Origin of the sequence: Aestuariirhabdus haliotis, from assembly GCF_023509475.1 — a bacterium.
GTDB classification, from domain to species: domain Bacteria; phylum Pseudomonadota; class Gammaproteobacteria; order Pseudomonadales; family Aestuariirhabdaceae; genus Aestuariirhabdus; species Aestuariirhabdus haliotis.
Map to the genome: position 1 here is coordinate 1 of NZ_JAKSDZ010000009.1, position 57,671 is coordinate 57,671.

The 57,671-nt window shown below is 51.4% G+C and carries 46 protein-coding genes (1 of these 46 running past the window's edge); 32 read left to right on the plus strand and 14 right to left on the minus strand.

Annotated elements, in window-relative coordinates:
- Positions 1-106: 106 nt before the first annotated feature.
- The 3 genes from MIB40_RS08260 to MIB40_RS08270 all read left to right on the plus strand — a co-directional run bounded on the left by MIB40_RS08260 (position 107) and on the right by MIB40_RS08270 (position 1,915).
- Positions 107-298 (plus strand): YgaP family membrane protein, encoded by a 192-nt coding sequence (locus tag MIB40_RS08260; protein WP_249692909.1) that lies wholly within the window; start codon positions 107-109, stop codon positions 296-298.
- A 154-nt stretch (positions 299-452) separates the two neighbouring features.
- Positions 453-1,142 (plus strand): hypothetical protein, encoded by a 690-nt coding sequence (locus tag MIB40_RS08265; RefSeq protein WP_249692911.1) that lies wholly within the window; start codon positions 453-455, stop codon positions 1,140-1,142.
- 122 nt (positions 1,143-1,264) lie between these two features.
- Positions 1,265-1,915: a DsbA family protein gene (locus tag MIB40_RS08270; RefSeq protein WP_249692913.1), complete on the plus strand. Its 651-nt coding sequence runs from the start codon at positions 1,265-1,267 to the stop codon at positions 1,913-1,915.
- Positions 1,916-2,017: 102 nt separating this feature from the next.
- Here the strand turns inward: MIB40_RS08270 and aceF are convergent, their stop codons facing one another.
- Together aceF and aceE are read right to left on the minus strand one after the other, a co-directional pair.
- Positions 2,018-3,625 carry a dihydrolipoyllysine-residue acetyltransferase gene (gene aceF, locus MIB40_RS08275; RefSeq protein ID WP_249692915.1) on the minus strand — a complete coding sequence of 536 codons (1,608 nt, stop codon included), beginning with the start codon at positions 3,623-3,625 and terminating at the stop codon, positions 2,018-2,020.
- 26 nt (positions 3,626-3,651) lie between these two features.
- Positions 3,652-6,309 carry a pyruvate dehydrogenase (acetyl-transferring), homodimeric type gene (aceE, locus tag MIB40_RS08280; protein WP_249692917.1) on the minus strand — a complete coding sequence of 886 codons (2,658 nt, stop codon included), beginning with the start codon at positions 6,307-6,309 and terminating at the stop codon, positions 3,652-3,654.
- A 296-nt stretch (positions 6,310-6,605) separates the two neighbouring features.
- Here aceE and glnE point away from each other — a divergent pair, with 296 nt between their 5' ends.
- From glnE to MIB40_RS08365, 17 genes are all read left to right on the plus strand, one after another.
- The gene (gene glnE, locus MIB40_RS08285; protein ID WP_249692919.1) at positions 6,606-9,566 is read left to right on the plus strand and encodes a bifunctional [glutamate--ammonia ligase]-adenylyl-L-tyrosine phosphorylase/[glutamate--ammonia-ligase] adenylyltransferase; all 2,961 of its coding nucleotides are present in this window, start codon (positions 6,606-6,608) and stop codon (positions 9,564-9,566) included.
- 55 nt (positions 9,567-9,621) lie between these two features.
- Entirely contained in the window at positions 9,622-10,548 is a 927-nt protein-coding gene (locus MIB40_RS08290) for a branched-chain amino acid transaminase (RefSeq protein ID WP_249692921.1), read from the plus strand.
- A 43-nt stretch (positions 10,549-10,591) separates the two neighbouring features.
- The gene (gene waaF, locus MIB40_RS08295) at positions 10,592-11,650 is read left to right on the plus strand and encodes a lipopolysaccharide heptosyltransferase II (RefSeq protein WP_249692924.1); all 1,059 of its coding nucleotides are present in this window, start codon (positions 10,592-10,594) and stop codon (positions 11,648-11,650) included.
- Positions 11,647-12,669: a lipopolysaccharide heptosyltransferase I gene (gene waaC / locus MIB40_RS08300; RefSeq protein WP_249692926.1), complete on the plus strand. Its 1,023-nt coding sequence runs from the start codon at positions 11,647-11,649 to the stop codon at positions 12,667-12,669. Before waaF ends, waaC begins: the two co-directional genes overlap by 4 nt.
- A 44-nt stretch (positions 12,670-12,713) precedes the next feature.
- Positions 12,714-13,838 carry a glycosyltransferase family 4 protein gene (locus MIB40_RS08305; protein WP_249692928.1) on the plus strand — a complete coding sequence of 375 codons (1,125 nt, stop codon included), beginning with the start codon at positions 12,714-12,716 and terminating at the stop codon, positions 13,836-13,838.
- A complete protein-coding gene (gene rfaP / locus MIB40_RS08310) occupies positions 13,835-14,653 on the plus strand; it encodes a lipopolysaccharide core heptose(I) kinase RfaP (RefSeq protein ID WP_249692930.1) in 819 nt (272 codons plus the stop codon). The genes MIB40_RS08305 and rfaP overlap by 4 nt, the downstream gene beginning before the upstream one ends.
- Complete coding sequence (locus tag MIB40_RS08315) at positions 14,650-15,399, plus strand: lipopolysaccharide kinase InaA family protein (protein ID WP_249692932.1); 750 nt, start codon at positions 14,650-14,652, stop codon at positions 15,397-15,399. Before rfaP ends, MIB40_RS08315 begins: the two co-directional genes overlap by 4 nt.
- 214 nt (positions 15,400-15,613) lie before the next feature.
- A complete protein-coding gene (locus MIB40_RS08320; RefSeq protein WP_249692934.1) occupies positions 15,614-17,380 on the plus strand; it encodes a carbamoyltransferase family protein in 1,767 nt (588 codons plus the stop codon).
- A gap of 67 nt (positions 17,381-17,447) precedes the next feature.
- Complete coding sequence (locus MIB40_RS08325; protein WP_249692936.1) at positions 17,448-18,356, plus strand: glycosyltransferase family 2 protein; 909 nt, start codon at positions 17,448-17,450, stop codon at positions 18,354-18,356.
- A gap of 72 nt (positions 18,357-18,428) precedes the next feature.
- The gene (locus tag MIB40_RS08330) at positions 18,429-19,595 is read left to right on the plus strand and encodes an O-antigen ligase family protein (RefSeq protein ID WP_249692937.1); all 1,167 of its coding nucleotides are present in this window, start codon (positions 18,429-18,431) and stop codon (positions 19,593-19,595) included.
- 42 nt (positions 19,596-19,637) lie between these two features.
- On the plus strand, positions 19,638-20,804 hold the full coding sequence (locus MIB40_RS08335) for a hypothetical protein (RefSeq protein ID WP_249692939.1): 1,167 nt from the start codon (positions 19,638-19,640) through the stop codon (positions 20,802-20,804).
- 183 nt (positions 20,805-20,987) lie between these two features.
- Positions 20,988-22,118: a UDP-N-acetylglucosamine 2-epimerase gene (gene neuC / locus MIB40_RS08340; RefSeq protein WP_249692950.1), complete on the plus strand. Its 1,131-nt coding sequence runs from the start codon at positions 20,988-20,990 to the stop codon at positions 22,116-22,118.
- A gap of 1 nt (position 22,119) precedes the next feature.
- Complete coding sequence (gene hisF / locus MIB40_RS08345) at positions 22,120-22,878, plus strand: imidazole glycerol phosphate synthase subunit HisF (RefSeq protein ID WP_249692952.1); 759 nt, start codon at positions 22,120-22,122, stop codon at positions 22,876-22,878.
- A complete protein-coding gene (gene hisH, locus MIB40_RS08350) occupies positions 22,875-23,525 on the plus strand; it encodes an imidazole glycerol phosphate synthase subunit HisH (protein ID WP_249692953.1) in 651 nt (216 codons plus the stop codon). The genes hisF and hisH overlap by 4 nt, the downstream gene beginning before the upstream one ends.
- The gene (locus MIB40_RS08355) at positions 23,518-24,747 is read left to right on the plus strand and encodes an N-acetyl sugar amidotransferase (RefSeq protein ID WP_249692956.1); all 1,230 of its coding nucleotides are present in this window, start codon (positions 23,518-23,520) and stop codon (positions 24,745-24,747) included. The genes hisH and MIB40_RS08355 overlap by 8 nt, the downstream gene beginning before the upstream one ends.
- Complete coding sequence (locus MIB40_RS08360) at positions 24,740-25,447, plus strand: acylneuraminate cytidylyltransferase family protein (protein ID WP_249692958.1); 708 nt, start codon at positions 24,740-24,742, stop codon at positions 25,445-25,447. Before MIB40_RS08355 ends, MIB40_RS08360 begins: the two co-directional genes overlap by 8 nt.
- 112 nt (positions 25,448-25,559) lie before the next feature.
- On the plus strand, positions 25,560-26,612 hold the full coding sequence (locus MIB40_RS08365) for an N-acetylneuraminate synthase family protein (RefSeq protein WP_319941645.1): 1,053 nt from the start codon (positions 25,560-25,562) through the stop codon (positions 26,610-26,612).
- Positions 26,613-26,623: 11 nt separating this feature from the next.
- Here MIB40_RS08365 and MIB40_RS08370 read toward each other — a convergent pair whose 3' ends face one another.
- Positions 26,624-27,289 carry a serine/threonine-protein kinase gene (locus MIB40_RS08370; protein ID WP_249692960.1) on the minus strand — a complete coding sequence of 222 codons (666 nt, stop codon included), beginning with the start codon at positions 27,287-27,289 and terminating at the stop codon, positions 26,624-26,626.
- A gap of 139 nt (positions 27,290-27,428) precedes the next feature.
- Here MIB40_RS08370 and msbA point away from each other — a divergent pair, with 139 nt between their 5' ends.
- Positions 27,429-29,186 (plus strand): lipid A export permease/ATP-binding protein MsbA, encoded by a 1,758-nt coding sequence (gene msbA, locus MIB40_RS08375; RefSeq protein WP_249692962.1) that lies wholly within the window; start codon positions 27,429-27,431, stop codon positions 29,184-29,186.
- A 63-nt stretch (positions 29,187-29,249) separates the two neighbouring features.
- Entirely contained in the window at positions 29,250-30,677 is a 1,428-nt protein-coding gene (hldE, locus tag MIB40_RS08380) for a bifunctional D-glycero-beta-D-manno-heptose-7-phosphate kinase/D-glycero-beta-D-manno-heptose 1-phosphate adenylyltransferase HldE (protein WP_249692963.1), read from the plus strand.
- A gap of 64 nt (positions 30,678-30,741) precedes the next feature.
- On the opposite strand, the gene MIB40_RS08385 is transcribed toward hldE, so the two are convergent.
- From MIB40_RS08385 to MIB40_RS08395, 3 genes are read right to left on the minus strand one after another with little or no spacing between them, the layout of a single operon-like run.
- A complete protein-coding gene (locus tag MIB40_RS08385; protein WP_249692965.1) occupies positions 30,742-31,608 on the minus strand; it encodes a hypothetical protein in 867 nt (288 codons plus the stop codon).
- A gap of 7 nt (positions 31,609-31,615) precedes the next feature.
- Positions 31,616-32,401, minus strand: a complete 786-nt coding sequence (locus tag MIB40_RS08390) for an aldo/keto reductase (RefSeq protein WP_249692967.1) — start codon at positions 32,399-32,401, stop codon at positions 31,616-31,618.
- Positions 32,398-33,597, minus strand: a complete 1,200-nt coding sequence (locus MIB40_RS08395) for an FAD-dependent oxidoreductase (protein ID WP_249692969.1) — start codon at positions 33,595-33,597, stop codon at positions 32,398-32,400. Before MIB40_RS08395 ends, MIB40_RS08390 begins: the two co-directional genes overlap by 4 nt.
- A 127-nt stretch (positions 33,598-33,724) precedes the next feature.
- On the opposite strand from MIB40_RS08395, the gene waaA reads away from it, so the two are divergent.
- Positions 33,725-35,014, plus strand: coding sequence for a lipid IV(A) 3-deoxy-D-manno-octulosonic acid transferase (waaA, locus tag MIB40_RS08400; RefSeq protein WP_249692971.1), 1,290 nt, complete (start codon positions 33,725-33,727; stop codon positions 35,012-35,014).
- Here waaA and MIB40_RS08405 read toward each other — a convergent pair.
- Entirely contained in the window at positions 35,011-36,393 is a 1,383-nt protein-coding gene (locus MIB40_RS08405) for a TolC family outer membrane protein (protein WP_249692980.1), read from the minus strand. The genes waaA and MIB40_RS08405 overlap by 4 nt on opposite strands.
- A 271-nt stretch (positions 36,394-36,664) precedes the next feature.
- Between MIB40_RS08405 and thiC the strand changes: the two genes are divergently transcribed.
- The 6 genes from thiC (at position 36,665) to parC (ending at position 44,828) form a co-directional block, all read left to right on the plus strand.
- Positions 36,665-38,542, plus strand: a complete 1,878-nt coding sequence (gene thiC / locus MIB40_RS08410; protein ID WP_249692982.1) for a phosphomethylpyrimidine synthase ThiC — start codon at positions 36,665-36,667, stop codon at positions 38,540-38,542.
- Position 38,543: 1 nt separating this feature from the next.
- Positions 38,544-39,005, plus strand: coding sequence for a DUF1249 domain-containing protein (locus MIB40_RS08415; protein WP_249692984.1), 462 nt, complete (start codon positions 38,544-38,546; stop codon positions 39,003-39,005).
- A gap of 140 nt (positions 39,006-39,145) precedes the next feature.
- On the plus strand, positions 39,146-39,916 hold the full coding sequence (locus MIB40_RS08420; protein WP_249692986.1) for a metallophosphoesterase: 771 nt from the start codon (positions 39,146-39,148) through the stop codon (positions 39,914-39,916).
- 97 nt (positions 39,917-40,013) lie between these two features.
- Positions 40,014-40,634 (plus strand): YqiA/YcfP family alpha/beta fold hydrolase, encoded by a 621-nt coding sequence (locus tag MIB40_RS08425; RefSeq protein ID WP_249692988.1) that lies wholly within the window; start codon positions 40,014-40,016, stop codon positions 40,632-40,634.
- Positions 40,635-40,649: 15 nt separating this feature from the next.
- Positions 40,650-42,539, plus strand: a complete 1,890-nt coding sequence (gene parE, locus MIB40_RS08430; RefSeq protein WP_249692990.1) for a DNA topoisomerase IV subunit B — start codon at positions 40,650-40,652, stop codon at positions 42,537-42,539.
- Between the two features lie 36 nt (positions 42,540-42,575).
- Positions 42,576-44,828, plus strand: a complete 2,253-nt coding sequence (parC, locus tag MIB40_RS08435; protein ID WP_249692992.1) for a DNA topoisomerase IV subunit A — start codon at positions 42,576-42,578, stop codon at positions 44,826-44,828.
- Positions 44,829-44,897: 69 nt separating this feature from the next.
- On the opposite strand, the gene MIB40_RS08440 is transcribed toward parC, so the two are convergent.
- Positions 44,898-46,106, minus strand: coding sequence for a hypothetical protein (locus tag MIB40_RS08440; protein WP_249692994.1), 1,209 nt, complete (start codon positions 46,104-46,106; stop codon positions 44,898-44,900).
- Between the two features lie 149 nt (positions 46,107-46,255).
- Between MIB40_RS08440 and serB the strand changes: the two genes are divergently transcribed.
- A complete protein-coding gene (gene serB, locus MIB40_RS08445) occupies positions 46,256-47,467 on the plus strand; it encodes a phosphoserine phosphatase SerB (RefSeq protein WP_249692996.1) in 1,212 nt (403 codons plus the stop codon).
- Positions 47,468-47,525: 58 nt separating this feature from the next.
- Here the strand turns inward: serB and MIB40_RS08450 are convergent, their stop codons facing one another.
- The 3 genes from MIB40_RS08450 to epmB all read right to left on the minus strand — a co-directional run bounded on the left by MIB40_RS08450 (position 47,526) and on the right by epmB (position 52,725).
- Positions 47,526-49,604 carry an EAL domain-containing response regulator gene (locus MIB40_RS08450; protein WP_249692998.1) on the minus strand — a complete coding sequence of 693 codons (2,079 nt, stop codon included), beginning with the start codon at positions 49,602-49,604 and terminating at the stop codon, positions 47,526-47,528.
- Positions 49,605-49,779: 175 nt separating this feature from the next.
- Positions 49,780-51,558: a hypothetical protein gene (locus MIB40_RS08455; protein WP_249693000.1), complete on the minus strand. Its 1,779-nt coding sequence runs from the start codon at positions 51,556-51,558 to the stop codon at positions 49,780-49,782.
- Between the two features lie 159 nt (positions 51,559-51,717).
- On the minus strand, positions 51,718-52,725 hold the full coding sequence (gene epmB / locus MIB40_RS08460; protein ID WP_249693002.1) for an EF-P beta-lysylation protein EpmB: 1,008 nt from the start codon (positions 52,723-52,725) through the stop codon (positions 51,718-51,720).
- Positions 52,726-52,758: 33 nt separating this feature from the next.
- On the opposite strand from epmB, the gene efp reads away from it, so the two are divergent.
- Both efp and epmA read left to right on the plus strand, forming a co-directional pair.
- Positions 52,759-53,331 (plus strand): elongation factor P, encoded by a 573-nt coding sequence (gene efp, locus MIB40_RS08465; protein ID WP_249693004.1) that lies wholly within the window; start codon positions 52,759-52,761, stop codon positions 53,329-53,331.
- A gap of 60 nt (positions 53,332-53,391) precedes the next feature.
- Positions 53,392-54,378 (plus strand): EF-P lysine aminoacylase EpmA, encoded by a 987-nt coding sequence (epmA, locus tag MIB40_RS08470; RefSeq protein WP_249693007.1) that lies wholly within the window; start codon positions 53,392-53,394, stop codon positions 54,376-54,378.
- 1 nt (position 54,379) lies between these two features.
- Here the strand turns inward: epmA and asd are convergent, their stop codons facing one another.
- From asd to MIB40_RS08485, 3 genes are all read right to left on the minus strand, one after another.
- Positions 54,380-55,246 carry an archaetidylserine decarboxylase gene (gene asd, locus MIB40_RS08475; protein WP_249693009.1) on the minus strand — a complete coding sequence of 289 codons (867 nt, stop codon included), beginning with the start codon at positions 55,244-55,246 and terminating at the stop codon, positions 54,380-54,382.
- A gap of 21 nt (positions 55,247-55,267) precedes the next feature.
- Positions 55,268-56,083, minus strand: a complete 816-nt coding sequence (locus MIB40_RS08480) for a rhodanese-like domain-containing protein (RefSeq protein WP_249693011.1) — start codon at positions 56,081-56,083, stop codon at positions 55,268-55,270.
- A gap of 88 nt (positions 56,084-56,171) precedes the next feature.
- On the minus strand, positions 56,172-57,671 hold the 3' portion of the coding sequence (locus MIB40_RS08485; protein ID WP_249693013.1) for an HDOD domain-containing protein. Its footprint extends 123 nt past the window's final position; only the last 1,500 of its 1,623 coding nucleotides appear in the window; its start codon lies off the right edge, out of view; it ends in the stop codon at positions 56,172-56,174.

The window sequence follows — 57,671 nt, forward strand, 5'->3', positions numbered from 1 at the left end:
TTGTCCAGGTCTCGACATGAACGGTGAGCTTCGCCTTGATAAAAACCATTTTTAGGATCCGCAGAGATCTATCTGAATTAATCAGAGGTGCCCTAAGGAGATAGGGATGAACAATATTGGAAAAGTCGACCGAACATTAAGAGTGGTAATAGGTTTAATTCTCTTGAGTTTGGTTTTTGTTGGTCCACAAACGCCCTGGGGCTGGATCGGTTTGGTGCCTTTATTAACGGGCGCAATCAGTTTTTGTCCGCTGTATCGAATTCTGGGTGTTAATACCTGCAAAAGCAGTGAGGCTTGATAGCCATTGAGGTCGCATATTCGTGTTGTATAGCCGACAAAGTGAACTTTATATCCTCCTGTTTTCTAATATTGAGAGCACATAGATGTGTTCCAGATACAGGGTGGGGTGGGTATGTCGAATGATGTTGGCTCATAACTAGAGAAACCGGACCATGAATCTTTTGCAGACGATGCCGGTTGCTTTTGTTGTGGTCAGTATGTTGCTATCGCTGGGCTCAATCGGGGCGGCGCTTTGGTTGGCTCCCTGGAAAGCCCTGGCTAGCATTCAACAGCGGCAACACCTGTGGTTTGGCACCGTACTGGGGCTTTCGCTGTTCTGGTTGATGCATGTGAAAGTCGATGGTCTTATGGCGCTCCACCCTTTGGCAATGGCGACTGTTGCCGTTGTCTTTGGGTGGTCACTGGCGATTTTGGCGGGAGCGCTTCCCTTATTGATATGGCTGGTGCTGGATACTCTGGTGGCTATTCCAGTTATCAGCCACTGGAGTCATTTTTTTACTGACCATCTGCTGTCGGTGGTAGTGCCGGTCAGTACCAGCTGCCTGATGGCCTATGGCATCGGCCGTTTGCGATACAAAAATATATTCTTCTTCACCCTCGGCGTCGGTTTCTTTGGTTCTATCCTGGGAATTCTGGTTCTGTTGTTGGTGAGTTCGTTGCTGTTTTTTCTTTTTGCCTCCGCCGATCAATGGCAATCGTTCCAGGAAAATCGGGCGCTATTCGTATTTCTTGCCTTCGAAGAGGGAGTGATTAATGGCATGATGATTACTATGTTTACGGTGATTGCTCCTGATCTGGTGAAAACCTTCGATGATCGTGCCTATCTTGATCATCGCCAATAAAACACTATTAGCGCTTCTTTCTGCTCTTACAAAAAAGTAATCGTCTTCTCGTATTGCTTTTGTTTTATGGGGCTGGTGATAGATAATCACTCCCTCGCATTAATCCCAGTAAGGTTCTCTTGATGAATAAACAAAAACGGGTCCTGTGGATCGTCAGTATCCTGTTGCCGCTGTTAGCCATCATCGGTCTATGGTATGGCCTGGCCACACCAAAGCCTGCTCCTGAATTGTCAGCCGCAAAGACGGAGGCTTTGGTTAGGGATCATTCTCCGGTTATGGGGAGCTCACGGGCGAAAGTAACCCTGGTAGAGTTTCTCGATCCGGCGTGTGAGACCTGTCGATTGTTCTATCCCGAAGTTAAAAAGCTATTGGCTGGTCATGCGGGCAAAGTAGAGCTGGTCATCCGCTATGCCCCCTTCCATAAAGGCTCTGACTATATGATCAAACTGCTGGAGTCGGCACGCCGCCAGGGTAAGTTCTGGGAAGTGCTTGAAATCATGCTGCAAACCCAGCCTCAATGGGCTTCTCATCATAATCCTCAGCCCCAGTTAATCTGGCAGCACCTGGGCGGGCTAGGGCTCGATATAGCAAAACTCAAACAGGATATGCAGGATCCCAGTGTTGAAGCCATCGTTCGTCAGGATCTCGCTGATGCAGCGACGCTGGGCGTGAAGAAAACGCCGGATTTTTTTGTTAACGGCCAGCCTTTGCCTCAATTTGGCTTGCAGCAATTGCGGGATCTGCTGCTTGAAGAAGTAAACCGAGTGTATTGAATGGGTACCCTTTGGGGATAAAAAAAGCCCCGCTGGAGTGGCAGCGGGGCAAGCAGAGGCTGAGCCTCTTACAGCAAAAGTACAGCTAAGCAGTTATCACTATCACAACAACAGCGTACGAATATCACCCATCAGCTTGCTGAGCAGGGTGGTGAAACGTGCGGCATCGGCGCCATTGATCGCCCTGTGATCATAAGAAAGCGACAGAGGCAGCATTAAGCGCGGTTTGAATTCGGAACCGTCCCAGACTGGTTTTAGTCCAGCTTTGGAAACGCCCAAAATCGCCACTTCGGGTGCGTTCACTATGGGAGTAAAGGCGGTACCGCCGACACTACCCAAACTGGAGATGGTGAAACAGGCGCCTTGCATTTCCGCCGGTGACAGCTTTTTCTGCTGGGCTTTACCCGCCAGTTCAACCATCTGCTTGGAAAGTTCCTGCAAACCCATCTTGTCCGCATCGCGAATGACCGGCACCAGCAGACCGTCCGGGGTATCGACCGCGAAACCAATGTGGCAATACTCCTTATAGATCAGAGCGGTGCCATCGGGATTCAACGAAGCATTGAATTGAGGCATACGCTTAAGCGCTGTGGTGCAAGCCTTGATGATAAAAGGCAGAGGCGTCATTTTAACGCCCTGCTCCTTTTGCGCTTTGCGGAAGGCTTCCATCTCGGTGATATCGGCTTCGTCGAACTGGGTCACATGGGGTACGTTGAGCCAGCTGCGATGCAGGTTGGCACCGCCCACCTGTTGCAGGCGTGTCAGCGCTACTTCCTTTACCGGACCGAATTTGCTGAAATCGATGGACGGAATAGCCGGGATTCCGCTACCCGTAGTCGCCACAGGGGCGGCTTGAACGGGCTGTTTGAGGCGGGTTTTAACGAACTCCTGCACATCCTCTTTCAGGATTCGGGCGCGGGGACCGCTGCCTTTGATCTCTCCGAGATCAACGCCAAACTCTCTGGCAATACGCCTCACGGATGGCCCTGCGTGTACCTTTTTGTTGCGGGTGCTGATAATTTGGCTGTCGGCAGCGGCAGCGGCAGCGGCAGCGGCAGTCGGTTTTGCGGTTTCGTTTTGGCTGGGCTCGATCGGGGCCGGTTGTGGTTCTGCGCTAGCCGTTGGTTGCGCGGCTGCCGGTGCGGAACCGGTTTTCATTTTGATCATGGGTACGCCTTCGCCGGCGTTGTCACCTGTTTTGATCAAAACTTCAGTGACGGTGCCGGCGAAAGGTGCCGGTACTTCCATGCTGGCTTTATCCGATTCGACCACGATGATCGCATCTTCGGCATCGATCTCATCGCCGACCTGAACGCAGATTTCGATCACTTCACCATCACCGCCCAGGTCCGGCACCTTGACCAGTGTTTCACTCTCGGCGTTTGCCGGGCTGCTGGCCGACGGGGCTGGGTTGGATTCTGGTGCTGGCTCAGGTTCGGCCGCAGTTTCGACGCTCTCAGACTGTTTAGTCTGTGCGGTATCCGCACTCAGCTTGACCATCTCAAGCCCTTCACTGGCGGTGTCGCCGACCTTGACCAGAATCTCGCTAATGGTGCCGGCAAAGGGGGCAGGTACATCCATGCTGGCTTTGTCGGACTCGACCACAATCAGCGAGTCCTCGGCCTCGACACGGTCACCAACCTGGACGCATATTTCTATGATCTCGCCGTCGCCGCCGAGATCGGGTACTTTGATAATGTTATCACTCATCGCTGTGTTCCTGTCTCTGGTGGCTGTTAGCTGTACATTGGGTTGGGCTTGTTAGGATCGATGTTGTATTTCTTCATCGCCCTGGCAACCAGTTCCCCTTTCACCAGACCATCCTGTTTCAGGGCGTAGAGTGCAGCGATCACGATGTAGTAGCGGTCGACTTCAAAAAACTGGCGGAGTTTTTTGCGTGTGTCACTGCGACCAAAACCGTCGGTACCCAGCGAGATAAAGGTCGCCGGGATAAAGTCCCGAATCTGGTCGGCGTACACCTTCATATAATCGGTGGCCGCGATGACCGGGCCCTGACGATTTTTCAGGCATTGAGTAACGTAGCATTCGCGGGTCTCTTCGGTCGGATGCATCAGGTTCCAGCGTTCGACGTCCATGCCATCGCGGCGCAGTTCGTTAAAGCTTGTGGCACTCCAGATATCGGACTCTACCTTGAACTCGTTACGCAAAATGGCAGCGGCTTCTCGAACCTCGTTGAAGATGGTACCGCAGCCCATTAGCTGCACCTTGAGCTTGCTCTTGCGAGAGTTTTCCTCGAAGCAATAAAGACCTTTAATGATGCCTTCAACAACGCCGTCGCCTTCGGGCAGTGCGGGATGCTGGTAGGTTTCGTTCATGGTGGTCAGGTAATAGAAAACGTTTTCCTGTTCTTGCATCATGCGGCGCAAACCGTCCTGAACGATAACGGCAATTTCATACCCGTAGGTAGGGTCGTAACTGATGCAGTTGGGGATGGTGGATGCCATGATGTGGCTGTGGCCGTCCTGGTGCTGCAGACCTTCGCCGTTGAGGGTGGTTCGGCCAGCGGTGGCGCCAATCAGGAAACCGCGCGCCTGGATATCACCCGATGCCCAGGCCAGGTCACCAGTACGCTGGAAACCAAACATGGAGTAGAACGTGTAGAAGGGAATCATGGGCACGTTGTTGCAGCTATAGCTGGTACCGGCGGCGATCCAGGCCGCATGGGCTCCGGCTTCGTTGATGCCTTCCTCCAGAATTTGACCCTTCTTGTCTTCCTTATAGAACATCACCTGATCGGAATCCATGGGCTCATATAGCTGACCCTCGGAAGAGTAAATACCCAGCTGGCGGAACATGCCTTCCATACCAAAGGTGCGCGCTTCATCCGGCACGATGGGCACCAGGTGCTTGCCTATCTTCTTGTCTTTTACCAGTGCCGATAACACGCGAACATAGGCCATAGTGCTGGAAATTTCCCGTTCACCGCTGCCCTTGGTAACGGCTTCAAAGGCTTTTAAGTCCGGTATCGGCAAGCTGTCACTAGTGATACGACGCTGAGGCACAAACCCACCCAGGCTTTCCCGTCGTTTGCGCATGTAAACCATTTCCGGGCTATCGGCATCGGGTCGATAGTAAGGCACATCCGGCAGGTCAGCATCTTTAACCGGAATATCAAAACGGTCACGGAAGGCTTTGAGATCTTTCAGTGAGAGTTTTTTCACCGAGTGTGCCGTGTTGGCTGCTTCAGCCGATTCGCCGTAGGCATAACCCTTAACGGTTTTGGCCAGAATAACGGTTGGCTGTCCGCTGTGGTTAACCGCAGCGTGATAGGCGGCATACACTTTGTAAGGGTCGTGACCGCCTCGATTGAGGTTGTAGATGTCATCATCCGATAGATGAGCAACCATCTCTTTTAGTTCGGGATACTTACCGAAGAAGTGCTCACGAGTGAAGGCACCGCCTTTGGCTTTACAGTTCTGATAGTCACCGTCGACGCATTCGTCCATGCGCTGTTGCATGATGCCCTGCTTGTCTTGGGCGAACAGTGGGTCCCAATGACGTCCCCAGACCACTTTGATCACATTCCAACCGGCGCCACGGAACTGGCCTTCCAGTTCTTGCATGATTTTACCGTTGCCGCGAACCGGGCCATCGAGGCGCTGCAGGTTGCAGTTGACGACAAAGATCAGGTTGTCGAGTTTTTCGCGACCGGCCAGACCAATTGCCCCGAGGGATTCCGGTTCATCCATTTCGCCATCACCGAGGAAGGCCCAGACTTTGCGCTGGTTGACCGGGCTGAAATCCCGATTATCCAGATACTTCATAAAGTGCGCCTGGTAGATCGCTTGCAGAGGCCCCAAACCCATGGAAACGGTCGGGAACTGCCAGAAATCCGGCTTCAGTTTAGGGTGCGGGTAGGAGGGCAGACCTTCGCCGTCGACTTCCCGGCGGAAATTATCCAGTTGGTCTTCGCTCAGGCGCCCCTCAAGAAAGGCTCGGGAGTAGATCCCCGGGGATGAATGACCCTGGAAATAGATCAGGTCTCCTTCCTGGCCATCGCTGGGGCCCTTGAAAAAGTAGTTGAAGCCGATGTCATACAGGGTGGCGCCGGAGGAGAATGAGGAGATATGGCCGCCTAGGTCAGGGTCGTGTTTGTTTGCTCGCATCACCATCGCCAGGGCGTTCCAGCGTACGATGGAGCGAATGCGACGCTCCATAAACAGATCGCCGGGCATGCGTGCCTCTTTCGAGGAGGGGATGGTGTTTCTATAAGGGGTGTTGATCGCGTAGGGGATTTGGGTACCGGTGCGAGTGGCCCGTCGGGCGAGTCTGGTCAGCAGGTAGTGAGCGCGGTCTTCACCTTCGCTCTCCAGGACTGAGTCCAATGCATCCAGCCACTCCTGGGTTTCAATCGGATCTACATCTTTGTGCATGGGTCTTGCTCCAAGTCAGATGCGCCCTTAAGTCAATTAAATAGTATAGGTTTACTTCGGTTGTGCTGAAGTGCTGAAGTGCTTAAGGCGCGGTGAAAGCTTTTGCTGATTCTATTGTTATTATTCTTGTAGTTTTACTACATATAGGCGCTAGGGATCAATCAAACAGCTGCTTGAGTGTAGTGTTACTACATTTTTTTACATAAGCATACAGACTGAAGTGTAGCAGCCCCTGATGCATACAAATCTCGCTATAATGGGGCCTCGGGACGAGCGGTAGAGAAAAAGGGAAAGGCATGGAATTGGATATTTTGCAGCAACAGCATCCATTAATCGTGGAGATCGTCGGCCATCAATGGCAAGCATTTCAGGAATCCCGTGAAGCTCGGGATGATTGCCTGAAGCAACTGGGCCAAAACCTGCAAGAAAGTGATCGTTTTGCTGCCGAGTTAGTGCGCTGTTGGGGGGGCAGTGATTATGTTGCTGAACTTTGCCGCAGGCGTCCCGAACTTTTGTTGGAGTTGATGCAAAGTGGCGATCTGCAGCGCTCCTACAGTGAAACAGAACATCGAACCAAACTCGATACGCTGTTGCAATCGGTCACCACCGAAGATGAGTTGGGTCTTCAGCTGCGACGTTTTCGTCAACGAGAGCAGCTGCGTATTATCTGGCGCGATTTGAATCGGTTGGCGGATGTGGTCGAAACCACGGCCGATTTATCGGCCATGGCCGATGCTGCAATCGATGGGGCCTATGTCTGGTTGTATGAGAGTTGTACTCCGTCCTGGGGCGTGCCGATGGGAGCCGATGCCGATGAGCCGCCCTGGCCGCAGCATCTTATTGTGTTGGGAATGGGTAAGCTGGGCGCCTGTGAACTGAACCTTTCTTCGGATATCGATCTTATTTTTGCCTATCCCAATCAGGGAGAAACCCAGGGAGGGCGTCGCTCCCTGACCAATCAGGAGTTCTTTATTCGACTGGGCCAAAAACTGATTAAAGCCCTGGATGCTTTGACGGTGGAGGGTTTTGTCTTTCGCGTGGATATGCGTCTGCGCCCATACGGGCAGAGCGGGGCGCTGGTGCTGAGCTTCGATGCCATGGAGCAGTATTATCAGGATCAGGGGCGTGACTGGGAGCGTTACGCCATGATCAAGGCCCGAGTCGTGGCTGGGGATCGAGAGCGTGGTTCGGAGCTGTTGGCTATGCTGAAGCCCTTTGTGTATCGCCGTTATATCGATTTTAGCGCCGTGGATGCCCTGCGTGATATGAAACGCATGATACAGACCGAGGTAAAGCGCAAGGGTATGCAAGAGAACGTCAAATTGGGGGCTGGCGGCATTCGCGAAATAGAATTTATTGGCCAGGCGTTCCAGTTGATCCATGGCGGTCGCGAACGCGCCCTGCAGCAACGGCCGATCATGGGTGTCCTGCGCGTATTGAAAGAGAAGGATTATTTGCCCGAGGAAGCGGTCGAACAACTGGTTGAAGCTTACCGTTTTTTGCGCAATGTCGAGCACGCACTGCAAGCCCTGGACGACAAACAAACACAGAATCTACCTGAAGAGGATTCGGCCCGTTTGCGCCTGGCGCTAACCATGGGATTTGATACCTGGGAACAGCTGCAGCTGGCGTTGGCCGAGCACCGGGAATTTGTGCAAAAACAGTTTGATGAGGTGGTTGCCGATCCTTCTGAGCAGCCAGAAACAGAATCGGATAGTGAAACATGGTCGCTTTTGTGGTCGCGAGAATTATCGGATGAAGATGCCCTGGACCTGTTTGTGCAGGCCGGTTATGCACTGCCCAAAGAAGCGCTGTCGAGGTTGGAAAGCCTGAGAGATGGTCGGGCGCTACAATCGGTTCAGCGCCAGGGTCGAGAGCGTATTGATCTGTTTATGCCCATGCTGCTGTCGCAACTGTCCGCATTGGTAGAACCCGATGAGGCGTTGCAGCGATTTTTACCCCTGGTCGAGTCGGTTATGCGTCGAACGGCGTATCTCGTATTGTTAATGGAAAATCGCAGCGCCCTCGAGCAGCTGTTCAAGTTGTGTGTAGCCAGCCCATGGATCGCTGAGCGTATTGCGCGTCACCCCATGTTGTTGGACGAATTTCTGGATGTGGACTCGTTGTTTGCTCCGCCGGGCAGGGCGCAACTGGCGGACGAATTGCGCCAGCAAATGGTTCGCATTCCGGCCGATGATCTGGAGCAGCAAATGGAGGCTCTGCGTTATTTTAAAACCTCTCATGTGCTTCGAGTCGCCGCAGCGGAAATAGCCGGTACTTTGCCGCTAATGAAAGTCAGCGATTATTTGACCTGGATTGCCGAGGTGGTGGTGTGCGAGGTGGTCGAAATCGCCTGGTCTAATATGGTGGCGCGCTATGGTCAGCCTCAGTCGGCTGCCGGAGAGCCTGCGCCTCGCGATTTCATCGTAATAGGTTACGGCAAGGTTGGGGGTATTGAACTCGGTTATGGCTCCGATCTTGATCTGGTGTTTGTGCACGGAGTGGAAGGGCAGCAAGGTACCGATGGCGAGCGTAGCATCGATAACCAGACTTTTTTTGTACGCCTCGGTCAGCGCATCATCCATATTCTCAATACACAGACCGCATCTGGCCAGCTCTATGAAGTGGATATGCGCTTGCGTCCTTCGGGTGCTTCCGGGCTATTGGTTGGCTCGCTAGAGGCGTTCGCCAAGTATCAGCAAAACGATGCCTGGACCTGGGAGCATCAGGCGTTGTGTCGCGCTCGAGTGATCGCAGGAAGCGATGCCCTGACGGAACGTTTCAAGGCAGTACGGGGTGAAGTGCTTTCGAGTGCTCGAGGCAAAGATGAGCTGCGCAGCGAAGTGGTCGCCATGCGGCAAAAGATGCGTGACAATCTGGGTACGCCGGAAACCTCGGCGGGTGCCAGTGAGGGTAGTTGGCAAGCGGATGCCCAATTTCATCTGAAACAGGACCATGGTGGTATCGTTGATATCGAATTTATGGTGCAATATGGCGTTTTAGCCTGGTCGCAGCAATACCCTGAGCTGCTTGAGTACACTGACAATATTCGGGTGCTGGACTCGCTGGAGGCAACCAGCTTTATTTCCAGTGATGATGCAGATCTGCTTCGGGAAGCTTATAAAGCTTATCGTGCGGCAGCCCACCGGTTGGCTCTGCAAAACTGCAAAGGAGTTGTCAGTGGTGATGCTTTTCACGAGTACCGGCGAGGCGTAATGGGTATCTGGCAGCGTATTATGCTGGACGCGGATAATTAGAACCTGGGCTGGTACCAGGTCGAACAGACTGAATTTACGTTAGGAGAGTGACTCAATGTCGATGGCTGACAGAGATGGTGTGATCTGGTTCGATGGCGAGATGGTACCTTGGCGCGAAGCCAAAACCCACGTACTGACCCATACCCTGCATTACGGTCTGGGAGTGTTTGAAGGGGTCAGGGCATATGCTACCGAGAAGGGTGCCAGTATCTTCCGTCTTAAGGAACATACGGATCGCTTGTTCCAAAGTGCTCACATCCTCAATATGAAGATCCCCTTTGATAAGGAAACCATCAATGAGGCACAGCTGGCTGTGGTGCGCGAAAACAATCTCGATCACGCCTACCTGCGTCCGATGTGTTTCTATGGTTCGGAAGGCATGGGGTTGCGAGCTGATAATTTAAAGACTCATTGCATTGTTGCTGCCTGGGAATGGCCGTCTTATATGTCGCCGGAGGCCAAGGAGCAGGGGATCAAGATTCGCACCTCCTCTTACACCCGTCACCATGTCAATATCACCATGTGCAAGGCCAAGGCCAACGGCAACTACATCAACTCAATGTTGGCGCTCAAAGAAGCCCTGGATGCTGGCTGTGAAGAAGCCCTGTTGTTGGATAACGAAGGTTATGTTGCCGAGGGTAGCGGGGAAAATATCTTTATTGTCAAAAACGGCATTATTCACACCCCTGAATTGACCTCCTGCCTGGCGGGTATTACCCGGGATACGATTTTTCAGTTGGCTGAAGAGTTTGGTTACAGTATTCGCGAGCGTCGCATTACCCGCGATGAAGTCTATGTGGCCGACGAGGCATTCTTCACCGGTACCGCCGCCGAAGTGTTGCCCATTCGTGAGCACGATGGTCGCGTGATTGGTACCGGGCGTCGTGGACCCATTACGGAAAAGCTGCAAACAGCCTACTTTGATCAGGTGACGGGCAAACGCAGCCAGCACCCTGAATGGCTGTCACCGGTCGCTGGCTAGGCATGATAGCGGGGGATTTCCCCCGCACAGCGCGGAAATCTCTGTGAGTACACAAGCCTTGAAGATTTTGGTGATCGGCCCCTCTTGGGTGGGCGATATGGTGATGGCGCAAACCCTGTTTATGGTGCTAGCCAAACAGCATCCAGGCTGTGCGATTGACGTCCTGGCACCTGCCTGGAGTCGCCCATTGTTGGAGCGTATGCCTGAGGTGCGGCGCGCTATCGATATGCCGTTGGGGCACGGCTCATTGCAATTGGGGGTGCGGCGCCAGCTGGGTATATCCCTTCGAAGTGAAGCCTATGATTGGGCGATTACCCTGCCGAACTCGCTCAAGTCGGCATTGGTGGCTGCCTGGGCAAAAATACCGCGCCGAACCGGTTGGCGAGGCGAGATGCGCTACGGTCTGTTAAATGATTTGCGGGTGCTCGATAAAGCCCGCTATCCGCTAATGATTGAACGCTTTATTGCCCTGGGTCTTGATTCTGATAAGCCGCTCCCCGCTCCCTTACCTTCACCTGGCCTGGAGATCGATCCCGAGCAGCGTCAGCAAGCCCTTCAGGCGCTGGGTCTGCAAACCACACGCCCGATTTTGGTGTTGTGCCCGGGGGCGGAGTTTGGTGAAGCCAAGCGCTGGCCCGAGCAGGCCTATGCGGAAGTGGCCCGGAAGAAATTGTCCGAGGGTTGGCAGGTATGGATCCTGGGTTCTGCTAAAGACACTGAAGGTGCCGAGCGAATTCGTCAGATGCTGCCTGCCGAGCTGCAGCTATACTGCGAGAACCTGGCTGGGAAAACCGTCTTGGCCCAAGCCGTTGATTTGATGTCTCTGGCCTCAGCGGTGGTCAGTAATGACTCCGGTTTGATGCATATTGCGGCGGCTTTGCATCGGCCATTGGTGGTTGTATATGGCTCCACCTCACCCGGATTTACCCCGCCCTTGAATGCCAATCATGAGGTTGTCTCTTTGGATTTGGATTGTAGTCCTTGTTTCAAGCGTGAATGCCCGTTAGGACATTCCAACTGCCTTAAGCAGTTACCGCCATCTCTGGTGCTACAGGCGCTGGAGCGTCTTCCTATCGATGTTTCGGTAGAGGCCGGTTCATGAGGGTATTGCTGGTCAAGACCTCTTCTATGGGGGATGTGATTCATGCCTTGCCGGCATTGACTGATGCCGCCAAGGCCATCCCTGGCCTGACAGTGGATTGGGTGGTGGAGGAGGGCTTTGCGGAGCTGCCGAGCTGGCATCCGGTGGTGGATCGGGTGATTCCAGTGGCCATTCGGCGCTGGCGCAAGAGTCTGTTGAAAAGTATTTTTTCGGGTGAAATCAAAGCATTTCGTGAAGAGCTCGGTCGCACACGCTATGACGTCGTGATCGACGCTCAGGGGCTGTTAAAAAGCGCCTGGATTGCGCGTCAAGCCCAGGGTGTTCGTTGTGGTCTGGATCGGTATTCGGCTCGTGAGCCGCTGGCGAGTTGGTTCTATCACAAGCGATTTACGGTAGCGCGCGAGCTGCATGCAGTTGAACGTATCAGGCAGCTGTTTGCTAACGCCCTCGATTATCCGGTGCCCCAGGAAGTGGGTGACTATGGCATAAATCAGGATAGCTTTTTGCCAGAAATTGTGGCGCAAAAGGGCAATCCTTACGTGGTTTTTTTGCACGGAACCACACGTTATGACAAGCATTGGCCAGAACATTATTGGCAGACCCTGTGTGGCATGCTGGTGCACAGGGGGTATGAAGTACGGCTGCCCTGGGGTAATGAGCAGGAACGGCTTAGGGCGGAGGCGATCGCGCGTATTTCGCCTTCGGCCGAGGTGTTGCCCAAGCTGAATATTGCGGGCGTTGCCAGCCAGTTGTCCGGTGCCAGCGGCGTGGTTGCGGTCGATACCGGATTGGGGCATCTGTCGGCTGCGCTGTCGGTGCCAACGGTTTCTCTTTACGGCCCAACGTCTCCGGCATTGATCGGTGCCTATGGCGATTATCAGCAACATCTGTGTTCGGCCGACTACAGCGAAGTCCCCCCAAACGGCTCGGGCAAGGCGGTAGAGCCTGCTATTTTTGCCCCGTTGCACCCTAAAATCGTCAAGACGACCCTGTTGAAACTGATGCAGGAAGCAAACTAAGGTAGAATGGCCGCCCCCTGTTCGAGAGCAAGATAGCAAGCCCTATGAAACTGGCCTTTGTGCTGTTCAAATATTTCCCTTATGGCGGCCTGCAGCGTGATTTTTTGCGCATCGCCAACGTCTGTCAGGAACGTGGTCACAGCGTTCGAGTGTATACCATGGGCTGGCAGGGAGAATGCCCTGCGGACTTTGATGTCCGTATCCTGGGAGTCAAAGCATTGGCGGCCCATAAGCGCAATGAATCTTTTCATCGTCAGGTGATGCGCTCGTTAGCCGAGGAACCTGTCGATGCCGTGGTGGGTTTCAATAAGATGGCGGGACTTGATCTCTACTACGCAGCTGACCCCTGTTACGAGGAGAAGGCGCAGACATTGCGCTCGGCCATCTATCGGCTTGGGGCGCGCTATCGCCATTTCTTTGAGGCCGAGAAAGCTGTTTTTTCTGCCACCAGTAAGACCGAAGTGCTGATGATTTCGGAACTGCAAAAGCCGTTTTTTCAGCAGCATTATGGGACTCAGGAAGAGCGCTTTCACCTGTTACCGCCAGGCATCGCCAGAGACCGTTGCGCGCCGGCGGATGCCGATCGGATTCGCGCTGAATTCCGGACAGAATTTCAGCTGAGCGATAAGGACCGTTTGTTGCTGATGGTCGGCTCGGGCTTCAAAACCAAGGGGCTGGACCGTGCTCTCTATGCTATGGCATCGCTACCCGAGACATTGCGGCAGCGAACCCGGTTTATGGTGATTGGGCAGGATAACTTTACCCCTTTTGTGCGCCTGGCCAGGCGCCTGAAGTTGGATGGGCAGGTGACCTTTATGCCTGGCCGTGATGACATTCCCCGCTTTATGCTTGGCGCGGATTTATTGGTTCACCCGGCCTATAACGAAAATACGGGTACTGTGCTGCTGGAAGCTGTCGTGTCCGGACTGCCGGTATTGGTGACCGATGTTTGTGGCTATGCGCATTATGTTGAAAAGGCGGGTGCCGGGCAGCTGTTGGAATCGCCCTTCGAGCAGGCCGATATGGGGCAAAAGCTGGAAACCATGTTGACCTCGCCCCAACGTGATAATTGGAAACGAAACGCCCTTCGGTTTTCCGAGCAGGCTGATATATTCAGCATGCCGGAACGTGCCGCTGAGATAATTGAACGTGTCGGGGGGTGTCAGTGACCCTTTATTTGCGTGAGGATTTTGCCAGGCAGTGGAAAGGAAGCGACCCTTTTGAACGGGTTGAGCAACTTCAAGGTGAGGTGTTTAGAGAGCTTGAAGCGCGCCGCACACTGCGTTTTGAATTCCAGGGCAGATCCTTTTTCGCCAAGATTCATCGGGGTGTGGGTTGGTGGGAGATTATAGAAAATGTGCTTCGCTTGCGCGCACCGGTGCTTGGTGCAAGCAATGAATGGCAGGCCATTAAACGGTTGGAAACGATCGGCGTCGACACGATGACGGCCGTGGCTTACGGTAAGCGAGGGAGCAACCCGGCCCGACAGCACTCCTTTATCATCACTGAGGATCTGATCGATACCATCAGCCTGGAAGATTTTTGTCGCGATTGGCCGAAGCAGCCTCCCAAGCTGGCGTTGAAGTGGGCCTTGATTGATCGTGTTGCCTGGATAGCGAGGCAGTTGCATGAGCATGGTATCAATCACCGGGACTTTTATATTTGCCATTTTCTGCTCGATATCTCGGCGGGTGTCGAGCAGTTGGATCCGAATCAATTGAAGCTGTCGCTGATCGACCTGCACCGAGCCCAGCTTCGCTCCACAACACCCGATCGTTGGGTGGAGAAAGATCTGGCCGCGCTCTATTTTTCTGCCATGGAAATTGGTCTGACACGGCGGGATCTGTTGCGTTTTGTGCGAGCCTACTGTGCGTGTGATCTGCGTCAGGCTCTGGCGGATCGGGCCAGCCTGTGGGCGCGATTGCGGCGCAAGGCTGACAAGCTGATGGCACGATTTCAGCGCAAAGGTGATCAAATTCGATGACGACTGAATGGACCATAACCAAAGCCTATCAAGGTACGGATGCGGCTGAGGTATTTGCGTCGCTGGATGATGTGTTTGAGCTTGAGGGCGAAGTAGTGGCGGCCGATGACGAAAGCGCCACGTTTCCCTATCGTGTGGGCTCCAAACGTTATTACGTCAAGCGTTACCATAAGACCAAGGAGTTTCGCAGCTATCTGGGTATGAGCCGTATCGTGACGGAGTGGCGCAATCAGCAGAAATTTCTGCGTTGGGGGTTGCCTGCTGCACGCGTTGTGGCCTATGGGCAGGAGCGCTTTTTGAGCAAAACCCGGCGGGGCGTGCTGATTACCGAAGCGCTGGAAAATACGTGCGATCTGGCGCAGATGGCTGACCAAGACTCGCCGTTGCTGAAAGATCGGGCTTGGGTTCGGGGGATGCTTAAGCGGCTGGCCGAGGTTACCCGCGATCTGCACTCACATCGTTTTGCCCATAATGACCTTAAATGGCGCAATATCCTGGTTACACAGTCTAGGGATGATCCTGAGGTCTACCTGATTGATTGCCCAGCAGGGCGGAGCTGGATCTGGCCCTTTCTGGAATATCGAATTATCAAGGATCTGGCCTGTCTGGATAAGGTTGCAAAATATCAGTTCAGTCGTACCCAGCGACTGGCATTTTACTTTCACTACAGTGGCCATAGTCGACTGTCATGTAAGGATAAGCGGCGCATTCGCAAGGTGTTGGGGTTCTTTACTGGCCGAGAGTGATGCTTCTGTTCGATCTGGATCAATGGTTGTGACGATCGTTTTGTGCGCAGTGGGGCGAATGGCCTATAATGCGCAGCAATCTGTTTTGGGCTAGAACGGAATGACCAACCATCCGTGCCGTCCTGGTGTATTGATCCGTCGAGCTAACCCTCGCGGTGTTTATCTGCTTTCAAAGTTACCGGCGCGATAGCGTCCTAGAGATGAGGTTTATAACGTGGCACTGACTATTTTGGGCCTATCGGGATCGCTCAGTCATGATCCCTCCGCCGCACTGTATATCGATGGCAAGCTGGTGGCCGCTGCTGAAGAGGAGCGCTTTATTCGTGACAAGCACGCCAAGAATAAGATGCCGCTCGAATCGACCAAGTTTTGCCTTGATTTCGCGGGACTAAAACCCTCAGACATTGATGTGGTAGCTGTGCCATTTGCACCTATCAGTCTGTCTACACCGGCTCGTTGGCATTATGCCAAGCGTTACTGGTATGCCCCGGACCGCGCACTCGATGTGCTCTTCAATGGTAACCGCCGCTATCGTCGTTATGTTGGCCGCATTCGCGAGATGCTGGATACACTGGGCTTTGAATGGGGCCAGTTTGAATTTGATTCCGTCGAGCACCACCTTGCTCATGCCTCCAGTGCCTACCATCTGAGTGGGTTTGAAGAAAAGACAGCGATCATGGGTATCGATGGTAAAGGCGAATACGCCACTACCTTCTTTGGCTACGGCGAAAACGGCAAGATCCACAAGATCAAAGAGTTCTACGACCCGGATTCCCTGGGTGGCCTGTACGGTGCGATCACCGAATATCTCGGTTTTGAAATGCTCGATGGCGAGTACAAGGTGATGGGTATGGCTCCCTATGGTGACGCCAGCAAATATGATCTGTCCCGCCTGATCGATTTTGATGGCAAAGAGTTCCAGGTGAATACCGACTACGCCAATGTTATCGGACTGCGCCGTTACAAGGAAAAGGGTAAGGGTTTCTACTTTACGGATAAGCTGGTTGAATGGCTGGGCCCGCGCCGTAAAGGGGATATCGCCGATGATCCCTATATCCATTATGCGGCCTCAATCCAGGCGCTGTACGAAGAGATTTCGCTCAAGCTGATGGACCATTATCTGGGTGACATCATCAAGGAAACGGGCAAGATTGCGTTCTCCGGTGGCGGCGCGCTTAACGTAAAACTGAACCAGAAAATTATTGCCCGCCCCGAAGTCAAAGAGCTGTTTGTGCAACCGGCTTCGGGTGATGCTGGTACCGCGGTTGGTGCAGCTTCCTTTGCCTCCGAAAGTCGCGGCGTTAAGGTGGAAAAGATGGAGCATGTCTATCTTGGCCCCAGCTTCACCAATGAGCAGGTGATTGAAGCCTGTGAGCAGCACCCGGACAAGCCTAAGTTCCGTAAAATTGACCATGTCCCTCAGCGTATCGCCCGTATTCTCAATGAGGGTAATCCAGTGGCCTGGTTTCAGGGGCGTATGGAATTTGGGCCGCGTGCTCTGGGTCGTCGAAGTATCGTCGGTTGCCCGAGCTATAAAGGCATTGCTGATCGTATTAACGAGCAGATCAAATTCCGCGAACGCTGGCGCCCCTTTTGCCCCTCTATGCTGGATCGTGTCAGCAAGGAAATGTTCAAGGTAGATCATCCCGCGCCCTATATGACCTTCACGTTTGAAGTGAAAGATGAGTGGAAAACAAGAGTGCCTGAAGTGGTGCATGAGGATGGTACGTCTCGCGGCCAGGCGGTGGTTCGTAAGCACAACCCTCGTTATTACGAACTGATCGAAGAGATGGAAAAGCTGACCGGCAACGGTGTGGTATTGAACACCTCTCTTAACCGTCGCGGTGAACCGGTGGTTTGTACGCCCACCGATGCCATGAATATGTTCTTCGGCTCCGATCTGCAGTACCTGATTATGGAAGATATTCTGGTTGTGAAGGGCGATTTTCCGGCGCACCTTGAAGAGCCCGTCGAGGCATAGCAACGCTAGTATTACCTGCCATCAATGATTAGCGGTGGCAGGTCCTTCTTACTAACGGGAGAGCTCTGTGAGTCAACCGCTAATCAGTGTCATTATCCCTTGTTATAACTATGGCCACCTAATATCACGGGCTACTGCATCGGTATTTGCTCAGAAAATAGATGAAGTAGAAGTTTTGATCATTGATGATGGTTCCACGGATGATTCAAAGTTAGTGATTCCTCAATTGCAGAAAAAGTATCCGGAGCTTCGTGCGATTCATCAAAAAAATGCAGGCCTTGCAGCAGTTCGTAACAGAGGTGTTGAGGAGACAGTAGGGCGGTTTTTGGTATTTCTCGATGCCGATGATGAGTTTGATACGGGCGCACTAAAAGCTGTGGGTGATGCAATAAGGCAGGAGCCTGATGCTCAAGTGATCATCGGTGGGCATACTTCTGTAAGCGACAGTGGTCGTGAAAGATATCATTCAGCACCAGCTGTATCGGAAAGTGGTTTTCAGCGTTTTGCTGACTACTTGAATAAAAAGCTGACAATTTCTAATGGCTCTACTTTTTTTCATAGGGCTATTTTTGATGTAACCCGATATCCAGAAGATTGCAGAAATAGTGAAGATATACCTGTTTCGGCGCATGCGGTTGGTTTGTTTGAATGTTTTTCAATAGATAAGTCTTTGGCTAAAGTACATAAACACGATGACAGCTTACGTCATAATATCGAGTATGCGGATCAAGTGGCGTTGAAAATCGTAGATTACGTATTTAACCCAACAATAATCCCCGATAATTTTATGGTAATTCAGAATAAGTATAAGGCTCAAAGGTGTTTGTCGGTTTTTAGAACATTCTATTTGTCTGGGAAATATAATAGAGCTAAAACATATTATATAACTGCAATTAGCATTGATCCAAAAATGGTTTTGAAATTTTCCTACTTACGTAAATTTATAAAATCACTCTTTTTTCGAGAAAAAGTATGATGAATAAACTCGGGTAAACGCCATGGGGTACAACTTTCTTTCTCGTAGTTAAATTATTTTGGAGTGTAGTTCTTGATTGGTTCGTTGAGTAATAAAAAAGGGTTAATACCTTATTTACCATTTATAGCTCTTTGGTTTGTCGGATTTGTATTTCCGTTGTTTGCAGGAGATGGTGGGGTATATCGTTCTGCTACACTGGTTGTTGCGTTTTTTTCTATTGGTGTAGGTTGGTTTTATAAGAGTAAGTTAGATATAAATGTATTGAAATCTATATCGTTATTGGTTGTTGCCTTGGCTTTTCCGCATTTTTTTTGGGCTGATAGCTTAAAAGTAATAGAGGATGTTTTTAAATACTATATTGTGATACTGGGGATTTGTATTGCATTGTTGTTGGCTGCGGACATGAAGTTATCGAGTTATCGAAGGATTCTTTGGCTAGTTTTTGTTGTCCAGATTAGCCTGCTATTGGTAGAGGTGTTGAAAGCTGATAATCCTGTAGAGACATTTTTATGGGTGAGGACTACCATTAATAACATTAACCCTCTCTTTGTGGCTGCTCAAATTGGTTTTATTGCTGTATTGCTGTCGGTTCAGGCTGCCAGTGATAAAGAAAGATTGGCCGTTTGTGTTTTAGCACTTTTGGCTTGTTATGTTGCGAAATCCAGAGGACCACTTCTTTTCTATTTGCTGGTTATGATTCTTTGGTATTTTGAACGTATGCAGGCGCGTGAAACTGTTCTTAAGATGAAGAATTTAATTATCTTTGTTTGTTGTCCGCTAATAGTTGTGGTTGGCCTCTATTGTTTTGGGTACTTGGACAAGGTGTATCATGATCACCTGTTGCGCCCAAGTTTAAGGTTGGAGATTTGGGCAGAGGTTATTAATCAGCTAAAAGGGCATTATCTGTTTGGGCTAGGCCCGCATGAAACAATTGCAATTGAAGGCTTTGAGATTTCTCATCCTCACAATTTTTTGTTGGCAGTGCTCTATAAAGGTGGGTTCGCTACTTTACTGCTAGTGTGTGTTGTACTGGTAAAAATCGGCGTAGTAAAAGAGATTGTTAGAGGGCGTGAATCTATTAAGTATGCCGCAATATTTGTGATATTGGCGATGTTAACAAATGGTAATTACCCCCTCCATCGAGTGAATCCGGATTTTCCGCTCATCTGGATCTCTCTGGTTGGCTTGATTTTGATGGCTGGGAAAAGAAAAGCTTTAGGTGCAAACGGTGATCATTAATAGTCTCTAAGCCATATGGCCTAGCCGCTAGGACAGAGAGTTATGACTAATAGTACACGCTTAATGGATGTTCTTGGCTGGCGCGCTCGCTATAGTAAATTTAAGTGGGGCACTGTCCTTTTTTTGCTGGTTAGTGGTTTTTTTCAAGCCATAGTTTTAGCGTGTATTTGGTTCTTTAAAAAGAAAGGTTCACGCTCTGGCGGAAAAGATGCATCTATTTTGTATATTTATCCATCAAAAAAATCTCTTAAGATAAATCGACAAAAAAAGATGCTTGAATTCGTTGGTGAAACCCGGCTAGCGAAAGATGTACATATAAAACGATTTAGAGATCTTTTGGCCGAACAATATTCCCCATGTCTGGATCCGTTGTCGTTTCTGTTTCCAGTTCAGGCTTGGAGGGCAAAGCATATTATTAAATTGCATTCTAATGCAAAAGTTATTGCAGTGGAAAAGCATGATGGCTTATTTAATTACTTTTTGTATAGATACCGCGCAGGACAAAAAATTGTGCATGTGGCGCATTCTGCTGTGACTAACGATTCATCACGGTTCGATTTTGCTGTGTGTGATGTATATATCGTCTTTGGTCAAAGTTCAATTGACACTTTGGAAAAAAACAAGGTCAGAATTGGAAATCCTAGATATGTGGTTTCTGGGCCTTTCTTCTTTAATGATGTCTCAAAATGGCAACAGCAATCGGAATTCAATAAGCTTTTACTAGTAGCAACAGGCCCTGGTTTTGATAAGCAGGAACCGATACGAAATGCTTATAGGAAAATTGATCAGTGGACAAGGACGAATGACATAAAGTTGTTCGTCAAACCGCATATATTAGGTCATGGCTATTTAGAGTGGAGCGATAATGTTGAAGTGTTGCCTGCGGCTACAAAGTTAGATGAGATAGTTGGTCAAATGTCAGCTGGGATAACTGTGTATAGTAATGCGGTTATTGATATTGCTGCTTTAGGGTTTCCTGTATGTGTATATGGGGCACCTGATGTCATGGATCCTTGGTTATCAAAGTCATATCTATGCTCCGTTTGGAATGATGGAGATCTTGTAGAATTTTTTTCGCGTGTCGAAAATAGTGCAGATGGAGAAATAGCCAAGTCGGCTGATTTTGTTGAGTACCACTGGGGTAATGTGGAAGAAGGAGCAAGAACAACCGCAAGAATACTCTGTGAGATGGCTGGTGAGGAATTTTGAATGCTTATTGGTTCTCATTAAATTCATGAGGGCGATCTCCGGAAAAGAGATCATATAGATATTCGCATCGTTATAGTTTGGTTTGTTGGTAAATGTAAGGCTGAATTATATTTGTTAATCGGCACGTACCTGTTTTTAATTTCCACGATTGTTATTGATTTTTGGAGAAGGTTGCAAGGTGATATGAAAAAGAAGATTCTCTTTTTGACCGGCACTCGGGCTGACTTCGGTAAGCTAAAATCTCTAATAAGCATTTCTCAGAAGTCAGAGGACTTTGAAGTTCATATATTTGCAACTGGTATGCATATGAATTCAAAATACGGGAAGACGGTTGATGAGATTTTTAAGGCGGGATTTGCAAATATTTATCAATATATAAATCATGATGCTATAGAAAATATGGACAGAACTTTAGCTAAAACTGTCGATGGTTTTTCTCACTATATTTCAGAAATCAAGCCAGATTTGATTGTGGTTCATGGTGATAGAGTTGAGGCTCTTGCAGGTGCAATTGTGGGTAGTCTAAATAATACTTTAGTTGCACACATAGAGGGTGGAGAAATATCTGGCACCATAGACGAATTAATAAGGCATGCGGTAACCAAAATGTCTCATATTCATTTTGTGGCAAATGAGTCGGCAAAAAAACGACTGATTCAGTTGGGTGAAAGAGAAGATTCTATCTTTGTTATAGGGTCTCCTGACTTGGATTTGATGAATCCGTCTACTTTGCCTAGGTTGGATGTAGTTAAAGGTCACTACAATATTGATTTTAATAGTTATGCAATTTCGATGTTTCATCCAGTCACGACAGAGTATTCCTCTATTAGGGAGCATGCCAGCTCATTTGTTCAAGCATTAATAGATAGCGATAAAAATTACGTTCTTATCTATCCAAACAACGATCTTGGTAGTATTGAAATATTGGATGAATATAAAAAGCTAGAGGGTAATAGTAGGTTTAAAGTATATCCTTCTTTACGTTTTGAATATTTTCTGACTCTTCTGAAAGGTGCTGATTTTATCATAGGTAATTCTAGTGCAGGTGTCAGGGAAGCCCCCTATTATGATGTGCCTACGATTGATGTGGGTTCCAGGCAAAATAATCGGGTTAGTTTGGATTCTATAATCCACTGTAATTATGATGTAGATGAGATACTTAACTCGATTCAGGAAGCTTCGGTTCTTGATGTCAAGGAAGACGCAGGGCAGCATTGTTTTGGTCAGGGTAAAAGTGATGTGCTGTTTATGGGGCTCTTATGTTCTGATGAACTTTGGAGTATTTCTCACCAGAAACAATTTCAAGAAATATAGTATGAACAAAACGAGAGTGATCGCGCGAATTGATGTAAAAAATGAGCATGCTATTAAAGGTATTCATTTGGAGGGGTTAAGAAAGGTTGGCGACCCAAATGAGATGGCTAAGAGTTATTATAGTGATGGTGTTGATGAAATAATCTTCATGGATGCGGTTGCGGCCTATTATGATCGGAATAGCTTAAGTCATATTATTGAAGAAGCTTGTAAAGACGTATTTGTTCCCATTACTGTTGGGGGTGGCATAAGAACTGTCGAAGATATACGTAAGGCGCTTAGTTCTGGCGCGGATAAAGTAGCAATCAATACGAAAGCTATTAGCGACCCGGATTTTATCGTAAAAGCATCAAAGATGTTTGGGTCCCAATGTATCGTGGTTTCTATTGATGGGAAAAAAAAATCTTCAGGGCAATGGGAAGCTTATACTGATAATGGCAGAGAGCCGTCAGGATTGGATGTGATTAAGTGGGCTTCTGAATCTGAGAAGCTAGGAGCAGGAGAAATAATGCTGACTTCGATAGATTCGGAAGGCACTAAGAAGGGGTTTGATCTTGAGCTTTGCGATGCTGTATCAAAGGCAGTTTCTATCCCTGTAATAGCAAGTGGTGGGGCAGGAACTTACGATCATATATCCTCATTGTTACGATCATCGAATGTTGATGCGATAGCTATGGCTTCATTATTGCATTATAAGTTATCGGATATACATAGACTTAAGTCTGAAATGATAAAAGACGGTTTTAAGGTGCGGTTGTGAGTTATATTGCAATTATAGATTATGAAATGGGGAATATAAAAAGCATTTTTAATGCTTTTGAAAAGGTTGGTGCAGAAGTTGTTCTGACTAGAGATAAAGCCAAAATATTAGGAGCTGTGGGGGTTGTTTTGCCTGGGGTTGGTGCTTTTTCTCATGGAATGAAAACGTTGACTGAACTGGGTCTGGATAAGATTATTCATGAATATGTTGCTACGGGCAAACCCTTAATAGGGATCTGCCTGGGCATGCAAATGTTGTTTGAAACAAGTAATGAGTTTGGGGTTTCTAGTGGACTAAGTATTATTCCCGGCCGCGTTGAAAAACTGAAAACACTCGATATTAATTATGAGAAGCTGCCTCATGTTAGTTGGAGTGAAATCTTGGAAAAAACACCTGGCTTTTGGAAAAGCAGCATATTAGATGGCATAAGTGCCAATGAAGATATGTATTTTGTTCATAGCTTTGCTGTAGAGCCTAAGGATCCCAATAATATTCTTTCCTCTACAATCTATTCCGGAGCTGAATTCTGCTCTTCTGTAAAACATCAAAATATATATGGGTGCCAGTTTCATCCGGAGAAAAGTGCTACTTCTGGATTAAAGGTGATAAGCAATTTTGTCAATATTTGTAGGGTAAACAATGACTAAACAAGTAAAAGCTTTCTATGGTTTACCGGAAGAAGTCAGGTTTTGTAAGAAATGTGTTATTTCTAATCAAAGACCGAGCTCTACGGTAGAATTTAAAAATGAGAAAGGTGAAAAAAAGAAAGTAATTAATTTTAATGAAGAAGGTGTCTGCTCTGCCTGTGTTTTTCACGAAGAAAAAGAAACTGATATTGACTGGTCGTTGCGTGATAATAAGTTAGTTGAACTGCTTGCCCAATTTAAAAGCACCGACGGTTCATACGATGTGATAGTGCCAGGGAGCGGTGGAAAGGATAGTGCGTTTACTGCACATGTTTTGAAATACAAATATGGAATGAATCCTCTTACAGTTACATGGGCGCCGCATTTATATACGGATATAGGGACCAAAAACTTTCAGGAGTGGATGCACACTGGCGGCTTGGATAATATTTTGTACACTCCTAATGGGCAGCTTCATCGTGAGATGACAAAAAATGCGTTTCATAATTTGTTGCACCCGTTTCAGCCATTTATTGTTGGGCAACGAATAATTGGCCCTGCTATGGCTAAGCGCTTTGGTGTGAAACTTGTAATGTATGGTGAAAATCAGGCTGAATACGGTAATGCTATTGAAGAAAACTCGAACCCTATTATGAATATGGATTATTTTTCGTCAGATGATCCATTAAAAATGAAGTTTGGGGGGGTATCAATGCAGGAGTATATAGAGTCGGGCTCTTATTCAAAAGCTGACTTTGCTCCTTATATTGCACCTAACAAGCAGGATCTGATCGATGCTGGTGTTGAGGTTCATTATCTAGGCTACTATCTGAAGTGGGACCCTCAGGAATGTTATTACTACGCGGTTGATAATACGGGATTTGAGGCCAATCCAGAAAGAACGGAAGGAACTTACTCTAAATACAGCAGCATTGATGACAAAATTGACCCTTTTCATTATTTTACAACTTTGATTAAGTTTGGGATTGGACGGTGTACTTATGATGCAGCTCAAGAAGTAAGAAATGATAAAATCTCACGAGATGAGGCTGCGTATCTTGTGAAAAAATATGATGCTGAATTTCCTCACAAATATTTTAAAGAATTCCTTTCCTATATAGGTTCTACGGAAAGCGAGTTTTGGGATACCGTAAACAAGCATCGATCTCCTCATATCTGGAAGCTGGAAAGTGATGAATGGAAATTAAGGCATACTGTATCAAAAGATGGCTGTGATGACTGATATTAAGGCGCTTGCTATTATTCCGGCTAGAGGGGGGTCTAAGGGTATTCCCAGAAAAAATATCGTCCCTTTGGCTGGAAAACCGTTGATGCTCTGGACGATTGAAGCTTGTCTTCAATCGCCCTATATCCGTAAAACAGTCGTGAGTTCAGATGATAAGGAAATTTTATCTGTAGCCAAACAGGCGAGAGTAGATGCGTTGTCAAGGCCAGCCGAACTGGCTGCAGATGAAACCCTTACAATACCGGTAATTTCTCATGTTGTTGATCAGCTTGGAGAAAGCATAGATGATTACAATTATCTTGTTTTGATGCAGCCAACTTCTCCGCTTCGTACTGCTCAACATCTGGATATGGCGTTTGATCAGCTGTTGGAAGTGGGTGCCAGCTCATTAATAAGTGTTGTTGGAGCGGAACATAGTCCGCTGAAATCATTTGTTTTAGAGAATGGAACCCTAAAAGGTATCGTGAATGATTCATATCCCTTTATGCGACGGCAAGATTTACCAAAAACATTTTTGGCAAATGGTGCGATTTATATTGTTGATTTAAAAGCTTTTATGTGTGGTCGGTCTTTATTAACTGATTTTTGTATTCCTTTTGAGATGAGTAAAGAAAATAGCATAGACATAGATACTGTTGCTGATTTAGATCGAGCAAACGAAATAATTTCTCGAAAAAAATTAAGCGAGAATTTCTAACCTTTCAGTCTGTGCGTAGGGCTTTTCAATAGAGTGAAATTGTTTTGTTCTAGAATACAGTTTTAGTTTCATAAACTATTTCTTCGATGGTTTTTATAATCCTGGGTTGAGAATGATGAGTACGAAAGCAGAAATTTGTGTTTCAGGCCGTATGATAGGCTATCACTATGATCCGGTTGTCATTGTGGAGATTGGTATTAATCATAAGGGGTCGTTGTCGGTCGCTAAAAGCATGGTTGATACAGCTATCGCCGCCGGGGCTGAAATAATTAAACATCAAACTCACGTTGTATCAGATGAGATGAGCGAGCTCGCACGAGAAACTATTCCGGGCAATGCCACCAAGTCAATTTATGACATAATGGATGAATGCTCTCTAAGTGAAAGGCAGGAAAAGGAGTTGATGGATTACACGGTTTCTCAAGGTGCGATCTTTATTAGTACTCCGTTTTCCAGGGCTGCAGCAGATCGTCTTGAAAGGTTTGATGTGCCAGCCTATAAAATAGGTTCTGGTGAGTGTAATAACTATCCATTGATTGAACATATTGCTCAGTTTGATAAACCCGTCATTCTCAGTACGGGAATGAACGATTTGACAAGCGTTTCGAAAGCTGTCGATATATTTAGAAAATACAACACACCATTCGCCTTGTTACATACAACTAATCTTTATCCCACTCCACCTGAATTAGTTCGGTTGGCAGCGATGAGTGATCTTGAAAAAAACTTTCCTGATGCAGTGATAGGGCTTTCCGATCACACCACAGACAATTTGGCTTGTTTTGGCGCAGTTGCCCTGGGTGCTTCGATACTAGAAAGGCATTACACCGATACGATGGAGCGGGATGGACCCGATATTGTATGTTCAATGGATCCTGCTGCTTTGGAAGAGCTTATTCGAGGCTCAAAAATCCTGAAACTTGAGCGTGGTGGTAGTAAAAATGTTCTTCTTGAAGAGGAGCAAGTGACCAGAGATTTCGCTTTTTCAACTGTAGTGGCGATTAAGAATATTGAATCGGGTGATATTTTAACCAAAGATAATATCTGGGTTAAGCGACCGGGTGTCGGTGATATTCAAGCGGAATGTTTTGAGCAGCTTCTGGGGAAGAAGGCTAAGAGAAAGATTCATAATGATGAGCATTTAGGTTGGGATGACTTTGAATAATCTGTTTTTATCTAATTCATTCCCAGTGCTGTTTTTAGTGCCGCAATGGTTGATGGCTTAAGAGGTCGAGTCGCTGAGCAATAGCTGTCAATAAGCTGCTGCCCAGCTTCGCTATTGGGATCAAGATTTTCTTGATCCTGTTTTCCTTTGATGAGATGGGCAAAGTTACGAATACGAAGTCCATCGCGTAAGGGACCGTTAAAAATTTTCATATCCGATATGTCTATGATACCCAGGTCTCCATTGGGGGTTTGGACTAAATTTCCCAGATGTATAGAGCGGAAGTACACGCCTTTTTGGTGGAGCTCGGCAATGTAATGTCCCAGTTGTTGCACTAGATCCTGGCTCATGGGGCTATGATTCTGCCGGTATAGATCGCGCAGAGTAACCCCGGGTAAGGGGTGATAATGAACGCATTCTCTTTCCGGATTCTGTAGCCGAAACCGTTCGATCACACGAACAGTGTGAATGTTTCGCGCCGTTAGCTTTTCCGCATTTGAGGCAAAGCGTCGGCTATAAGGATAGATAAGGGCTGATGAAAGCCACCGCTTTCGACGAAAAAGCTTTAGGAAAGTGCCATCGCTCAATCTGAGTACTTTAAGGCCGTAGCCATCCTCTTCGAGGATTTTGGCATTGTCGATTAAAGCTTCAAACTGATCGGAGGTCAGGGTTTTCATGAATAAGGCGGGGAAATGTTGAAAGCCTGAATTTTACCCGTAATCAGGCTGGAATCACAGAACTATGGTATCCTCAGCCTCCTTCTACAAAGGCCATTCGGTAACTTCCCATTAAAAATAGAGTTGGAAAGAAAACTTCGTGAGCTCATCTACTAAAGCCCAATCTGAAAACGGTATCAGGGTTTACCTGCGTCTGTTGGGGTACGTTAAGCCTTATATTTTCCCTTTTGCCATTAGTATTCTCGGATTTGCCTTCTTCGCGGCGACGCAGCCCGGGTATGCGAAGCTGGTTGAATATTTTATAGAAGGCCTTGAAGGGGCTGACGAACGTTTTCTGTACATGGTGCCGTTGGCTGTCGTTGGCTTGGCCATATTGCGCGGAATAGGCTCATTTTTGGGTAACTATTATCTGGCACGGGTATCTCAAGGATTAGTTCATGATATCCGGGTAGAGCTTTTCAATAAGCTGGTGACCCTGCCTGCTCGTTACTTTGATGATAATAACTCGGGCCACCTGATCTCGCGTATTACCTATAACGTCACCATGGTAACGGGGGCGGCCACCGATGCCATCAAGGTGGTGGTGCGCGAAGGGTTAACGGTGATTTTCTTGCTGGGCTACCTGTTTTGGACCAACTGGAAGCTGACTCTGGTATTTCTGGCGATATTACCCATTATTGCCTTGGTGGTTGGTGTCGTGGGTAAGCGTTTGCGCAAGCTCAGCCATAAAATTCAGGACGCTATGGGGGATATCACCCATGTCTCTTCTGAAACCATCAAGGGCTATCGCGTGGTACGTAGTTTTGGTGGCGAAACCTTCGAAAAGGGCCGTTTTCTCGGCGCGAGTCTGAATAACCTTCGACAGGCGCTAAAGATGGTCAAGGTGTCTGCGATTACTACCCCGGTACTGCAGTTTCTGGTGATCAGCGCCATGGGAGCGATTATGTTCCTGGTGCTGTATATGCGGGATACCTCGTCGACCGCGGCGCTGATCTCCTTTGTAGTTGCCGCTGGAATGTTGCCCAAACCGATTCGGCAGCTGTCGGAGGTGTATGGCAACATCCAGAAGGGTATTGCCGCCTGCGAGACCATTTTCGAGCAGCTGGATGAAACCCAGGAACTGGACCAGGGAGACTACCAGGTAGCACGAATCGAGGGTCGTATCGAAGTCCGGGACCTCAGCTTCTCCTACAATACGGAAGAAGGCCCGGTTATTAATCAGCTGAATTTCGCTGTGGAGCCTGGCCAGACGGTGGCGCTGGTTGGCCGTTCGGGCAGCGGTAAAACAACTCTGGCCAATCTGATTCCCCGTTTTTATAACCATGACGAGGGTGACATTCTGGTCGATGGCGTGGCCGTCGAAACCTACAGCTTGCAAAGCCTCAGGGCCCAGATTGCGATCGTCGGGCAGCAGGTTAGCCTGTTTAACGACACGGTCGCCTGCAACATCGCTTATGGCGATCTTCAGGATGCGCCTGAAGAGGATATCAAGGCCGCCGCCGAGTCGGCCTACGCGATGGAGTTTATCAAGGATCTCCCGGACGGTTTGCATACACTGATCGGGGAAGAAGGTGTTCGTTTGTCTGGTGGTCAACGACAACGCCTGGCGATTGCGCGAGCCATACTGAAGGATGCGCCGATTCTGATCCTGGATGAGGCAACATCGGCACTGGATACCGAATCGGAGCGCTATATTCAGTCGGCGCTGGACGAGGTCATGAAAAATCGCACCACGTTAGTGATCGCACACCGCTTGTCGACGATCGAGAATGCCGATTGTATTCTGGTTATGGATAAGGGGCGTATCGTCGAGAGCGGTACCCATGATGAGCTACTGGCCAAAGGTCAACATTACGCTCGCTTGCATCGTCAGCAATTTAAAGATGATGCTGAATAATATTTTCGTGCGTTGGATAACTCGTTATTCTGTCATTCACTGCAAACCCCGGATACTCATAAGATGACTCTATCTTTCCCTCGTTTTGACCAGGCGCGCGTGCTCGTTGTTGGTGATGTGATGCTTGACCGTTATTGGCATGGTGATACCTCGCGTATATCTCCGGAGGCACCGGTGCCGGTGGTCAAGGTCGGGCAGGTGGAAGATCGTCCTGGTGGAGCGGGTAACGTTGCCTTGAATATTGCGGCGCTGGGGGCACCGGCTTATCTGGTGGCTGTTACGGGGCAGGATGAGGCCGCCGAAGTGTTGCGCACGCGTCTCGAGGCGGCCGGGGTGCATTGTGACTTTGAAGCGCTTCCCGACGACCCGACAATCACCAAGCTCAGGGTGATAAGCCACAGTCAGCAATTGATTCGACTCGATTTTGAAGAAGCATTTGGAGAGCTGGATGAGCAAGCGATAGCGTCTCGTGTATCGAGCTTGTTGGGCGAGGTCGATGTCGTCATCCTTTCCGACTACAACAAAGGCGCGCTGCGTAACCATCAGCAACTGATTGAGATGGCCCGTGATGCCGGAGTGCCGGTATTGGCGGATCCCAAAGGACATGACTTCAGTCTCTATCAGGGGGCCACTCTGATCACCCCAAATCTGCATGAGTTTGAGGCCGTGGTCGGCCATTGTAAGGATGAGCAGCAGCTGGTTGATAAAGGCATCGCACTGTTACGTGAGTTACAACTGGGTGCATTGCTGATTACTCGGGGAGAGCATGGCATGACGTTGCTACGTGACGGAGAACCCGAGTTGCACCTTCCGGCCAAGGCGCGTGAAGTCTATGACGTGACAGGAGCCGGGGATACGGTTATCTCGGTTCTGGCGGCGGCTCTGGGGGCGGGTGAGTCGATGCCCAAGGCGGTGTCTTTGGCCAATATTGCGGCTGGTGTTGTGGTCGGCAAACTGGGTACCGCGGCAATCAGCGCGCCGGAATTGCGCCGGGCCGTACAGCAGAATCAGGGTTCGAAGGGCGGTGTGATGAGTGCCGAGCAGTTGCGTATTGCGGTGGATGACGCTCGTGCCCATGGTGAACGGATTGTCTTTACCAATGGTTGCTTTGATATTTTGCATGCTGGTCATGTGGGGTACCTGGAACAAGCCCGGGCCCTTGGTGATCGCCTGATCGTCGCGGTAAACAGTGATGAATCCGTACATCGCCTCAAGGGAGAGGGCCGGCCGATTAATCCGGCTGAGCGGCGCATGGCGGTCCTGGCAGGCCTGGAGGCAGTCGATTGGTCTGTCTGCTTTGTGGAAGACACGCCGGAAGCCCTGATCGAACTGATTCGTCCGGATGTTCTGGTCAAAGGCGGAGACTATGGTATCGATGGTGTTGTGGGCGGAGAGATGGTGCTCGCGTATGGCGGCGAGGTTCAGGTGCTGGATTTTCTCGATAACTGCTCTACCACAGCCATTGTGAATAAAATTCTCGATAAGCTCTGACTGCTTTCGGGCTGTTCTGCCTAGCGTGTTGGCTGGAGATAGATCCTCGGAATAGACGATAGCCTTAACAGAAGGGCCGGTACTCATTCAGGCCAATATGATTGCCGTTTACCCATAAGCCCTGACGCGGCAGGAAATACTCGCTCAGGCAGCTACCGTTGTCCGGCTCGGCAGCGATCAACAGGCCGTCCCTAAGCTGGAAAAAACCACCATCGAGCAGGTTGTGCTCGTTCAGGGAGGCGAGCCAGAGTGGCGCTTTCTCCTCCCAATGGGTTTCCAGCAGGCCGCTTGATGGATTCAGCGCCTCCTCCAGCTGCCATAAGCTCAGACCTTCGCATCCGTCGGGCAATTCCAGATCCCAGTGAAAGACCAGTTGTACGCTATTCGTTGGTCGGTGCAGGTAGCACTCTACCGCGTCCAGTGTCCGTCCCTGATAATTAATCGGCAGGTGGCTGGCAAAGTTAGCGCTGCTTAGGTTGGCATTGCTCTCGGTGTAGCTGACGTGACCAGCGTAACTGCAAGGCAACGGAATCCGGTTGCGGATAACGGGTAATAGGCCGTCAGGCTGCTGTAGCAAGATCTCTTCACTGATCTCCTGTTCCAACGCTGTTTCTGGGGCGGAAAGGTGCGACAGGGCAACGTAACCCGATGGCAGTTTGAGTACGGTATCGCCGAAATCCGGCCGTTGATGCTGTATCAATAGCAGGAAGTGCCGCTGTTTCCAGATCAGCCTCAGAAACCCCGAAACTCCCAGATTAGAAGCTACAAAAGGCTGAGCTTCCGGCGCCGATGAGTGTGGTTTACGCTGGCGTTGCAGATCAATGAAGCTAAAGGGATCGCCACAAGGCTCAAGCTGAACTGAACCTGAAGCGAACCCTACTCGAATATTGCGGGTTTGGAATTGATCGGGACTGTGTTGGCTGAGCAGCATCCTGGGATTAGCTGCCTAGCAGTTCCTGAACGGTTTGCTGATTGCTGCGCAGATGAGCTTCGTTGATGGTGCCAATAATGGCACTACAAACGCCGGGACGAGCAAAGACGAATTCCATACTTTGTCGTGCCGGGTCTTCCCCGGTTTGACACAGGTGCCCACTGGCCAGCGCTTTTTTAATCAGGATGCCCTTGTTGTGAGCCTGAGCGTAATCGATCACTTCGCCTTCTTGTTGCTCGTTGAGGTTGTAGGTGACCATGGCGCAGTCGCTTTGTTGCAGGGCGGCGATAGCACCCTCAACCGTTTTGCTGGAGATGCCGGTGGCGCGAATCAGGCCTTTTTGTTTGAGCTCGTTAAGTACCTCCAGGGTGCCATAGCGCTGTACGATATCCAGATCATTGCCATCGGAATGCACCAGTACCAGGTCCAGGACATCGGTCTTAAGCCGCTTTAGGCTGCGCTCTACACTGAATCGTGTATGTTCCGGAGAGAAATCAAAATGAGAGGCGCCGCGAATAAACTCTTCCCCCACCTTGGTGCAGATCACCCAGCGCTCACGTTGCCCCGCCAACAGGGTGCCGAGTCGTTCTTCGCTGGTGCCGTAGGCCGGCGCGGTATCGATCAGGTTGATCCCCAGATCAGCCGCTAGATTGATCAGTTGCAGCGCCTGTCGGTCATCGGGAATGCTGAATCCCTGTGGGTACTTGACGCCCTCGTTGCGTCCCAGTTTAACCGTCCCCAAACCGAGTGGTGAGACAGTCAATCCGGTATCGGCGATGGCTCGATGGATCATTCAAAGGCTCCCTGCCAAAAGGGTTGGGCCGGTTCGGGGCTACGTAAGAAGGAGGGGCGTTCGGGTTGAGAGTGCTGTGGCACAACGTCTTGCTGCTTCAGTTGGTCGCGAACCTCATCGCCCAGATTAGGCGCCAGCGCCAGTTTGGTTGGCCAGCTGATAAAGGCGTTGTGAAGGGCTTTGCAGTAAGCGGCATCAGGGCGAAGCAGGCTGTTTTGCTTAGGCTCCGCGCGGTCGACACGCAATGTGCTCCACTGCGCCTCACTCAGGTCGATCCAGGGCATAAGCTGCTGCAGTTCCTGACGGCAAGCGGCTATCTGTTGCTCGTGATCCCGTTTAACCCCGCTTTCAGCGGGTTCACCACCGATGTACCAGATCCAGTCTCCATTGTTGTCCGGGTGGCTGGTGATGGTCAGGCGCGGCAAAGTGCTGGTGCCGATGCAATGTGCAAACAGGGGTTCAGCACCAGGTACCTTGACCAGAGTCATATGCAGGGGTCGTAGCTGCATTTTCGGCCCTTCAACCCCCCAATGCTGGATCAACTCGGCCGTGCCTGCCCCGGAGGTAAAGATATATCGCTGGGCTTTGAGCTGAACGGGGTCATCATAGCCACCGAGACTGATATTGCGGATTGCACCCGACTCATCCCGGTTGATCTGGCTGCAGGACCAGTCAACGGCCAGTGTGTGCTCATGCAGCCCATCGGTCAGAGAGCTAACCAGGCTGGGAATATCCAGAACGAATTCGTTGAGTTGATACAACGTGCCCTTGAAGGAGGGGTGTTGGAAAAAGGCTGGATAGCCTTTGGGTTTAAGTTGGTCGACTCTGCCGCGCAGCGCTTTACTGGCGAAAAAAGCGGTCATTTTAGAACCGAGCCCGGCGCTTGACCACATGTAATGGTGAGGGCTCAGGACACGAGTAGCGCTCAGGTCGAGTTCACCCTTGCCCTCGATGCAACTGCGCCAGCGATCGGGCATGCCGGCGATGCATTCCGAGGCACTGGTCAGGTTGCCGGACAGGGCATATTTGGTGCCGCCATGAATAATACCCTGGGATTTAACGGTCTGTTCACCGCCAAGCTTATGGCTTTCCAATAGCAGGGTAGAATATCCCTGTTGACTCAAACTTTTCAGTAGCCAGAGGCCAGCGATACCACCGCCAATGATGACGATGTCTGTATCCAGTGTGTGCATCATAACCTGATTATCCAGCGTTAAAGTGCGACAGTATACGACTGGCTTACGATAAGGTCACCGCCAGCGGACTCAATTGGTGCAGGAAAAGGGTATACTTTTGGCCTCTTTTTCCAGTGTCGTCCTACTTATGGTTAACCGTTTTAGTTACAGCCTCCTGTTTTACCTGCTTGTTCCCTTTGTCGGCCTGCGTTTGCTCTATCGAGCCTGGCGCGCGCCTTTGTATGCCCGGCGCTGGGCTGAACGTTTCGGATGGTTTGATGCGTCTTCTTTGGCAGGTAAACCGGTGCTTTGGGTGCACAGCGTTTCGGTGGGGGAATCGATTGCCGCGGCTCCATTGGTGAAAGGCTTGCAGCGCCAGTACCCAAGCCATCAATTGGTCGTAACCACGATGACCCCGACTGGCTCGGAGCGGGTGAAAGCGCTTTATGGTGATACGGTTTTTCATGTTTATGCGCCCTACGATTTACCAGACGCCGTAGCTCGCTTTATGCGGAGTATTCGACCGCAATTGGCGGTCATTATGGAAACCGAGCTATGGCCCAATACGGTTGCCGCTTGCCACAAACAGGGCGTTCCGGTACTGCTTGCCAATGCACGCCTGTCGGCTCGAAGTGCCCGGGGGTATGCTCGTTTTCCTGCTCTGGTTGGGCCAATGATGAAAGCCTTGCATGTTGCCGCCCAGAGTGAAGAAGCGGCTGAGCGATTTAGGCAACTGGGTGTCTCGCCGGACAGAGTTCAGGTTACCGGTAGCTTGAAATTCGATCTGGGTGTTGACGATGCTGTGAAGCAGCAGGGGGTTGAGTTGCGACAGCAATGGTTAATGAATCAGAAGCCGGAAACCACGGTTATCGTGGCCGCCAGTACTCATCAGGGGGAAGACGAGCAGGTGCTGGATGCGATCACTGGACTGGATCGTCCGGCTTTGCTGGTGTTGGTGCCACGGCATCCGGAGCGATTTGGCAAGGTGGCCGAGCTTTTATCAAGGCGGGGCCTGAAATTCGCTCGCCGCAGCCGGCAAGAGGCGGTAAATGCCGACACAACGGTGGTGCTGGCGGACACCATGGGAGAGATGTTGAGGCTTTTAGCCGCCGCCGATATAGCCTTTATTGGTGGCAGCCTGGTGCCCACGGGTGGACACAATATGTTGGAGGCGTCCGTCTTGGGAGTGCCGGTATTGAGTGGCCCTCACCTGTTTAATTTCCAGGAAATCAGCGATCAGTTGGTGCAAGCCAAGGCGATGAAGGTTGTTCAGGATGCGGTGGAATTAGGGCAAGCGTTACGCTTGTTGGTATCCAATCCTGCGGCCTTGCAGGATATGGGGGCCGCCGGCCACGCTGTCGTTGAGCGTAATAAAGGTGCTTTGCAGAATCAGCTTGAAATGTGCGGGCACCTGATAACAGGTGCCCGAACTGACTAGAGTTCCGGTAACAGCTCAGTGTCGGTCTTGCTGATCCACTGGTTAAGGTCCGACAGGTCCTGCGGACTGAGGGTGCCTGCTTCCTGCTTCAAACGCAGGGTATTAAGGATGTAGTCGTAACGCGCGTTGAGGTAATCCCGCTGCGACGCGTACAGATTTCGCTGGGCGTTGAGTACATCGACGATATTACGTGAGCCAACTTCGTAGCCGCTTTCGGTGGCTTCCAGGGCGCTTTGAGTCGAAATGATGCCCTGGGCACGCGCAGAAATACGCTGCACATCGGCCACCACGGTGCTGAACAGGTTGCGAGCCCGTTGGCTGGTCTGGCGGTTAAGGGAATCAAGCTTATCCTGGGCTTCCTGCAAACGATAAGTGGCTTCGCGGACCCGAGAGCTGGTACCGCCGCCGCTGAAGATGGGCAAGCTGAGTTCGAGTCCTGCATAGCTGGAGTTTTGTTTGCCGTCGAAGCCCGTTGTGGTCAGGGAGGGGTTGCCTGTGACGCTGTGGTTATAGCGGGCAACGGCATCGACGGTGGGGGCGTGACCCGCTTTTTGCAGCTTGAGTGTTTCTTCGGTGGCTCGGACGGCTTCCCGCGCGGCCAGGATGTTCAGGTTTTGTACCAAGGATGAATTAACCCATTCCTCTTTGACCTTGGGTGCCGGATCTACCACGGGCATCTCTTTATCGAGACTGCCAATTTCACGATGCTCTCTGGCGGTCAGGGTGCGCAGTCTTTCAAGGCTGACTTCGACGTCGTTTTCGGCGACGATGCGGTTAACTCGCGCATTGTCGTACACCGCCCGGGCTTCATGAACATCGGTCTGGGCGATCAGGCCAACCTCGAAACGCTGTTCGGCCTGCTCCAGCTGACGCTTGAAGGCTTTCTCTTCGGAGATGGTTGTGGTCAGGGTGTCCTCGGCACGCAATACCGCAAAGTAGGCATCGGCAACGCGCAGAATCAGATCCTGTTGAGCGACGCTGTAATCGGCTTTGGCCTGGTCGGACAGAGCCTTGGCACGAGTATAGGTAAACCAGCGTTCCAGACGAAAGACCGGTTGTACCAGTTGTGCGGCCCAACCATGTTCGTTGTAGCTGTTGGTTCGGTTGAACGGTGGGTTTGATGTGGAATCGAGGTTACGTTCGGTATTAGTGGATGTCGACGCGCTCATCGAAATATTGGGTAATAGACCGGCGATGCCCTGGGCGGGTAGTTCCTCGTTCGCTTTCAGCGAGGCGCCTGCGGCGGCCAGTTCAGCATCATTGGCCAGCGACTGATTGTAGATTTCCAGCAAATCTGCTGGTTCCCCCTGGGCATACACCGATGTGCTCAGTGCTGCCAGACCGGCTAAAAGGAAGCTTGGTAGATGTTTATAAGCCATATGCTGTGGTGTTCCTTGTCTGTTTGAACTTCGGAGCCCTGAAAGCGATTACGCTATCTGTATAATGTTGGCCGCTGTTTGACGTAACCTAGTGTAACAAAACGGAATAGGGTCGGAGTATAAAGTATACTGCCGGACAGTATATAGTAGCCGAATCAATATCCAGTGCCTGATCGACCGATTTTGCCAACCATTGGCAACGCGCTTTGGGTGCTTCTCCTCATCGTATCCTTGATACGTCAACCTGACTCAGATTTAGATAGGGCCATACATGAATAAATCAGCCAATGAATTATTGAGCGAAACAGCGGTAGTTGATGGAGACTCGGTCAAACCTTTTCCCAATTCACGCAAAATATACGTTGAAGGTAGTCGTCCTGATATTCAGGTGCCGATGAGGGAGATTTCTTTGGCCGATACCCCCACCGATTTTGGCGGCGAGCCGAACGAGCCAGTGGTGGTCTATGATACCTCGGGGCCCTACACCGACCCGAAGGTGTCGATCGATGTTCGAGCCGGGCTGGCGCCGCTGCGTGACGACTGGGTTAAAGAGCGGTCGGACACCGAAACCTTATCAGGATCGAGTTCCCATTTTGCCCTCGAACGGGAACAGGACCAGAGTCTGGATTCTTTGCGTTTTACTTTGCAGCGCAAGCCTCGTCGAGCCTTGAAGGGGAAAAATGTTACCCAGTTGCATTATGCCCGTCAGGGTATCATCACACCCGAAATGGAGTTTGTTGCCATTCGGGAAAATATGAAATTACAGGAAGCTCGTGCGCAAGGGCCTCTGGAGCAGCATCCCGGACACTCTTTTGGCGCCTCGATTCCTGAGCAGATTACCCCTGAATTCGTTCGTGATGAGATCGCTCGTGGCCGGGCTATTCTCCCGGTCAATATCAATCACCCCGAAGTGGAGCCCATGATTATTGGTCGTAACTTCCTGGTGAAGATAAACGGCAATATTGGTAACAGTGCGCTGGGCTCCTCGATCGAAGAAGAGGTGGCCAAGCTGACCTGGGGGATTCGTTGGGGGGCCGATACCATCATGGATCTGTCCACCGGCAAGAATATTCATGAAACCCGCGAGTGGATTATCCGTAACTCGCCAGTGCCGATCGGTACCGTGCCCATTTACCAGGCTCTGGAAAAAGTAAATGGCGTCGCCGAAGACCTTACCTGGGAGATTTTTCGCGATACCCTGATCGAGCAAGCCGAGCAGGGTGTCGATTACTTCACCATCCATGCCGGCGTATTGCTGCGCCATGTGCCCATGACCGCCAAACGAGTGACCGGTATTGTGTCTCGCGGAGGCTCCATCATGGCCAAATGGTGTCTGGCGCACCATAAGGAAAATTTCCTGTACACCCATTTCGAAGATATCTGCCAGATTATGAAGGCTTACGATGTCTCCTTCTCGCTGGGTGACGGGTTGCGTCCTGGCTCGATTGCCGATGCCAACGATGAGGCCCAGTTTGGCGAGTTGGAAGCGCTGGGTGAGTTGACCAAAATTGCCTGGAAACACGATGTTCAGACCATTATCGAAGGTCCGGGCCATATTCCGATGCATATGATCAAAGAGAATATGGACAAGCAGTTGAAGGAGTGTGACGAGGCACCCTTCTACACGCTGGGACCGCTGACCACGGATATTGCGCCGGGTTACGATCACATCACCTCGGGTATCGGGGCGGCCATGATTGGTTGGTACGGGTGCGCTATGCTTTGCTATGTCACACCCAAGGAGCATCTGGGCTTGCCCAACAAGGACGATGTCAAACAAGGCATCATCACCTACAAGATTGCCGCCCATGCGGCGGATCTGGCCAAGGGGCATCCAGGAGCGCAAATTCGCGATAACGCGATGTCCAAGGCGCGTTTTGAATTCCGTTGGGAAGACCAGTTTAACCTGGGTCTGGATCCAGACACGGCCCGTGCGTACCACGACGAAACGTTACCCAAGGAGTCTGCCAAGGTAGCGCACTTCTGTTCTATGTGCGGTCCCAAATTCTGTTCCATGAAAATCAGCCAGGAAGTTCGTGAGCTGGATGATAACCAGATTGCGGCCATCAATATCGAAGCGGACAAGGGCATGCAACAGAAGTCGGCTGAATTCAAGGAGCAGGGCTCGGAGCTCTACCATAAGGTGTAATGTGGCTACTCAGTTCGTCAAACAGCGGTATAGCATTGATCTTGTCGCGCAGCAGGCGCTTTGCGAACATAACTATGCCCGTTTGATGAAACTGTTGCCCCGTTGGGACCGGGTTGACGAGCAGCGTTATGGTATTCATTACGGTGAACATCAGGCATCGGTCTGTTTCCTGATCCAGCAGCGTTGCCCCTTCACCAGTATGCTGGAGGTGAGTCACGAGGCCGATTGGGGGCACTGGCTGGCACCACCAGTGATGCAAGTGCGGGTCTATCATGACCTGCGCATGGCAGAGGTGGTCAGTACCCTCAACCGTCAACACCTGGCTGCACGTTACGACTATCCCAATAGCAACATGGATCTGCCTGACGAAAAGGCTCAGTGGAATCGCTTTCTGGGCGAATGGCTGAGTCATTGCATCGAGGGTGGCGTCAGCCTTGATTCGTGGAATACGGCATCGTTGTGACTGAGTTGGAATTTTTGCCATAAAGCCCCTGAGTCGAAGCGGGGGCGCTGTTATAGTGGCCTACTCAATAAATCTAACGGCTAGTCGTCGTGCCCTAGGAGTGCTTGTTGTCCAGCTCAGGTTCGTCATCGGTGATCAGGATGATGCAAATCACGGATTGTCACCTGTTTGCCCAATCGGGTGATCGGTTGATGGGGGTGGACACCACAGAAACCCTGGATTGGGTGCTGGAACTGGCAGCCTCGCTGGATCGTCCCGATCGCCTGTTGCTGACCGGAGACCTGGCTCAGGATGGCTCGGTAGCGGCGTACGCCAAGCTACGGGATCGGATCGCTGGTTTGCAGGCACCGGCCAGCTGGATTTGCGGCAACCACGACAACGCCGAAGCGATGGCGGACGCGTTGGTTGACCAGCCGCAAGCGCTAGGTAAATTGCAGCGAATGGGTAACTGGCAACTGATCCTGCTGCATACCCAGGTGGAAGATGAGGTCGGTGGCTTTTTAGCCGAGTCCGAGTTGGCCCTGGTCGAGCAAAGCCTGAAGGACTTCGAAGGTCATAGCCTGATAGCCATGCACCATCATCCACTGGCGATGGACAGTCAATGGATGGATCGTATCGCGATTGCCAATAGTGAACAGCTGTGGCAAAAGCTATCGCACGCACAGGGCAAGGTGGTGCTGCTCTGCGGGCATGTCCATCAACAACAGGAATTGCAGCGCGATGGCATAGAGTTGTTCACCACGCCGGCCACCTGCTTTCAGTTCTCCCCTCATAGCCGCGAGTTTGGTGTCACCGATGAGATGCCCGGCTTGCGTACCTTCGAGCTTTATGACGACGGTTCTGTATCCAGTCGCGTGCATAGGGTCAGCGGACGCAAGTTGAGCCTGAACAGGGAGTTGATGGGGTATTAATTGGGTCGTGGTTTCAGAGCGGCTTGTTTCAAACCGGGTATTTGCTTACTCTTCCCTGCTTCGTTTCTTATTTTCTGCGGCGTAAATCATCTGTCTTATGGCAAATTCTGTTCCCTTGCTGGTTTATATTCACGGCTTTAACAGCTCCTCGGCGTCGTTTAAAGCACAGCAACTGCAGCAGGATCTTGAGCAGCAGTGCTTTACCTGTGAACTCTGGCTACCGGATCTGTCCCATTGGCCGGCCCAGGCGGTACAACAATTGTTCACGCGCCTGAAACCGGAGGTTGGCAAGCGCCCAATCGCTCTGATCGGTAGTTCGCTGGGGGGGTACTATGGCACCTGGCTACGCCAACGTCTGCTGTCCGAAGCGCCCCAAGGCACCCGAATTCCGTTGGCCCTGATCAACCCGGCGGTGCGCCCTTATGAGTATTGGGATAACTATCTTGGGGAGCAGGAGAACCACTATACCGGTGAGCGCTATACCCTGACCCAGGACCATGTGCGCCAGTTAGTGCTGCTGGATGTGGCGCAAGTGAGTGACCCCGAGGATTGTTTGCTATTGCTGCAAACCGGGGATGAAACGCTGGATTACCGTCGAGCCCTGGAGCGTTATCCTAACAGTCAACAGCAGGTTGAAGAGGGAGGCTCCCATGGATTTGATGGGTTCGAAGCCAAACTGCCTAACCTGTACCGTTTTTTTCATTTTATTGATGCGTAGTGATATCACCCTGATATGAGCAATCAAAACTATAACGCGGAAGCGATAGAGGTCCTCAGTGGGCTGGATCCGGTGCGCAAGCGCCCGGGCATGTACACCGAAACGACCCGCCCTAATCACCTGGCCCAGGAGGTGATCGACAACAGTGTCGATGAAGCCCTGGCGGGTTTTGCCAGCCTGCTTACGGTTACCTTGCATGCTGACAACTCATTGGAGATCAGTGACAACGGGCGCGGCATGCCGGTCGATATTCACCCGGAAGAGGGCGTTAGCGGGGTCGAACTGATTCTGACTCGGCTACATGCCGGGGGCAAGTTTTCCAACGATAACTATCAGTTCTCCGGCGGTCTTCATGGCGTCGGTGTATCGGTGGTGAACGCATTGTCCACAAGACTTGAGGTGACGGTGCGGCGTGGCGGCCAAGTGTATCGCATGGGCTTCAAGGATGGTGACAAGGCCTCCGAGCTGGAAGTGATCGACAGTTGCGGCAAGCGCAATACCGGCACCCACGTTCGCTTTCATGCCGACCCGAAGTATTTTGACTCGGCCAAGTATTCTATCCCCCGACTAAAGCATGTGCTGCGCGCCAAAGCGGTACTCTGCCCCGGACTGAAAGTCGTCTTTAACGATCAGCAAGGTGATGCCTCCGAAGAGTGGTTGTTTGAAGCCGGACTGAAAGATTATCTGTTATCGGCGACCAAAGGCTGGGAGACACTGCCTCCTGAGCCCTTTATCGGCGCCATGAGTGGTAACTCGGAAGCCGTCGATTGGGCCGTGCAATGGCTGCCAGAAGGCGGTGAGCTGATTACGGAGAGTTACGTCAATCTGATTCCGACCGCGCAAGGTGGCACCCATGTTAACGGTCTGCGAACCGGTTTGCTGGAGGCGCTGCGAGAATTCTGTGAATTCCGCAATCTGATGCCTCGCGGGGTCAAGCTGTCCCCTGATGATATCTGGGATCGTTGCAGTTATGTGTTGTCGGCCAAGTTGGCGGATCCTCAGTTTTCTGGCCAGACCAAGGAGCGGCTCTCGTCACGGGAATGTGCGGCTTTTGTCTCGGGTGTGGTCAAGGATGCTTTCAGCCTTTGGTTAAACCAGCACACCGCACAGGCCGAAGCACTGGCCGAACTCTGTATCAATAATGCTCAGCGACGTTTGCGCGCAAGCAAGAAAGTAGCCCGAAAGAAGGTGACATCAGGTCCTGCGCTGCCGGGTAAGCTGGCGGATTGTTCCAGTCAGGAACCGGCTCGCAGTGAACTCTTTCTGGTCGAGGGGGATTCTGCTGGCGGCAGCGCCAAGCAGGCTCGGGACCGTGAGTTTCAGGCGATTATGCCGTTGCGTGGCAAGATCATGAATACCTGGGAAGTGGACTCCAGCGAGGTGCTGGCCTCGCAGGAAATTCATGACATCTCCGTGGCGCTGGGGGTAGATCCCGGCTCCAACCAGCTTGAGGGTTTACGTTACAGCAAGGTTTGTATCCTGGCCGATGCTGACTCCGATGGTTTGCACATTGCTACCCTGTTGTGTGCGCTGTTCGTAAAGCATTTCCGACCCCTGGTGGAGGCGGGCAATATTTATGTTGCCATGCCACCGCTGTACCGTATCGATGTGGGCAAGGACGTGTTCTATGCCCTCGACGATGGAGAGAAAAAGGGGATCCTGGATCGCATCGAAGCGGAAAAACTGCGCGGTAAGGTCAACGTACAGCGCTTTAAGGGGCTCGGTGAGATGAATCCCCTGCAGTTGCGGGAAACAACCATGGCCCCGGATACTCGCCGGTTGGTTCAGTTAACCGTTGAAACGGGTGACGAAACCTCAGGTTCGATGGATATGTTGCTCGCCAAGAAGCGCGCTAGCGATCGTAAACAATGGCTGGAAAGCAGTGGTAACCTGGCCGACGTCTGAGTCGATTGCCGAATACTATAAGAGATAACGAGTCGTATGACAGATCAGATTATCATCGGTGATGATGGCGTTGAGCGTCAGAGCCTGAAAGATTACACCCGTAATGCGTACCTCAATTATTCCATGTACGTGATCCTCGATCGCGCGTTGCCCCATGTCGGGGACGGCCTGAAGCCGGTGCAACGCCGAATCGTTTACGCCATGAGCGAACTGGGGCTGAAAAACAGCGCCAAGTATAAAAAATCCGCTCGTACCATCGGTGATGTGCTGGGTAAGTTTCACCCCCATGGTGATAGCGCCTGCTATGAAGCCATGGTGTTGATGGCGCAGCCTTTTTCCTATCGTTATACGCTGGTGGAAGGACAGGGTAACTGGGGCTCTCCGGATGACCCGAAATCTTTTGCCGCCATGCGGTACACAGAAGCCAAACTATCCACCTACTCGGAAGTATTGCTGAGCGAATTGGGTCAGGGAACGGTCGATTGGATCCCTAACTTCGATGGTACCCTGGACGAGCCCGCGACTTTGCCGGCGCGTTTACCGAATGTCCTGTTGAATGGCGGTACCGGTATCGCGGTGGGGATGGCGACCGATATTCCGCCCCATAACCTGAGGGAAGTGGCGGCGGCCTGTGTGCATCTGTTGGAGCACCCCAAAGCGACCCTGGAAGACCTTTGTGAACACGTTAAAGGTCCCGATTTTCCGACCGACGCTGAGTTGATAACACCTCCGGCTGATCTGTTAAAAATGTATCAGAGTGGTCGTGGCAGTTTGCGTATGCGGGCGGTGTACCTGAATGAAAATGGCGATGTGGTCATTACTGCACTGCCGCATCAGGTGTCCGGCGCCAAGGTGTTGGAGCAGATTGCCGACCAGATGCAGAAAAAGAAGCTGCCGATGGTGGCCGACCTGCGTGATGAGTCAGACCATGAAAACCCAACCCGGCTGGTCATCGTGCCCCGTTCCAACCGAGTGGATGTCGAGCAGTTGATGAATCACCTGTTTGCGACCACGGATCTGGAACGGACCTATAGGGTTAACCTGAATGTGATCGGCATCGATGGCCGGCCGCAGGTGAAAGCGCTCGATCAGCTGTTGCGTGAATGGCTCAGCTATCGAACCGAAACGGTACGCCGTCGTTTGCAATATCGCCTCGACAAGGTCAACAAGCGCCTGCATCTGCTCGATGGTTTGCTGATCGCTTTTCTCAACCTCGATGAAGTGATTCATATCATTCGCACCGAGGATGAACCCAAGGCTGTTTTGATGGAGCGCTTTGGTCTGACCGACGTGCAGGCGGATTATATTCTCGACACAAGGTTACGCCAGCTGGCGCGGCTGGAAGAGATGAAAATCCGTACCGAGCAGTCGGAGTTGGAAACCGAACGCGACAAGCTGGAGAAGATTCTGGGCTCCGAAGCCCGTCTCAAAACGCTGATCAAGAAAGAGATCATCAAAGACGCTGAAACCTACGGCGACGATCGACGCTCGCCCATTCGGGTTCGCAGTGAAGCCCGAGCCCTGGATGAAACAGAGTTGATGCCGGCGGAGCCGGTAACGGTGGTGTTGTCACAGAAAGGCTGGATTCGCTCGGCCAAAGGGCACGAAGTGGATCCGCAAGCGCTCAGTTATAAATCGGGTGATGCTTACCAACTATCGGTTAAAGGTCGAAGTAACCAGCCCACGGTCGTGATCGATTCCACCGGTCGTAGTTACAGTGTCGTGACTCACACCCTGCCTTCGGCACGCGGTCAGGGGGAGCCGTTAACCGGGCGTTTGAATGTGCCCTCGGGTGCCGGGTTTGAAGGCATGTTGATCGGTGAGGATCGGCAACGTTTCCTGATGGCCTCGGATGCGGGCTATGGTTTTGTCACCCGCCTCGGCGATCTGCAAAGCAAGAATCGCTCGGGTAAAGCGGCACTGACGTTGCCCAGGGGCGCGCGAGTAATGACGCCGCTGCCCATTGATAATGTCGATGAGCAGCAGGTCGCGGCGGTCACCAACGAGGGGCGCTTATTACTGTTCCCATTGGCTGATTTACCGGAGCTGGCGCGGGGCAAGGGCAATAAGATTATCAATATTGCCGCCGCCAGAGTCGCCGAGCGAGAAGAGTTTGTAGTGGGTTTGGCCGTGTTGTCGCCCAAGCAAACCCTGGTGCTGTATGCGGGTAAACGCCACCTGAATCTACGACCTTCTGACCTGGAGCATTATCTGGGTGAGCGAGGCCGTCGTGGCAATAAACTGCCGCGAGGCTTCCAGAAAGTGGATAGCATCGAAGCCGAAGCCTAGGGGGCTGTTTAATCAGGATGCCTGGGTCATCCACAGCCGTTTCCCGCAGCTCGGGGAGCGGCCATGACTTCAGGCAGACAGCCGATCCTGCGCCCCGATTTGCTGGCATTGTTGGTCGAGAAGATGCTGATAGCTGACATGCACCTCGGTGATTCGAGAGGGGGCTTCAGCACCTCGCTCTTCCAAGGTGATCCGGCTTTCTTCATTCAGTGCTTCCGCCAGCTCTGGGCAGATAGCAACACCGTTGCGATGATCTTGTACGGCCAGTTGATAAGCGACTGATGCGGCAGTGCTCTGTTGCAGTGGGTGGTCATCCTGAGACTCGCTTGTGTGCTGGTAGCACATGCCTATGCCCAGGCTAAAACCGGGCTGCTGTTGCTGCTTTCTATGCTGGCTTAACCGTTCTAGCAACAGGGCGCAACAAGTGGCACTGAACAGAAAGTCTTCATTAAATGCTTCGGGAAAACTAAAGAAAGCCTGCCCTTCGGCGGAAAAACTCAGTTCACCATTGTACAGGCGGGCAGCTTGTTGCATGGCCTGACTTTGTTGCTTGACTAGCAAGGCAAAATCTCCCGGATTCATGCATTGCTGGAGTGTGGGCAGGTTATTCAGGCGAATACAAAGCAGCGCTCGCGGGCCTTGCTCGAAGCTTGATGATGGCGCGTTAGTTTCATTGCTGTGTTCTTTCAGGCCTTGATCAACCTTTTCCGTATACTCAATTGGGTCATCGTTTGCCTTTGCAGGGATCGCCGTTTGTCCGGAGCTTGAAGTCATGCGCTCCTCTCTGGGCAGGTGTCGGAGCAGTAGAAACGCTACCACCATCAGCAATAGCGCCGACAGGGCTATCAGTGTTACGGCATCTGTGGCCGGTTTGCGAATATATTGATCGTTTAGGCGCACCCGAACGTAGCCGGCGATCACTTCCTGGTAATGGACCGGCGCCGTAAACAAGCGTCCTTCATCACTGCTGTTGAAACTGCGCCCGGCAAGCAACTGGTTATCGATGCTATAGACATTAATGGCCGCAATGTAAGGGTTATCGCTAAGCTGGTTGAGCATGATATTAAGGCTTAGGCGGTCGTTACTGACCAGGAGTTCAGTGGCCTGGTGAGCCGTCTGAACGGCCAGGGTGTCGCCAAAAACATAGGCCTGGGTTTCGCTGGTAAAGCGGACTTGCTGGTACGCAATAGCACTAAACAACAGCACGCTCGCGACATAGAAGAGTCCAAGAATGAGAGCGTAACGCTGGCTAAAAAAAGTGGTCAGGCTATTTGGCACGTTAAATATCTTGAGGCAGCTAGCAAAAGGAAAGGGTGATTGAATGCGCGCATATTGTAGCCTGAAACCATCAAACTGTCGCAACCGGAAACACATTCACAAGGATCTCGGTTACAATAGCTGCCCAGTTTCGTGAACGGATTATCGATGTGAGCCAGATCATCCTTATTAATGTGTCGGGGCAGGATAAGCCCGGCTTAACCTCTTCCATTACCGGTATCATGGCGGAGTTTAATTTAACCATCCTTGATATTGGCCAGGCGGTGATTCATAACCATCTGACCTGGGGTATCCTGGTTCAGATTCCGACAGAACAGGAATCGGCGCCCCTGCTGAAAGATTTGCTATTCCATATGCACGAGCTGGAGTTGCAGGTACGGTTTGATGCGATCTCACTCGAAGAATATGAGCACTGGGTGAGTGGTAAGGGCAAGGCGCGCTATATCATCACATTGCTTTCCCGCTCGATAGGTGCCGAGCAAATTGCCAAGGTGTCTGCGATTACCGCCGAGCATGGCTTGAATATCGATAGCATCAATCGCTTGTCCAGCCGGGTTTCACTGGAAGCCCCCGGTAGTCATAACAAAGCCTGTCTGGAATTTTCGGTGCGCGGAAGTGCGCCGGATCTGGAGGCGTTAAAAGCGGACTTTTTGCACATATCCAGCGAGTTGGAAGTGGATATTGCCTTTCAGGAAGACAATATTTTTCGCCGCAATCGACGCCTGGTAGTGTTCGATATGGACTCTACCCTGATTGATGCCGAAGTGATCGATGAGCTGGCAAAGGCGGCCGGAGTGGGTGACCAGGTGGTAGCCATTACCGAGCAGGCGATGCGTGGAGAAATTGATTTCACCGAGAGTTTCAGTCGTCGGGTGGCTTTACTGAAAGGGCTTGATGAAAGCAAGTTGGCGGAGGTTGCAGGCCAGCTGCGTATGACCGAAGGGGCAGAAACGCTGGTATCAACATTGAAAGGCTTGGGCTATAAAACGGCTATTCTATCCGGCGGTTTTACGTACTTTGCCAGACATTTGCAGCAGCGCTTGGGCATTGATTACATCCATGCCAATGAACTCGAGATTGAGCATGGCAAGGTGACTGGAAGGGTGACCGGGACCGTTGTCGATGGTCAGCGCAAAGCCCATTTGTTGCAACAAATTGCTCGTGAAGAAGGGATTCGTCTGGAACAGGTCATTGCTGTCGGCGATGGTGCAAACGATCTTCCCATGCTCAGTGTGGCAGGGCTTGGTGTGGCTTTTCGAGCTAAGCCGATCGTTAAGGAAAGCGCCGAACAATCGATTTCAACTTTGGGTCTGGATGCAGTTTTGTACCTGATTGGTTTTCGGGATCGGGACCAGGTTTAGGATTGACAAGGCAATAAAAAAGGCGGCCAATGACCGCCTTTTTTATTGCCTTGAGCAGTTACATATCGCTGGAGAAATCATAATCCATGTTTTCAGCGGGACCTTGCAGATAGTAGCCCTGGATGTAATTGACACCGGCCTGCCAGAGTGTGGACAGCATGGGGGCCGATTCGACCATTGGCACGATGGTCAGTTTTCCTTCCCCTTGCAGTGAGCTGATCATCGTCTTCAGGTTTTCCAGAGTATCATCGTTGTCGATATCTTCGCTGAAGGAGCCGTCGAGCTTTACGAACGCCACGTCGAGGTGTTTGAGGTTATTGAAGGGGTTCAGAGACCCCCCAAAATGGCCCAGGGCAACACGGCAATGCAATTCATTGATCGCCGCGGTCAGCTCTTTGGCTTGTTTGAGGTGAGTGCTGGCATCTTTTTCAGATATTTCGAAAATAATCGCATCGCTTGGCAGGCGAGCGGCCTTGAGGGCGACACTCAACCAGGGCGGCAATGTAGGATCCATGATTGAGTCGCCACTCAGATGGATAAACAGGCGCGTATCGTGGCCGTTGGCACGGTGCCCTGCCAACAGTTTGATTGACTGCAAGATCGCCCAGCGGTCAATTTTGGTGCTGAGGCCGGCCTCGCTGGCAATGCCCATAAATTCTTTGGGGCTGATTTCGTTATTTTCGCCATCGATCAGGCGCAGTAGTACTTCGTAATGTTCGTGGCTGTCACCGCGCAGGCTGATGATTGGCTGGAACAGGAGTTTGAAGCTGTTGTTATCCAGCGCCTGTTGAATCATCGCCCCGATATCACCCTTATTCGCTTGCGCTTCGATATCGTCTTTGGGGTTGTGCAGATGACATCGGCTACCACCTGCTGCCTGTGCTCGGCTGGCGGCTTTCTGCGCGCGATCCATGATGCCGGATGCTGAGCTGGTGGTTTCATTGACGATGGCAATACCAATGCTGCAAGTGGTTTGCACCGTGACGCCGGACACGTCGGACATATGTTCGGCGACTTCTTTACAAATCTTCTCACCGACGGCTTTCAGTTTGTCGATTTGATCACTGCCCACCAGGCCTAGGAAAATATCGTCGCCATAGCGAGCCAGTATGTTAGGGCTGGGGACATTCTCTTTTAGTAAGGAACCGATATCTGTTAGCACCAGATCGGTGCCCGAAATGCCAGCCTTTTCACGAATCTCGGCAAAGTTATCCAGCGAGAAATAGAAAACCGAACTGTTCTTGTTGGTAGCGACGGCGCGCTCAATGGCGGCGTCGAGTTGCTGGGAAAAGTAGTCGCGATTAAACAGACCGGTGACCAGATCCTGAGTACTTATCTCTTTCAGCTTCTCTTCGAGTTCCGGGTTGCCGGTATCCACTCGAATGACGACTTGCTCGCAGGGTTCTCCGTCGTAGCTGGCGGGAGAAAACTCCATATTCGCTTTAAATTGACTTTCATCCTGGCGTTGCCCGGAACAGACCAGCTTTCTTTCCGCGCCTTTTTCGCGCTGGTGCTCCTTGAGCATCTTTTTGATGTTGGCCTGGTCTTCGGAGGCCACCATATCGATGATTGGCATACCGGCCAGATCGTCGGCATCCTCATACCCAAAGAGTTCGACATAAGCACGGTTGGCGTAGATGTGCATGCCGTCATGGATATAGGCGATGGCGTCTACCGAACTGTCGAGCAGTAGCTGGCAGCGTTTCTCGGTCTCTTTAAGGCTGACTTCCAGCTGGCGGCGTTTGCGGCGCTCTTCGAGTTGTGCCAGTTCTTTATTGGCAACCAGTACCAGACGCTTGTCTTCATCGTAGGGAATGACATCGCGAAAGCCTTTTAGCAGCGCTTCGGTGATTTGCTGTTGGCTGGGTTCGGGCAGCAATAGCAGAACCGGGATATCCTTGTGCATCGAATTGACGATATCCAGAGCCTGATCGGCACTGATCTCATCGCTGTCTTCGCTGGCCAGTAGTAGATCCCAAGTCTGGTTTTGCAGCTCTTCTTCCAAAGCTTCCGCAGAAATGGTGCGGTGTGCCCTGGTCGCGTGGCCGGAATTGCGGAAGACGTTGACGAGCTGCTCAGCATCGTTTTGCGATTCTTCGATGATTAGCAGACGGAGGGTCTTTTTATCCTTGGGCATAGTGCGACAAATCGTTAATCTGTTTGGCTGAAGGAAAGGAAGGGCTGCTCATTATCGAGCAAGCGCAGGGCGAAGCGCCCATCTGGAGAGGTAGCATCGTACCATAGTTCATGGGAACCTGCGTTCGATTTTATTGACACTTTGGTCGAAGCGGGAAGAAATTTTGCCGACCAGTTCATAGTAACTTCCATACAGAGCTAAAATCGTCATCATCATTGCCTTCACTTGGGGGCTTGGCTGTGGGTGTTTCCAGCAGTTGTTGCAAGTATTTAAACTCAAACTGAGAGAAGCTGCGGGTGCCCATCAGTTTGTGAGTCAGCTGGCCTTTCTGCTCGCTGCCCTGTTGGCTAAGCAATACTTTGTTGCCCTCTTCAAAGGGGCGCAAAGGTGTAATCAGTGTTGCTGGTTGTGCGATGGCAGGAATGGCCGGTAACAGGAATGCTCGCATGGCCAGGCTGGAATCGCTGGATTTTCTCAGAAGTGAGAGCGCGCAAGGTTGAGCGTTAGGAGTAAGGAGTTCGATACCCATCAGGGTGCGCTCCGGGGATTCAATCTTGATCCAGCGAATCACGGCCAGGCACCATTGCTCGCGATTGTTTTCTCGAACACCAATCAACTCACCTGATTGGGTGTGGGTGGGCAGGTTGCCTCGCCAGATAACGCAATAACCGCCAGGGCTGGTGTTTTCGAGATGGGTGAGGTGGATCTTGTAGGGGGCCTCTTTCTTTGCATCGGCTTCGGGGTTGAATTTGATTGATTCCCCGTCACGTAAGGGCGAATTGAGTTTTAAATCAGTGGTGTCGGCATCAAAGGCATTGGCCCAGGCATCCGAGTTGACGCCGCCAGCGGCGAAACGTGTGTTGCGTTCTTTTCTGCTGTAGCGAATGAGTTGTTCATCGAAATTTTTTTCGCCACTTAGGTAATAGTGGATTGCACTCAAGCCAATAATAATCTGTAACGAACCGTTGCTTGGGATGCGTTTGAACACGCGTTCTTTCAACGGTCCCCAGGCCTGAATCAGGTGCTTGATCAGCTCCTGAGACATTGACTTTGGAATGGTTAAGGCGCTCGATTCGCCCGGCATTCCGGGCATCCTGCTGGCCTGCTCAATAGCTTGCATCAAGGGTACGCTATTGAGTCCGCGGCTGGCCGGGGTAGAAGGCTCCCGGGTCAGGGCAAAATAGGTAGGAGGCTGGTCGGCTTCAAGATTGACGATAAAAATAGGTTCTTGCCGAGTAATTCTTTGCACCCGAATCAGGGGAGACCAGATCTCCAGCGCGTTGAACACCTGTTGCAGGTCGGCTTGGCGCAGCTGGTTGGCCCGGGAGCAGGCCATGAGCATGATACGGCAAAACAGGCTGCCCGGGGTTGAGCTGCTGATGTAGCTGTTTTGCCGGTCTGCTACCTCGTGTTTCAGTAGTTGAAGTGATTCGGCCGCCTGGAAAAGTTGCCCAAGTTCCAGCCAGAGATATCTGGGGGCAGGGCAGTAGAGTTGATAAGCCCTCACCTGTGCCCGGGCCAGTTCTGACATGGCTCGATGGATAGCGTTACCGCACGATATGCTATTGGCTGGGTCATTCAGGGTGTCGAGTACTACTTGCTTGTAGCCGGTAGCAAGGTTCATCTGCAGGGCTTGGGCAAGGTTGGCAACTTTTTTCTGTTGCTCGTTAAGTATCACGCTTTGCCCAAGGTAGTGCTTGCTCAGAGCATCCAGTGCGAAATAGATGGTTGGGCGTAGGGCTTCCAGCATCTGGTACCGCAGTGCGGGCTTGGCAACCAGCTTGTTGAGCTCTATCAGTGCCGTGTAGAGCTGTCGCGACAGTTCGCCCAGATTGGCTTTGGGCAAGCTGTTCAACCAGTTTTCCAGGCCAACAACGCTGGACGTGCAGAAACTGAGATCGCTGAGCGTTCTCTGAGGTACTCTCAGCTGTAATTGGGTGATCTCGTTATCCATTCAATCCTGCATTGTCAAACAGCAGACACTGTGTGTTGCATGCTAAATTAAACCGCTTTCGGGGACTATATAGCCATACTGTCTAGAACTATAGCCTAGAAAATAAAACGTTGAAATATCAGCAAAAAATCCTGTCGGTACGAAAAGTGATGATGACGATCAGCCCATGATGGTTTTGGCGTTTTTCCCGGCACTTTCGCGCACCAGAGACGGTACCAGATAGCCACTGCAGCGCCCTCGCAGGTTAGCGATAATCTGCTGGGCCCGCTTTTCTGCTACCTCGAAGTGAGCGGCTCCCTCTACTCGGTCGAGCAGATGAAGGTAGTAAGGTTGAACTCCGGCGTCAAACAGGCGATTACTCAAGGCCTCCAGAGTCGCTTCGTTATCATTGATGCCATGCAGCAATACCGATTGATTGAGTAGCCTGACCCCATGCCGGCTGAGTTTATGCATGGCGAGGGCAACGGCCTCGTCTATTTCGTTGGGGTGGTTGCTGTGAATTACCATTATTTTGTGCAGTCGACCCTCGCCCATCCAGTGCAGCAGCCTGTCGTCGATGCGCTGCGGGATAACAACGGGCATGCGAGTGTGAATACGAAGGCGCTTGAGGTGGGGGATCTTATCCAGTTCTGCGCATAACCAGGCAAGTCGTTGATCATTAACCGCGAGGGGCTCACCACCACTGAAAATGACTTCATCGATCTCGGGCCTCTGGTGAATATAGTCCAGCACTTTGAGCCAATGTGCGCGATCCGGTGTGTTGTCCTGGTAGGGGAAATGGCGGCGAAAACAGTAGCGGCAGTTAATCGCGCAGTGCCCGGCCAGGGTCAGCAATACTCGATTATGGTATTTGTGGATCAGCCCGGGCAACGGGTTGCTAGCGGCTTCTCCCAGTGGGTCGCTATTGAATCCTGGCGTCTGATGCAGCTCCTGCGCGGAGGGTAATACCTGTAGCAGCAGCGGATCCTTTGGGTCACCTCGCTTAATGCGAGCCAGATAGGGTTCGGGGACTACAACCGAAAATTGCTGGTGGGCCTGTTCGAGCAAGGAGCTGGCTTCTGCTTCCAGGTCGAGGGCTTGTAACAACTGATTTGGATCACGAATAGCATCACCAAGCAGCTGTTGCCAACTGCTGGTCTGCACAGAAGGGATGGTTCGCGCTATCATAGGGGTTTTAACCGACACTGGTGTATATAGAAAATGGCGAGTTATTCTACCAACGAATTCAAGTCTGGTCTCAAATTGATGGTGGAGGGTGATCCCTGCTCTATTCTGGAAAATGAGTTCGTCAAACCTGGTAAAGGCCAGGCCTTCAGTCGTGTCAAGTTCCGCAACCTCAAGACCGGTCGGGTGTGGGAACGTACCTTCAAGTCGGGCGAGTCACTGGAAGGGGCGGATGTGATGGACCTGGATATGGAATACCTTTACACCGATGGCGAGTTTTGGCACTTCATGATGACGGACGGTTCTTTCGAGCAACACGCTGCGGATGCCAAGGCGGTAGGTGATACTGTTAACTGGCTGAAAGAGCAGGAAAAGTACGAAGTTACCCTCTATAACGGTGCGCCTTTGAGTGTCACAGCCCCCAATTTTGTCGAGCTTGAAGTGGCGGAAACCGACCCGGGCCTCAAGGGAGATACTGCCCAGGGTGGCTCCAAGCCGGCGACTCTGAGTACCGGAGCCGTGGTCAAAGTGCCCCTGTTTATCAATACTGGCGAAATTCTAAAAATCGATACCCGTACGGGTGAGTATGTGAACCGCGCCAAAGGCTAGTATTCGGGCGCAGTCGGTGGTCGCGCCCCTGTTTATTCTCTATTCAGATCCGGATGCGTTATGACCGATACCCAGTGGCGTCCTAGTGGCGCCCTCCCCGAACTTCAGCGTCGCGCAACACTGTTGCGAGATATCCGTCGATACTTCGATCAACAACAGGTGATGGAAGTAGAAACACCAGTGCTGTCGCGAGCCGCAGTCACGGATCTGCACATCGATAGCTTTAGTACCCGTTTTCTGCCAACAGGGGGCGGTCGTAACCAAACCCGCTTTTTGCACACCTCCCCTGAATTTCCGATGAAGCGCCTGCTGGCGTCCGGCTCGGGCGACATTTACCAGATCTGCCGTGTGTTTCGTAACGGAGAGGTGGGTGGTCGGCACAACCCTGAGTTCACTATGCTGGAGTGGTACCGGCTTGGTATGGATCAACAACAGTTGATGGATGATATGACTGCCATGCTGGCGGTCGCAGCCAACTTTTCCGAGTTGCGACGGGTCAGTTACCGGCGTCTGTTTGAAGAGCACTTTGGCATTAATCCGCACCAGGCGAGTGATGAGCAGCTGCGCCAACTGGTAGCCGATAAAGTCGATGCCCAGCTAACGGACCTGGGTCGCAACGATTGTCTGGACCTGTTATTTAGCCAACGCATTGAACCCCAGTTGGGGGTGGCCGGTGATGCTGTTCTGGCCGGTGTCTACGTCTATGATTATCCCGCCTCGATGGCCGCCCTGGCGCGGGTTGAAATGGAGTCTGGAGAGCCGGTGGCACGTCGCTTCGAGCTGTTTGTGGCCGGCGTAGAATTGGCTAACGGTTATCATGAACTCTGTGATGCCGAGGAGCAGCGCCGCCGTTTCCAGCAAGATTGCATCGATCGTGACACCCTGGGGCGACGAGAGTTTCCCCAGGATGAGGCGTTTCTGGCTGCTTTGGCGGCCGGTCTGCCGGATTGTGCCGGGGTGGCCATAGGACTCGACCGGGTATTGATGTTGATGGCGGGCACCCAGCGGATTGCTGATGTGCTCGCCTTCGACTTCGAGCGTGCCTGAATTAAGGCGTGGTTTGAACCGTGCCCAGGGCTTCACCCATGCGGACGCTATTACCCGCACGCATAGATTCCAGCCATTTCATGCTGTCCTTGGGGTGTAACAGGATAACCGTTGAACCCAATTTAAAGCGCCCCATCTCTTCCCCGCGCTTCAGGGTGATGGGCTGGCGAGCCTCGTCGCTGTAATCGGTGCACTTTATTTCTCGACGGACCGGCGCCACCAGTCCTGCCCAAACGGTTTCAATGCTGGCGACGATCATCGCGCCGACCAGAATCATCGCCATCGGCCCTTGCTCGGTATCAAAGATGGCGACAACACGTTCGTTGCGTGCAAACAGGCGGGGAATGTTTTCGGCGGTGGCCTGATTGACCGAGAACAGTTGGCCAGGAACATATGTCATGCTGCGCAATGTGCCGTTCATTGGCATATGAACCCGGTGATAGTCTCTGGGGGACAGGTAAATTGTTGCAAAGGCACCGTTCATAAACTCGTCGGCCAATGCGGTATCGCCTCCGACCAGTTCGGTCAGACTGTAATCCTGACCCTTGGCCTGGAAGATGCGGCCATATTCGATCTGGCCGATTTGACTGATCTGGCCGTCTGCAGGGCAGACCAGTTGGGATTTATCCTCTGCGATTACTCGAGCATCGGGTTTCAGGGCGCGGGTAAAGAAATCATTAAAATGTGCGTAGGCTTTGGGGTCTTCTTCCGCGGCCTGGCTCATATCAACCCGATAATGTCGGACGAAAATGCCGATAAAGCGGTTTTTCAGCCAGGGCCAACGGCACTCGGCAACCCAGCCCGCAACTCGGGAAAGCGCGTGCTGGGGAATAAGGTATTGCAGTAGGGCAAAGAGTTTCGGATTCACGTTAGCGTTCTCTCGGGCAAATTAGCAGTCAATCGGGGTGTCGGGCAGGTTGCCCCATTCGGACCAGGAACCATCGTAGGCTTGAATGGACTCATAACCGAGTGCCTTGCCCAGCAGATAGGTGAAACCCGAACGATGATGGGACTGGCAGTGGGTCACGATGCGTTTGTTGCGTGCGATGCCCAGGGCTTCCAGTTCGGGCAGCAGATCATCCCGAATACGTAGCTGGCGGTTGCGATCCATGGCGCGGGTCCATTCGTAATTGATGGCGCCAGGAATGTGGCCGCCGCGGAGTGCCATGACTTTCTCTCCCCGATATTCCGCCTCGGAGCGAGCATCCCAGATAACCAGGTCGTCATTCCCTAATTGTGCTTGCAGGGCTTCGCGAGACACCAGCGGACTGAAATCAAATTCCAGCTCGACGGTGCTGGATGAAGGCTGGTTGGCTGCCTGTTCGGTGGCCAGTCCGCTGTCTAGCCAGGCTAGCATGCCGCCATTGAGGTAGGAGTAATGTGGGTGCTGAATCAGGTCCAGGGTCCAGATCATGCGCCCGGCCCAGCCACCCCCTTCATCATCGTAGACAACGATGTGTTCCTGACCGGTATAACCGATGTCACGGAACAGTTGCAGCAACTGCTCGGGAGTTGGGCACTTGCCCATGGCGGGTTCTTCCCGTCGCATCAGGCGAGATGGTTCTATATGTATAGCCCCGGGGACGTGGGCACGGCTGTACAGGTCGCCGCGGCACAGATCCAGAATCAGCAGCTCCGAGTGCCCCAGCAATGGCTGCAGCTCTTCGGGTTCAAGGATCAGGGGGAGATGGCGCAATTGGGTCATAAACGGCTCTACTGCAACAAGACAAGCGCACGATTGTACCCCAACCCGTTGATAAAACCAGATTCCCCGGTTGAGGGGTGAGGGCCTGCTAACTCTTCGAAGGCTGAGAACCCGGTTTTGGTTTACGGGCCAGATGCATTAGTACAGGGCCGGAGGCCTTGGCAAGTGCCTGGAAGTATTGGTAGTGCTGGTCGCTCAGTGGGCGTTTGCTAATGCCCATATCCGCAAATATCAGGCCGGCACTGCGCTCGCCGGCAAACAAGGAACGCAGGAAAAACTGTTCATTGGCAACCAGACGCAGGAAGGCGGGAGGGATCTGGTTCCAGAGCGCTGTTTGTTGGGGGCCTTTTACCCAGACGGAAGCCGGTTTTTGCATCAGATTTTGCATTAACGAGCGTTGCGTAAGATCCAGCGTGAAATGAAGGTTATCGTCCCCGAAGCGTTTGAATGAGATCAGACGTGAACGCTCTTTATTGGGCAGGGCGATCACCACCCGGTCAAAGCCCAGGCCATGATAGAGAGCTCTGCCTAATAGTTCGGCCAGTTGCGGCAAGCCCTCAACGGACTGCGGTTGTTTGATCAACTGTTGATGAATCGCTTTGAAATGAGACAGGTTGGCCTTTCGGGGGGTAACGCCGGGTGACGGGGTCTTGGGCACTTTGTGGGCAGACGCTACAGGTTGCTTGATATTGGCTTGTGGAATTGACGATTGTCGGACTGGCCATAGCAAAGCCGTGGCGGGAGGCGGCATTAACCAACTCATGGACTCGTGGGAGATATCAATGGCGGTCTGGTGGCACAGATCTGCACTGTCTTCAAAGTCCCGGTTGATCAGCAGGGCCAGAAGCCGCAAAAGACGTCTCATTCGCGTGCTGTACCAGCCATGATTGGCTTCTTCGGCGATCATGTTGGCGAGGGTAACCGTGCCGCCGAGGCCATTTTTGATCAGCTTGATCTCACGGTGGTCGTGCATTAAATACAAATAACGATCATAGAAAGGTGCTTGGGCAAAGCGCTGCAAAACCGGTTTGATCGCGATGCGAGACAGTTGCAACCACTCCGAGGCTGATACTGTTGAGAGCTGCTGACGTTCAGGGGCTTCCAGCTGTGGCAGGGGCCAGTGAGTATCCATCAGCTGGGTAAGCTCCTCGAGCGTGCAGCCCAGTACTTCCTCTTCGCTCGTCTGAGGGTTTTTTCCTGAGGCTACTTTCGCTTTTAGTTGCCGCATCTTATTGGGAGCGTAAAGCCATAAAGGCCAACGAACCATTTGGGCGAACATCGCGGTCCAAAATGCCGTTTCGCTGGTCTCCCGGTTGAGTTCCTGATACCAATGCTGTGCTTGGCGGGCGGCGTGATAACTGCTGGTGATGGCTTGGCAGTAGTACTGACTGGCCGCGCTATGACGGGGATTAATGGGTTTTAGGCTAGCCAGTAATTGCTGCAGTGGCGTTAGGCCTAACAACGACAGAGCATGCTCGAGATTGATCACTCGGGAGTCGTCTGGTTTGCGTGACTTGTTTACTGTCGACAGCACATGCAAGCAGATCACCGGGCAAGACTTCATCATTTGGGCAAGACTATAAAGAGA

Excerpts from the sequence above, each read along its gene's own strand:
- MIB40_RS08335 (WP_249692939.1), top strand. The coding sequence starts at position 19,638 with ATGACTAATAGTACACGCTTAATGGATGTTCTTGGCTGGCGCGCTCGC.
- MIB40_RS08405 (WP_249692980.1), bottom strand. The coding sequence starts at position 36,393 with ATGGCTTATAAACATCTACCAAGCTTCCTTTTAGCCGGTCTGGCAGCA.
- MIB40_RS08425 (WP_249692988.1), top strand. The coding sequence starts at position 40,014 with ATGGCAAATTCTGTTCCCTTGCTGGTTTATATTCACGGCTTTAACAGC.
- epmB (WP_249693002.1), bottom strand. The coding sequence starts at position 52,725 with ATGATAGCGCGAACCATCCCTTCTGTGCAGACCAGCAGTTGGCAACAG.
- glnE (WP_249692919.1), top strand. The coding sequence starts at position 6,606 with ATGGAATTGGATATTTTGCAGCAACAGCATCCATTAATCGTGGAGATC.
- parE (WP_249692990.1), top strand. The coding sequence starts at position 40,650 with ATGAGCAATCAAAACTATAACGCGGAAGCGATAGAGGTCCTCAGTGGG.
- MIB40_RS08420 (WP_249692986.1), top strand. The coding sequence starts at position 39,146 with ATGATGCAAATCACGGATTGTCACCTGTTTGCCCAATCGGGTGATCGG.
- MIB40_RS08270 (WP_249692913.1), top strand. The coding sequence starts at position 1,265 with ATGAATAAACAAAAACGGGTCCTGTGGATCGTCAGTATCCTGTTGCCG.
- MIB40_RS08260 (WP_249692909.1), top strand. The coding sequence starts at position 107 with ATGAACAATATTGGAAAAGTCGACCGAACATTAAGAGTGGTAATAGGT.
- MIB40_RS08360 (WP_249692958.1), top strand. The coding sequence starts at position 24,740 with ATGACTGATATTAAGGCGCTTGCTATTATTCCGGCTAGAGGGGGGTCT.
- MIB40_RS08395 (WP_249692969.1), bottom strand. The coding sequence starts at position 33,597 with ATGATGCACACACTGGATACAGACATCGTCATCATTGGCGGTGGTATC.
- epmA (WP_249693007.1), top strand. The coding sequence starts at position 53,392 with ATGACCGATACCCAGTGGCGTCCTAGTGGCGCCCTCCCCGAACTTCAG.
- neuC (WP_249692950.1), top strand. The coding sequence starts at position 20,988 with ATGAAAAAGAAGATTCTCTTTTTGACCGGCACTCGGGCTGACTTCGGT.
- MIB40_RS08305 (WP_249692928.1), top strand. The coding sequence starts at position 12,714 with ATGAAACTGGCCTTTGTGCTGTTCAAATATTTCCCTTATGGCGGCCTG.
- waaA (WP_249692971.1), top strand. The coding sequence starts at position 33,725 with ATGGTTAACCGTTTTAGTTACAGCCTCCTGTTTTACCTGCTTGTTCCC.
- thiC (WP_249692982.1), top strand. The coding sequence starts at position 36,665 with ATGAATAAATCAGCCAATGAATTATTGAGCGAAACAGCGGTAGTTGAT.
- MIB40_RS08390 (WP_249692967.1), bottom strand. The coding sequence starts at position 32,401 with ATGATCCATCGAGCCATCGCCGATACCGGATTGACTGTCTCACCACTC.
- MIB40_RS08290 (WP_249692921.1), top strand. The coding sequence starts at position 9,622 with ATGTCGATGGCTGACAGAGATGGTGTGATCTGGTTCGATGGCGAGATG.
- MIB40_RS08480 (WP_249693011.1), bottom strand. The coding sequence starts at position 56,083 with ATGACCCAATTGCGCCATCTCCCCCTGATCCTTGAACCCGAAGAGCTG.
- MIB40_RS08370 (WP_249692960.1), bottom strand. The coding sequence starts at position 27,289 with ATGAAAACCCTGACCTCCGATCAGTTTGAAGCTTTAATCGACAATGCC.
- hisF (WP_249692952.1), top strand. The coding sequence starts at position 22,120 with ATGAACAAAACGAGAGTGATCGCGCGAATTGATGTAAAAAATGAGCAT.
- hldE (WP_249692963.1), top strand. The coding sequence starts at position 29,250 with ATGACTCTATCTTTCCCTCGTTTTGACCAGGCGCGCGTGCTCGTTGTT.
- MIB40_RS08355 (WP_249692956.1), top strand. The coding sequence starts at position 23,518 with ATGACTAAACAAGTAAAAGCTTTCTATGGTTTACCGGAAGAAGTCAGG.
- parC (WP_249692992.1), top strand. The coding sequence starts at position 42,576 with ATGACAGATCAGATTATCATCGGTGATGATGGCGTTGAGCGTCAGAGC.
- waaC (WP_249692926.1), top strand. The coding sequence starts at position 11,647 with ATGAGGGTATTGCTGGTCAAGACCTCTTCTATGGGGGATGTGATTCAT.
- aceE (WP_249692917.1), bottom strand. The coding sequence starts at position 6,309 with ATGCACAAAGATGTAGATCCGATTGAAACCCAGGAGTGGCTGGATGCA.
- MIB40_RS08365 (WP_319941645.1), top strand. The coding sequence starts at position 25,560 with ATGATGAGTACGAAAGCAGAAATTTGTGTTTCAGGCCGTATGATAGGC.
- MIB40_RS08315 (WP_249692932.1), top strand. The coding sequence starts at position 14,650 with ATGACGACTGAATGGACCATAACCAAAGCCTATCAAGGTACGGATGCG.
- MIB40_RS08265 (WP_249692911.1), top strand. The coding sequence starts at position 453 with ATGAATCTTTTGCAGACGATGCCGGTTGCTTTTGTTGTGGTCAGTATG.
- efp (WP_249693004.1), top strand. The coding sequence starts at position 52,759 with ATGGCGAGTTATTCTACCAACGAATTCAAGTCTGGTCTCAAATTGATG.
- aceF (WP_249692915.1), bottom strand. The coding sequence starts at position 3,625 with ATGAGTGATAACATTATCAAAGTACCCGATCTCGGCGGCGACGGCGAG.
- MIB40_RS08450 (WP_249692998.1), bottom strand. The coding sequence starts at position 49,604 with ATGCCCAAGGATAAAAAGACCCTCCGTCTGCTAATCATCGAAGAATCG.
- MIB40_RS08385 (WP_249692965.1), bottom strand. The coding sequence starts at position 31,608 with ATGCTGCTCAGCCAACACAGTCCCGATCAATTCCAAACCCGCAATATT.
- MIB40_RS08455 (WP_249693000.1), bottom strand. The coding sequence starts at position 51,558 with ATGGATAACGAGATCACCCAATTACAGCTGAGAGTACCTCAGAGAACG.